Below are 57,671 nucleotides of genomic sequence, written 5' to 3'. Positions count from 1 at the left end.
GAGCCAGCTGCAACAGGCTTGGACGGAGATTTTTTCCCAGGGAGAAGAAATTGAGGAAGTGATTATATACGAATATAAGGCGGACACCTATCACATCGAAGCGCGAAATGAGAACAGATCTGCCGAATTCGACCAGGGTCAATGGACTTATGCGAAACAGACCATCGGAGAGAGTCAGGTTCCAGGTGCTGCCAAAGCCGCAGCGGATCAGGCTTTTCATCGAGTCGGGGAATTGAAACAAGGGACAAGGTCAGTCAGTCAAATGGTCTTAAGGCCTGATCAACAGCCGGTGTATAAGTTCGTGTACGAAACAAACCAGGGTTCTGTCCTCATTGATGTCCAACAGGAGACCAATCAGATCACACGGGTATTAGCTTTTCCGTTGTCGGATCATCTGGATAAATTAAAGGACAAGAAGAAATATGATGACCTTGTTAAGCGCACACAAGCCATCAAGCTGGACACGCTTCAGAAGGAAGCCGTGAAACAAGCTAAAGCCTGGATGAAGTTAGATTTGGCCGATTATAACGTATCCAGAGATGAATTCCGGTTTGATACCTTAATCTTCACAAAAGCGGGTGCTCCGGCCGTGACCGCGCTATTTACCTCAAAAGGGACGATCTATGGGATTGAAAGGAGGTGGTGATCACTGATTGTCCATAGATTCGCCGCACAACAAACTAACAAACAAAGGAGTTTTTACCCATGAACAAAAAAGTGATTCTTCCTATTCTCGGAGTGACCCTGCTGTCAGGGGGAATGCTGGGTTACCAAACCCTGGCGCAAGCAGATGCGTCTAACAACGCGAAAACGCATGTCTCACAAGCGGTACAACCGGAGCGAAATCTGATGCAGCGGGCGCAGGACAAGCTTAAAGAGCTGACAGGAAATACGTATACGTTAATTCCGGGAACAGCGATGAAGGATGTAGTGAGTTTTAAACGGGAGAACTTCAAGTACGATATGATCTCCTATACAAACGGGAAGCCCGAAACTATCGGGATCAATATCAACTATGAAGATTTGAACGGCGGGAAATATCAGGCCCGGCTGGAGGAGGCGTGGAAAACGTTGTTCCCGGGGGAAGACCCGCATTATGTGAATATCACAGAGTCCATCTACCGTGTGGGCACGATCTCAGCGAATGCCAAGCAGAATAAACAAGTGTACATGGAAGAGAACAAGCAGGCGTATGGGGTGAATTATGCTCCTGAGGCGGCCCCGCCAAGCGTGGAGAAGACGGCGGCACAGGCAGTATCCAAGCTTACCCATGGCAAGATCAAGACGGGAGCTAAGCTTGACCGGGTGTATATCCGTGAGGGCAAGCCGGATGTGTATCAATATAAATATAATTCCCAGGCTGTTCAAGTCAGCTTCGCGATTGAAGATCAGACGCTGGAGCTGCTGCAGGTGGATGTACATCCAATGGATGGACAAGGCGTAGACAACTATGAGGATTTCCAGAAGCGGGAGCAAGCCAAAGAGGCAATGATCAAGAAGCTGACTGTAGACACTTTAATGAAGAACGCTATGAGTGACGCCCAAACGATGCTGAATCTTGACCTGAAGGGCTATCAGGGAGCAATAGGAACCAATACCTGGGATGCGGATTACATGAATTTTACCAAAGAAGGTGCGCCTTCAGTGACTGGCAGATATGAGGCGGACGGAGCGTTTACCAGCTTCACCGTTGATAAGTATGATCAGAGCATCGATTATTACGGAATGACGATCGTAGGCGCGCCAAATGAAGAGCCCAAATTGTTAATTGAATAGAAAGGAGCTCATAATCTTGAACAGCAAAATAATAGTCCCGATCCTCGGCATTGCCTTATTATCAGGAGGTCTGCTGGGATGCCAGGCACCCGATCAGGCAAATGCATCGTCTAACAAGGTGAATGCGAGTTCTTCACAGGAGATTAAGCCTGAGCAGAAGCTGATGGAGCAGGCACAGGATAAGCTTAAAGAGCTGACAGGAAATACGTATACGTTAGTTCCGGGAACGGCGGCGGAGGGTGTAGTGAATTTTAAACGGGAGAACTTCAAGTACGATATGATCTCTTACAAAAACGGGAAGCCCGACAATATCGGGATCAATATCAACTATGAAGATTTGAACGGCGGCAAGTATCAAGCCAAGCTGGAAAGTGCATGGAAGGCTTTGTTTCCAGGGGAAGGCCCGAAATATGTGAATATCTCCGAGTCCATCTACCGTGTGGGCACGATCTCAGCGAATGCCAAGCAGAATAAGCAGGTGTATATGAAGGAGAACGAGCAGGCATATGGCGTAAACTATGCCCCTGATGCGGCTCCGGCAAGCGTGCAGAAGAAGTCTGCTCAGGTATTATCTAAGCTAACCAATGGCAAGGTCAAGGCGGGGGCTAAGCTGGATCGTGTGTTTATCCGTGAGGGCAAACCGAAGGTGTACCGGTACAAGTATAAGTCAAATGCTGTGAATGCGAGCTTCGCTATTGAAGAGCAAACACTGCAAATACTTCAAGCAGGCTTGGAACAACATGCAAAGGCTGCCAAGGCCAAGCAATTGACGCCGGACGCATTAATGAAGAATGCCATGAAAGATGCGAAGACCATGATAGAGCTCGATCTGAAAGGCTATAAGGGTGCCAGAGGAGCCAATGCGTGGGATAAGAACGAGATGACGTTTACCAAAAAGGGAGCTCCTACGGTCACTGCTACAGTGAATACGGACGGATCGTTTAACGATTTTATCGTAGAGAAGTATGGCCAGTATCTTAGCTTCACCGAGAACACGATCGTAGGAGCACCGAATGAGGAGCCCAAATTATTGATCAACTAAACGTATCAATCATTATCCGGACACAGGGACTTCACTCATCAGGGCATGTACATTCTGGTCAGGGTCCTGAAAGAAGGTCATCCAGGTAGCGGTTCCGCCCATCTCGGCGACTATATGCGGCTGATCCAGGAAATGTACCTTACGCTCGACTAGCGTGTCATACGCTGACTGAATATCATCAACTTTGAAATAGAATACCGAGCTCGGATGATCGAACCGGGGGTCCTCCGCCACACTCAGGACGATTTGCAGACCGTTACACTCCAAGAAGGCCATGTTCGGGATCTGGAACAACAGGTTGATACCCAGAGTCTCCTGATAGAATCGGGCCGCAGCCTCCATATCATGTACACGGATGGATATTTGTCCAATGCCTTTAATTTGAAAGTCTGAATTCATGTGCAGATCGCTCCCTTGTAAAGTTGTATGTTCCACGGAGTAAATGTAACATGTGCGGATGAGGTATGCTTGTCCAAAATCACTTTTTTCTGAACATCTGGGGCGAGCATCCTGTTCTTTGCCTGAACAGCTTGTTGAACGAAGAGGGGGTCTCGAAGCCAACACGTTGACTGATCTCGGTTATACTGATGTCCGTGTGCGCAAGAAGACGCTGTGCCTCAAGAAGCCTCTTTTCAATGATGAACTGGTGCGGGGTCCTCTTGAAAAAATGACGGAAGCTGCGGATCAGATGGTTTTTGGAGAGGCAAGCGACTCTTGATACCTCTTCCAGGGTTACGCTGCGGTTGTAATAAGCATGTAAGTACTCATAAGCTATGGTCAACCGCCGGAACAGCTCCTCCCTGGTGGCCGGGCGTGTGCCGGGGACGGTATTCATTTCTTGAGGGATGTTCTGATGGACATGAAGCAGGGCCTGCATGAGCTGTTGATACTGTTCATCGAGCCAGCATACCCAGCCTTGAAAAATACACAAAAAGAGTCGACCTCTGTCTCTGACTCAATATCTATAGCATAATGCTCCCCTTCGTTCAAAAGGAGGTAGCCGTCTCGTTCAACAGCATAGTGGCCGAGGTTTGTTCTGTAGTAGGCCCGCCCGTTACGGAATGTCTTGATGGACAGGGGGCCGGCACCTTCCCAATAATGAGTTCTACTTCGTGCCTGCAGAACGAAATTTTGCTGGAACAAGGGTAATTTAGAGCTTCCCATCGGCAACGTTCAACCCCTTCTGCAGTTGGTTTATTCCATTCTACAATAAAGAAGCTCCTCCTTCACGGTCTGAAGGGGGAGCTTGCTGTATGCAGAGGCAAAGGCTCAGTCCGGCTGGCCTTCAGCGACCTGGATGGTGAAGATGAAGGTTGCCCCGTCAGGGACGTCCGGCTTCGCGTAGATCGTTCCGCCCATGAGGTCGACCAGCATTTTGCAGATGGACAGGCCCAGCCCGGTTCCGCCGAACTTGCGGTTAATGGTGGCCCCGATCTGGGTGAAGGGCTGGAACAGATATTTCATTTTGTCTGCCGGAATGCCTATGCCGGTATCTTCAATAATGAACTCCAGCTCAAGCAGCTTGTCTAACTCCTGCTTCAGCTGGACCTTCACTTTGACGCCGCCGGTGATCGTGAACTTAATGGCATTGCCGATCAGATTATTGAGTACCTGACGCAGGCGGTTAGGGTCGCCGACGAGCAGGGCGGGAATGTCAGGGTCAATGGCGGTCTCCAGGGTCAGGCTGCGTTCTTTGGCCAGCGCCCTGAACAGATCGACCGTTTCTTTGATGCAGGAATGGAGGTTGAAGAGCTCGAAATCCAGCTCCATTTTGCCGGATTCAATCTTGGTGAAGTCCAGGATATGGGTGATGACGGAGACAAGCGCATGGCCGCTGGTATGAATGATCTCGGCCATCTCCTGGTCGTCTGCAGAGAGATCGGAGGAGCGCAGCACATCGGACATGGCGATAATCCCGTTCAGCGGTGTACGGATCTCATGGCTCATCATGGCGAGGAAGCCGGTCTTGATGCGCAGCGCCACCTCGGCAGTCTCCTTCAGCTCGGTCAGAATGCTGTTCGCCGTCTCCAGCTCCTGGGTCTTCAGCTGCAGCTCCTTGCGGGTCTGATAGAGGCGGACGAAGCCGTCAATCTTGCTCTTCAGCACCACCGGGTGAAACGGCTTGGTCAGATAATCAATCGCCCCGGCGGTGTAGGCCATCATATAATTTTCTAATTCGGAGGTCAGGGAGGTCAGGAAAATAATTGGGATGTCACGCGATTTCTGGCGCATCTTGATCCGTTTCGCCGTCTCGAACCCGTTCATCCCCGGCATTAGCACATCCATAATAATCAGGGCGAATTCCTGCTCCAGCAGACATTTGAGGGCATCCATCCCCGAAAGTGCGTTAACCAGCCGGTAGGGAGAGTCGGCCAGCAATGCCTGAACGGACAGAAATTCATCTGCCCGGTCATCTACAACTAAGATATTGATGGGATACTCCATGACTCCTCCTATTGAATCAACCATAATTTCAGCACTCTTACCAGCTGCGTCGTATTAATCGGCTTCGAGATGTAATCGTTGGCTCCTGCTTCGAGGCATTTGACCCGGTCTTCCTCCAGGGCACGGGCGGTCAGCGCGATAATGACGATCTGGTCATATTCCGGCCGCAGCCGGATCTGCTTCATCGTCTCGTAGCCGTCCATCTCGGGCATCATGATATCCATGAAGATCAGCTCGGTGCCCGGGTGGGTCTCCAGATGCTCCAGAGCCTCTCTGCCGTTCTGGGCAAAGCTGATCTCCATATTATAACCCTCCAGCACACTCGATAACGCAAAAATATTACGCATATCATCATCCACGAGCAGAATGCTTTTGCCGGCAAAGGCCGCCTCGGGATTATGGAGATTCTCAATCAGACGCTGCTTGTCAAGAGGCAGGTCTGCGTGCTTGCGGTGGAGGTACAGGGCTGTATCGTCATAGAGCCGTTCCATCGAGCGGACGTTCTTGATCACAATGCTCTCGGCGTAGTGCTTAAGCCGCTGCTCGTCGGTCTTGCTGAGGTCCTTGCCGGTATAAATGATGACGGGCAGCGTCTGCAGCTTGCGGTTGGTCTTGATCTGCTCCAGCAGGTCGAAGCCGGAAATATCAGACAGGCCCAGGTCGAGCACCATACAATCAAAATGATGGCTCGCGAGATGCTCCATCGCCTCTCTTCCGGTTCCCACCGCAATGATGTTCACATCGGGATGGGCGATGAATTCGACCAGGCTGCGGCGCAGGTCCTGGTTGTCTTCCACGATCAGGAGGCTCTTCACCCGGCGGCGGATATACGTCTCAATCTGGAGGAAGGCTGCCTCCAGCTCGGCATAGTCATTCGGCTTCTTCCAGAAGGACAAGGCGCCCATCGACAAGCTCTGCTGGTTCTCCTCGGCGGTCGAGATGACATGCACCGGAATATGGCGCAGCTCCGGCCGGCTCTTCAGCCGGCTGATGATGGCCCAGCCGTCCAGCACGGGCAGATGCAGGTCGAGCAGGATGGCATCGGGCTTATAGGCATGGGCCAGGGCAAGCCCCTGGTCACCCTGGAAGGCGACGATGGTCTTGAAGCCCCGGCTGCGCGCCAGCTCCAGCAGTCTGGCGGCGAATTCGGCGTCCTCTTCAATGATCAGGAGGGTGATGTCGCCGGTCTGCAGGTTATCACGGTCATCTTCCATTTCTTTATATTGCAGCAGCTTCGGATTAGAGATGGAAATATCGGGAACGAAGGATTCACGGAACGGCTGATTCTCCCGGCCGGCCGGCTTCTCCACCGGCAGCTCGGCAGGCAGCGGCGCTGTGTATGCGGCAGCTGCCTGGGCGATAGCATCCTCTCCCGGCTCAACCGCCGGAATAATCAGGGAGAAGGTGCTGCCCTTGCCCTCTGCGGAATCGACCTCAATCCGTCCGCCCAGGAGAGCAGCGAGCTCACGGCAGATCGTCAGGCCGAGGCCAGTTCCACCATACTTGCGGCTGGTGGTGCCGTCCGCCTGCTGGAAGGCCTCGAAGATGCTGTCCAGCTTGGAGGCGGCAATCCCGATACCGGTATCGCTGACGGAGAAGATGGCCTCTTCTCCGCTGAAGCGGATGAACAGGGAGACGGAGCCTTGCTCCGGTGTGAACTTGATGGCATTAGACAGCAGGTTGTTGAGAATCTGCTGCAGCCTGTGGCCGTCGGTCAACAGATGATCGGGCAGGCGGCTGTCCGCATGGACATCGAACCGGAGGTTCTTCTTCTTGGCCTGCTGCTCGAACCGGCGGAAGACATGGTTGCTGAGATCCTGCAGCCCGACCGGCTCAATCACAGCCGTCATCTTGCCGACCTCCAGCTTAGCCAGATCGAGAATCTCATCAATCAGCTGCAGCAGATCCTTGCCTGCCGAGAAGATGGTATGCACATATTCCAGCTGCTTCGCCTGCAGATTGCCTTCCTTGTTCTCGGCAAGAATCTGCGAGAGGATCAGGAGGCTGTTCAGCGGGGTGCGCAGCTCATGGGAGACATTGGCGAGAAATTCAGATTTGTATTGGGCCGCCAGGAAGATCTCCTGGGCCTGGGCCTGAATCTCTTCCTTCTGCTGCTCAGTAAGCTCGATCTGGGACAGCAGTTGTATGTGGGAAGCAGCCAGCTCTTCCTTCTGGGCCTCCAGCTCACCGGCCTGGTCCTGCAATTCCTCTGTCTGAGCCTGCAGCTCCTCGGTCTGGGCCTTGAGCTCTTCGGTCTGATTCTGCAGCTGCTCCTTCTGCGCCAGCAACTCGCCCGCCTGGGCCTGGAGTTCTTCGGCCTGCTCGGCAATCTCGTTCTTTTGCCGTTCTGTAATCTCCAGCTGTACCTGCATCTCGCGGTTAGCCGCCGTGATCTCATCGGCCTGAGCCTTGATCTCCGCCGTCTGCCGGGCGGTCAGCTCCATCTGCTGCTGCAGCTCGAGGTTGGAGGTCTGCAGCTCCTTTGTCTGCTGCTTCAGCTCGTCGGCTTGGGCTTCTATCTCGGCCTTCTGGTCATGCAACTGCTCGGTCTGGAGGCGCAGTTCCTCGGTCTGGGCCAGCAGCTCTTCCGTCTGGGCTTCCAGCTCCTCGGTCTGGGCCTGCAGCTCCTCCGTCTGCGTCTCCAGCTCTTCCTTCTGGAGCTGGGTCTCGTTCAGCAGCTCTTCAATCCGGGCTACACCGGTCAGGGTATTGATCAGCACGCCCATGTTCTGTCCGGTGCGCTCGATTAACTGCATCTCCTTCGGACTGAATGGACTCAGGGCAGCCAGCTCCATGACGGCCACAACCTCCTGTTCATGCTTGAGCGGAACAAGAATCAGTGTGGACGGGGAAGCTTCCCCCAGCCCGGAGCGGACCTTGATATAATCTTCGGGCAGCTGGCGGAGAACCAGCAGCTGCTCATCCAGCGCGCATTGTCCAACCAGGCCGCTGCCCAGCTCAATCGGCTCGCGCCCTGCCGCAGATTCATCGAAGGCATAACCTGCCGTGAAGTGCATCCGCCCGTCCTGCTTCAGATATACAGCTCCATAGTTAGCGCCGACGGCCGAAGCCAGTCTGCCGATAAATAGGCGTGAGGCTGTCTGCAATTGCACGGAGCCCTGAAGGAGCAGTGTAATCTCTGATACCTGTGTATTAATCCATGCCTCTTCCTCGGCTCTCAGCCGCAGCTCCCGTTCTTCGGCCGTGCGGTGGTGAAGATCGGCCGCAAGCCCGTAGAAGGACACTGCAAGCTGTCCGAATTCATCATTGCGTGCAGCAGTTTCAGGGTTAAGCGTCCCTGCGTCTATATCCCGGGAGATATCCTTAATCCGGTTCAGGCCGCGGTCTATATTCCGCTGGATGCTGGTTATAAGACCCGCCCCGACCAGAATGCCGATTGCACCAAGCCCTGCGGTGATAAGCCGCAGTCCGCCTTCCATATTAAGAATCGATATAATAATCATACTGCCGAGCAGCAGTATAGAAGCTGATGTCGCTAACCAAACTTGTTGTTTTATGCTCATAGTTCGCCGCCTTTGTTCAGTTAGAATACGTAACTATATGATTATACTTTTAATAGAGGCTCAGTGATATAGAAGACATCAATAAAACACCCGAAATCCTAAATTTACATAGTTGCTCCAGGGCTCATGCCAGTATATCCTAGCTAAGGTTTCCTAATGCCGCTTGTTCATGAAAAATTATGAAATTCGCCGCATTTATCCTTAAAATTTGGCTTGTAAGCAATGAAAAGAGCGTGTAAGATAAACGAAGGTTTTCAAAACAGGCATTATATTAACTCATATAATCTTGGGAATATGGCCCATAAGTTTCTACCGGATAACCACTGTAATTATCCGACTATGAGTGAAATAGCGCATCTAGGGTTCCGTTTCTTGAGCTGAAGCTCACAGAAGGACTGGTCCAAGCGATGCGGACACATACATTTGTGTTACACCACTAAGGGACAAAAACCCAGAAGGACAGATTCACTTGAGAGAAACGCTCAAGGGATCTGTCTTTTTTGATTTCACAAGAAGGAAGGACGGCTGTAATGAAGGTATTGGAGGAACGCATCAGGCAAGAGGGGTTAATTCTGTCAGACACCGTACTGAAGGTAGACTCATTTCTGAACCATCAGGTCGATACGGAGCTGGCGCTGCAGATCGGGCAGGAATTCGCCAGGATCTTCGGGGACCGGGCGGTGACGAAGGTGCTGACGGTGGAGGCGAGCGGCATCCAGTTCGCCATGGCGGCGGGAATTGCGCTGGGAGTACCGTTTATTTACGCCAAGAAGAAGAAGGCGGTCACTCTGGCGGAGGAAGTGTACTCGGCAGCGGTCCATTCGTTCACCCGGCAGGAGGACTACAAGATCAGCATCTCGCAGAAGTACTTGGGACCGGAAGATAAGGTACTGATTGTCGATGACTTCCTGGCTACCGGAGCTGCGCTTGTAGGACTGTGCGATATCGTAGCGGAATCCGGTGCAGAGCTGCTGGGGGTCGGATGTGTGATTGAGAAAAGCTTCCAGGAAGGGCGCAGTCTGCTGGAGCAGCGCGGCATCCCTGTACATTCCCTGGCGCGGATTGCCTCCATGTCGCCGGGCGAGATTCATTTCATAGATCAAGAAGAACGGACTAAGGAGAGTGCAGGATGTTAAGCAAGCAGAAGGTATTTGCCCTCGGGCTGCAGCATGTGCTGGCAATGTATGCCGGAGCGGTTATCGTACCGCTGGTGGTTGGAGGGGCTTTGAACTTAAGCGGTGCGCAGATGGCGTACCTGATTGCTGCGGATCTGTTCACATGCGGGCTCGCTACCCTGCTGCAGGTTATGGGCAGCAAGTATTTCGGCAGCGGGCTGCCTGTGGTCCTCGGCTGTACCTTCACCGCCGTCAGCCCGATTATCGCCATTGCTTCAGGTTCTAATCTGGCAACAGCCTACGGTGCGATTATAATCTCCGGCTTGTTCGTCGTGCTGGCCGCGCCGGTGTACGGGAAGCTGCTGAAGTTCTTCCCGACCGTTGTCACAGGATCGGTAGTAACTATTATCGGCCTCTCGCTGATTCCGGTCGCAATGAATAATGTGGCCGGCGGCCAGGGCAGCGCTGACTTCGGACAGCCCCGTAACCTGCTGCTTGCACTGATCACACTGCTGGTGATCCTGGCTGTGAACCGGCTGACCACCGGCTTCCTGCGCTCCGTTTCGGTGCTGGTCGGCCTCGTGGCTGGCACAGCCATCGGCTACTTCATGGGCATCGTACATTTCTCTACGGTGACTACAGCCTCCTGGGTCAGCGTTGCCCAGCCGTTCTACTTCGGCTGGCCGCAGTTCAGCGTTACAGCCATCTTCACAATGATTATCGTTAATATTGTATCCATGGTGGAATCGACAGGCGTCTATTTTGCAGTAGGCAAAGCGACAGATCAGAAGGTAGAGCAGAAGCAGATCGTGAACGGCCTGCGCTCTGAAGGGCTTGCCATTATGCTCGGCGGCCTGTTCAATGCCTTTCCGTATACCGCTTTCTCCCAGAATGTCGGCTTGCTGTCGCTGACGCGGGTGAAGACGCGCAATGTCATTTTTGCCGCAGGCGGGATTATGGTTGTGCTCGGGCTGCTGCCCAAGCTGGCCGCACTGACTACCGTGGTGCCGAACGCGGTGTTGGGCGGGGCGATGATTGTCATGTTCGGCTCCGTCGCCGCCTCCGGGATGTCGATTCTGGCGGATGTGGACCTGCGTAAGGACGGCAACCTGCTGATTGCCGCCTGCAGTATTGCCGTGGGCCTCGGCTCGGCCGTGCTTCCGTCCATGTTCGACCAGCTGCCGGAATTCGCCCGGATGCTGCTGCAGAACGGAATCGTATCCGGGTCGCTGACCGCGATTATTCTGAATATCTGCCTGACGAGGAGCCAGGAGCATACCGCTGTTGCCGCTGGTACTGCCGGGGCTGCGGCTCCGGAAGCCAAGTAAAATATTCCATGCTCTTAAAATCTAATCAGATGCCCAGCCGATTCCGAAATATAGGAATCGGCTTTTTTTGACGTCAGCAAACTGTTCCTAATGTATAATTTATACAATGACAACTAGAAAGGAATGGCAGAGGATCTATGAGAAAGTATTGGCTGAGTATTCTCGGCAGTCTGGTGCTGGTGCTAATTGTTCCGCTCATTCTGGTGCTCCAGTCGCTGCATCCGCGGGAAACGACCATGCCGCAGGCCCGGCAGGGCTTCATCGATCTGCGGACCTGGGACTTCCAGCGTGACGGTGTCGTGAGGCTGAACGGCGAATGGGAGATGTACCGCGGGGCCCTGCTCTCGCCCGAGGATTTCCTGCCCGGGGACGGGGAGTGGTCCGCTCCGGCCGTATCTGCAATTGCCCGGGTTCCCGGGAAATGGAATGAGGACCTGGCCGGGCAAGACAAGCCCGCAGCCCAAGGATACGCTACATACCGCCTTCAGGCCAGAATTACCGCAGGAGAAGCTGTGGTCTATGGCCTGCGCACCAGCAACATCCGCAGTGCCAGCAGAGTCTTCCTGAACGGGCAGGAGCTCGGCAGCAGCGGTACACCGGCCGCCTCCGCTTCCCAGGGAAGGCAGAACAATGCTCCCTTTATGGGCTTCGCTTCGGTAACCGGGGATACGATGGAGATCATCGTGCAGGTAGCTAATTACAGCTATTCCTCAGGAGGCATCGTTCAGCCGATTGTCATTGGTGACCAGGCTTCAATCCTGAAGCACAGGGAGCTTGCCCTGTTCGTGGACGGAGCCTCGCTCATCGGCTTCTTCGTGCTCGCCTTATTCCTGCTCATGTTCTCCAGGGTCAGGGAGAGCCGGGGGGTTACACTCTATCTGGGCCTGTTCTGTATCGCGGCCTTTGTCTACGTTCTGACGCACGGCGAGAAGCTCATCACCTGGGCGCTGCCCGGCTTCCCCTATGAGGTTATCCTTAAGCTGCAATTAGCCTCATCCACGCTGGTCTACTATTATCTGCTGCACTATGTCGCCAACTCTGTGAATTATCCTATATCGATGGCAGTAATCAAGGCCTCCAGGCTAATTACGGCACTGCTGCTGCTGATTGCCGTCTTCGTACCGGCTTATCTGTTCAGCTACCTGGAAGGCCTGCTGCTGACCTGGGGCTCTGTAAGTATCGGCTTCGTCCTCTACACGATGGTGCAGGGCACCCGGAAGAATACCAGGAATATGTTCCTCATGATGGTCAGCATTGAGAGTCTCAGCGTCGTCATTATCTATTATCTGATCAGCTTCATGGGTCTGAACTTAAGCTACTTCATCATCTCCTATGAGATTGTCCTGTTCGGATTCATTCAGGCGATTGTGATGACCCGTAAGTACTCGTCCTCCTTCCTGGAGGTAGAGCAGCTGTCCCGCCGCCTGCTGACGCTGGACGGCCTGAAGGATGACTTCATCTCCGATACCTCCAAGGAGCTGCGCGCACCGCTGCAGGGTATTGTCAACCTGGCCAAGGTGCTGGTCCAGGGTACGGCGGGCTCCGTCAGCAGCGCCCAGAGTGAGCAGCTGCTCACCATTGTCTCAACCGGCAAGCGGCTGACCGCTCTGATCCATGATATGTCGGACTTCGCGAAGCTGAATCACGGCTCTCTCTCCCTGCGCCGGCAGGCGGTTGACCTGCGGATGTCGGCCTCCTCCATCATGGAGGTGACCCGCCAGATCTATGGGAACAGCCAGCTGGAATTCCGGCTGAATCTGCCCGGGGAGCTTCCGCTGCTGGAGACGGATGAGCAGCGTCTGGCGCAGATTCTGCATAATTTACTCGCAAATGCGGTGAATTATACCCCACGGGGCGTGATAACCCTGTCCGCTGAGGTTATAGAAGAGTATGTTGCCATTATTATAACGGACACCGGCCAGGGCATAGCCCCGGAGCGGCTGCGCTGCATATTTGATGCCTATGATCCGGTCGGCCCCGCAGCGAACAAGGTCTACAGGGAGAACGGGCTTGGGCTTAGCATTACCCAGAAGCTGGTGGAGCTGACCGGCGGGGAGATTGAGGCGCACTCGGTGGTGGGCCACGGCTCCGTCTTCCGCTTCACTCAGCCTATCCTGCGGCGGAGCCATGCGCTGCAGGCCGAATTCCCGGAATCAGCCGGATGGGAGACCGCCGCCGCGCTTCAGCTTCCTGAAGATTCACCGGAGCCGCTGACAGACGATTGCTGCACCATTCTGGTCGTGGATAATGATCCGGTCAATCTTCGTGTGCTGACCGGAGTGCTGCAGCTGGAGAGCCACACGGTTATAACCGCCAGCAGCGGGGTGGAGGCGGTTGATATTATCCAGCAGCATCCTGAGCTTGATCTGGTTATTGCTGACTGGGTGATGCCGGAGTTGCCCGGGCTGCTGCTCTGCAAAACGATCCGCGAACGCTTCGCCTTGTCGGAGCTGCCGATTCTGGTACTGATGGCCAGCAGCCGCCCTGATGATATTCTGGCCGCCTTCGAGGCGGGGGCGAATGATTATCTGAGTAAGCCGGTGGAGCTGCGCGAGTTCAAAGCGCGCGTGCAGACCCTGCTGGATATGCGTAAGTCGATCCGTGCCTCTGTTCAGGCGGAAATTGCTTTTCTGCAGGCCCAAATTAAGCCTCATTTCTTGTATAATGCTCTTAATGCCATTATTTCGGTATGTCCTGAGGACCCGGAAAAGGCAACGGAGCTGCTGCTGGACCTCAGCCAGTATCTGCGCAGCAGCTTCGACTTCCAGAACCGGGGACAGACGGTTCCGATCGATAAGGAGCTGGGGCTGGTCCAGTCTTACCTGGCGCTGGAGCAGGCACGGTTCGATGAACGGCTTCATATCGAATATGATGTGCCGGACGATATTATGGGGATGGTTCCGCCGCTGAGCATCCAGCCGATTGTCGAGAATGCCGTGAATCACGGCCTGATGCAGAAGGAGGCCGGCGGCACCGTGCAGCTGTCTGTGGAGCTGCTGCCCGGCAGCATTCGAGTAGCCGTTCAGGATAACGGGGTCGGCATGACGCCGGAGCGGATTGCCGAGGTGCTGTCGGAGGAACGGAAGGAGGGCGGCATCGGCCTGCGGAATATTCAGCGCCGCCTGCACAGAATGTACGGAACGGGCCTGACGATTGACAGTGTGCCCGGCCGGGGAACATCCATATCTTATATCATTCCCAGATAGCAGAATTCAAGAACAGGCAACAGGAGGTGAGTCCTTGCGATGAGAGCAATACTGATCGATGATGAGAAGCCTGCGCTGCAGCATCTGGAGCGCCTGCTCCTGAAGGATGGGCGCCTTGAGATCAGCGGAAAATACACCTCGGCGCGGACCGGGATTGCGCATCTGGAGCGGGAGCAGGCCGATATCGTCTTCCTGGATATCGGCATGCCGGAAATGAACGGGCTGGAGGCCGGAGAGTATATTGCCGGTCTTAACAGCAATACCCGGATCGTTTATATTACAGCCTATAGCGAGTATGCGATTGAGGCGTTTGAATTAAATGCGGTTGATTACCTGCTGAAGCCGGTAACCTCCCAGCGGCTGAGCAAGACGCTGGAGCGGCTGGAGCCCCGTGCCGTACCGACTGCGGCTGATGCTGAGGCTGCGCCATCCCTGCCGCCCCCGCCAGAGGCTGAATCGGCCGGGAAGCAGCTGTCGATCCTCTGCTTCAAGCGGCTGGAGTTCGTGGACAGCACACAGCCGGGACGCAAGATGCAGTGGCGGACGAGCAAGGCGCAGGAGGTATTCGCCCTGCTGCTGCATAACCGCGGCCAGTGGATTCTGAAGGATACGATCGTTGATCTCGTCTGGCCGGATTTCAAGCCGGAGAAGGCAGTTACGAATCTGCATACCACTGTGTATCATATCCGCAAGCTGCTGAAGGCATGGGAGATGGACATTCTGGTTGAATTCTCACAGGAGCGGTACAGGCTGACCAAGGAGCAGGTCATGCTTGATGTGGAAGAGTTCGAGCAGGGGTATTCCGGTACGCCTGTGGAATCGGAAGCGGAATGGCTGAGCCGCGAGAGCATCCTGCAGCTGTACCGGGGAGATTATCTGGACGAGCATCATTATGACTGGGCCGAGATCCGGCGCAAGGAGCTGCAGGTGCGGTATATCCGTATGGCAGTGCATTCTGCTGAATACGAATTAGCCTCCGGACGGCCGCGGCAGGCGCTGGAGCGGCTGCTGGACCTGCAGTCCGCAGATCCGTATTCGGACCAGATCTGCAGGCTGATACTGCGGAGCTACGCTGACCTGGGGGATTTCATCGGATTCAGGACACACTACGATAAATACAAGGAATTGCTGGAACGGGACTTAGGCATACGTCCGGACCAGGTTATGGACAGCTGGGTACAGCGGGTACTGTGAAGCGGAGCTGTCCCTTTCGTGATTTCCGATTGCTAAACGCACCGGTCCGGCATAGAATTTAGTTGATCTGAAGAGAGAATCTTCCAGGGAGCGAAACCTGGAACGATGCGGTCTAAGCAGCGTATCAGAAGCATACGAGTGTTCAAAGAGGAGATGGGGATGGAAATGGATAACGGCATGAGAGTCATCCTGTTCGAGAAGCAGCCGGAGGGCAGTCTGAACCGGATTGAGGAGCGCGTCTGGAGTATGAATATGATTACAGCTCTGGAGCATGTGAATTATATTGTGGTGGGCGGCCGTGAATTCGAGACAGTTGAAGGCAGACTGAATGTGGATGAAGGGACGCTGGAGCTGCTGCTGGTTCCGATGCGTACAGAAGAATAGCATGAATATGAGGGAAGGAGGGCCCAAGTTGGCCAAAGACGAAGAGAATGCTAAAGAATCCCCGGTAAGCCGGCTGTTCACCCCGGACGGCAAGCCGGTCCGCGTGTTGTCCACCTCGCTCGGGATTGCCCTGCTGGCCAATGCGTTATTTGTTCCCGGAGGCGCCGGGGCCAGCGGAGGCAGCGCTGAGGAGCCGAAGCTGGTCTCGTGGTCTACCGAGGAAGTGAAGGCGTATTTCGACAAGAATGTGGACTGGAATATTCCATACCCGGATGAGAGCCAGCAGGAGACCATTCAGGAGGGCCAGGGAGCTGTAACCTCAGGCGGCACAACGGTCATCAACAATTACGGCGGATACAGCTCCGGCTTCGGTTGGGATGATGTGCTGCTGTATCACATGCTGTTCAATAACGGCTCCTACTACTCTTCACGCGGCTGGTACAATGACCGGCCTACTTATTATGGAGGCACACGGACTACCTATAAACCGCCAACCTACAACAGCGGACGGTTTCAGAACAAGCCCGTTGCAGGCTCGGTAGTGAAGCCGAAGACCTCCACCTCATCCACCGGTTCCATCACGAGAAGGAACAAATCCTCCAAATCGGGCGGCATCGGCGGCACCTCCAGCGGACTGGGCTCCAGCAAGTCCAAGTCGGGTTCCGGCATAAGCTCCGGCAAAAGCTCCAGCAGATCCGGCAAGAGCGGTTTCGGCGGATGAGCCAGGCAGAGAGCGTATTCGAATATATCGACCAGTCAGCACTGGAGCGGGAGCCGCGTGTCCGGCAGCTGCATGAGCTGGGCTTCACGTGGGCCGATCTGGAGGAGGAGGAATACTGGCTGGATGCAGTCGCGGTCATGCGGCGCAAGACCTACGAGGAGCTGAAGGAAGCCTCAACCCGGCTCTGGATGATCCTGGATAAGGCTGTGCGCTACATCCACCACCGGCAAGACCTGTATGATCTGCTGGGCATTCCTCCGGTCCTGTGGCAGATGCTTGAAGATTGCCCGCTGCCGGAGCCCGGGAAGATCAGCCGGTATGCGCGGTTTGATTTTGCCGTTGCCGGTGACGGGACCATTAAGCTGCTGGAGCTGAACGCAGATACGCCGACCGGATATGTGGAAGCCTCCATTGCTACACCGTGGATTTGTGAGCAGGCGGGGGTGGGCAGCGCGAACGGGGCGATGAAGCAGCAGCTTGCTGCCGCCTGGAGTGTGGAGCGGCCCGACACCGTAGCCTGTATCGATTATGGCAGCCACGAGGAGGACAGCGGGACGATTGAGGCGCTTGCCGCCCATAGCGGACTTGATGTCCGCTGCGTGGATTGCCTGGATCTGTGGATTGACGAGGGAGTTGTCAAGGATGCAGAGGGACGGGGGATTGAGCGGATGTTTGCCCTGTACCCGAAGGAATGGATGTCGGTGGATGAAGGCGGTGACGCGCTGGCCTATGCCGTTGAGACCGGGAAGCTGCAGCTGTTCAACGGGCCGCACAGCATTATTCTCCAGTCGAAGGGGCTGATTGCAGCGGTCTGGGGTATGTATGAGCTTGGCCTGCTGTTCAGTGAAGAGGAGCGGCAGACAATCGCCCGTTATATCCTGCCAACCTATAATAAGGCGGTATTCTCCGAGAGCTTTGTATCCAAGTCCGTATTCGGCCGCGAGGGCGGTTCTGTGCGGATCTATAGCGACAGCGGGGAGCTGGAAATCGAGGATGAAGCAGGCTATGACAGCAGCGAGCTGTTCCCGGTGGTCTACCAGAAGCGGGCAGACATGGCCCGGATTATGACACCCGAAGGAGAGCTGCATCTGCTGACCGGCATGTTCGTCATCAACGGGGAGCCCTGCGGGCTGCTCGGCCGGGCCGGCGGGCCGATTACAGGCAATGCCAGCCATTTTATCGCGCTAGGAGTGAGGGGGCTTGAAGATGTTCAAGAGTAGTAAGGGGCATGCTCCCGGAGGGGGAAGCCGGGGCGGGCTGCTGACCGCCATGCTGCTGCTGGCAGTTCTGCTGCTGAGTGCATGTTCAGCGGACAGCAACAGTGTGTTTCATACCGGGACGGATACGACAGAGAGTGTATCACGGGTTCCGTGGGACTACCGGGTGGTGGAAGGCAAGGTCGGGGATCTCGTCGGCAGCGATATGACCATTCTGCCGGATAATGAGCTGCTTCCCAACGACGGGAACTATGCCACAGGGGATACCGTCTGGACGCTCCAGTTCATGGATGCCGAGCTGACTACTGATGCCGACCAGAAGAATGAGGTCAAGCTGTCCAGCTGGACTACGCTGAAATCCTATGCCGACCAGAAGACGGCAGCGGAGGATCTGGCGAATCTGAAGGTCTCCATCACAACGGATGTCGATCTGGTCGGCGTCTACAAAACACAGTATCAGAACAAAACCAGAAATTTCGCCGTCATCGAGCTGCCCTCCGGCAACCGGGTGAAGCAGCCGATTGACGACAAGCGTTACACTCTGCTAGAGAAGCAGAAAACGGTCTCCGTAGTGCTGGAGGAAGTACATGATTTTGCCGACTATGATTCGGCTTATGCGAAATTTCGGGGGTGGGCTAAATGACGATTGCAATTAATCTGGTTGTCAGTATTCTGACCATTGTGCTGCTTCAGGTGATCGGTATGGTGGTCTTCACACTGATGACCCCATTTAAGGACATGGAGGAGCTGAAGAAGGGGAATGTGGCGGTAGCTTTGGCTTTTGGCGGCAAATTCCTTGCTACGGCGATTATCCTTGGTGTAGCAGCGTATACAAACACCTCGATCTGGTTCATGATGCTGTGGTTCGCTGTCGGGTATGTCTGCCTGATTGCCTCTTACTGGCTGTTCGAGCTGTTCACACCCGGGTTCCGGATCTCAGAGCAATTGCAGAAGGCGAATGTCGCTGTCGGCCTTACGCTCTGCCTGGTGTTCATCGGAACCGCCTTTGCTGTCAGCAGTCTGATTATCTAACAGGAGAGGCTTCAATAACCTGAAGGCAGGGATGAGCTTTGCACTTTCTGATCCGGTTGTCCGGCAAGCTGCTGCATTTGAGGAAGAAATCTATAGCGCTGGTCATTCTGGCATTTATTCTTCTGAGCGCGACGACCGCCTATTTGCTGGAGCCTGATACGTTCCACAGCTGGTTCAACGCCTTGTACTGGGTCATGACCACGATGGCTACGGTCGGCTATGGCGACTACTTTGCCACTACGTCCACGGGCAAAATATTTACGATGTTCCTGTACATTTTCGGGATTGGACTGCTCAGTCTGGTCATTGGCAAGATTATTGATGCCATGGGAGAAATGCAGCGCAGGAGAGGAGCCGGAACGTTGACCTTTCACGGGCATAATCATGTAGTGCTGATTAACTGGAACCGCAAGACGAAGGCGGCAGTCGATGAGATTCTGTGTTATGACAAGGGATGCGGGATCGTGATTATCGATGAGAACGGGCGTCATCCGCTGGAGGAGCTGGAGCAGGTCCACTTCATCAGCGGGGATGCCGCAAGTGACGAAATCCTGCTGAAGGCGAATATCGGGAGCGCGAGGGCGGCGATTGTGTTCAGCGATACCCGAATCGATGAGGCTTCGCTAAGTGACGGCAAGACACTGCTGATTGCGTCCAGCATTGAGCGGATCGCCCCGCAGGTACATACTACGGTGGAGATTATGCAGGAGAAGAATATTCAGAACTTCAAGCATGTGCAGGTGAACGAGTTCGTGCTCTCGCATGATGCCATCTCCCGGCTGGCGGTCCGGTCGGCCCTCCAGGAGGGGAACGCCGAGGTCATTCACCAGCTGCTCAGCCGGGAGCACGGCGACGATATCTATGAGATTCCCCGAAGCAGCGGCTGGGGCACCTATGGGGATGCGTTTCAGGACCTGCTCCGGCAGGGGGCAACCCTGCTGTCCGACCGCGGTGATCTCGGCATTAACCGCAAGCTGGACCAGCGGATTCCGGCGGACGCGAGACTCTATATTGTGGCCGATGAGGAGACGTACCGGAGAATAATCCAGAGTTAGAGAAAATAAATATACGACGCACGGAGCTGTTCCGGTCTTGATGACACAGGAGCAGCTTTTTTTGTTGTGTAAAAGACACATATTGTTCGCAGAAACAGTAAAGAATGTGACAATAATTACCGTTATATTAATATGCGTTATTACGAAGTAGTCTGGTAAGGATGTGACACCACTTGGGATATAGATTCAGCACAATGGCTGCGCTCGGCATGACGGTGCTCCTGCTCACCTCCTGCGGGGGGAACGCAGTCCCTCCGGCTGGAACACCAGCAGCCTCCGCGGCAGCAAGCACCCGGCCGGAAGAGGTGCAGCGTGAACCCGGACCGGAGCAGCAGCAATTACTGCATTTCATAGATACGCAGCTTATGGGCTCCCACGGGGTATACACGAATCTGCAGGAGACTGGTGAGTCGGCAGAAATGGCTACAGGCCATGAGGTGCTGAGCGAGTCTGCCTCCCTGATGATGGAGGCGGCGGTGCGGATGGGCGATCAGGAGCGGTTCGGCCGGCAATGGGCACTGGCCCGCAGGACCTTCGATATGGAGGGCGGCTTCAGCTACCGCTTCAGCCCCAAGCTGGAGAAGCGCTATCCCGTGAATGCGGCGGTCGATGACCTGCGGATGATCGGTGCACTGTATGAAGCCGGGCAGCAATTCGGCCAGCCGGAATATACTGAAGAAGCTGAGAAATATGGTATTCGTTTCTATAAAAACAACGCGAAGAATGGTTACATTTATGACATCTATGACAATTTCTTCAAAGTGGTCAACGGATTCGTAACTTTGTGTTATATTGATCTGGGTGTGATGCAGAATTTGTCGATATCTAGCGAATCAAGAGAGAGTTTGCTCCATAATATGACTGGTATTCTGGAGGAGGGATATCTGTCCGATTCGTTCCCGTTCTATGAGACCCGGTTTGATTACAGCACGAAGCAATACCGCTCGGAAGGTATCAATACGGTAGAGTCTCTGCTCTCGATTCTTCATTTGGCAGAGCTTGGTCTCCAGAAGCCGGCAAGCATCCGCTATATTACAGAGCATGTTGAAGCAGGAACGCTGTATGGAAAGTACACACGTGACGGCGAGCCGATGAATGATGTGCGGTCTACGGCGATCTATGCGCTTACGGCCATGATTGGCGCGGAACTGGACGACAGCTCACTCTATCAGTCCAGCATCGCAAGAATGAATGAATTCAGAGTTACTGATGCGGCAAGTCCGCTGTACGGGGGATTCGGCGATCCTGCGGGGAAGCAGGCATACTCTTTTGATAATCTGATGGCACTGCTGGCGTATTCCTATAAGGCCCAATAATATAACGGGGTGAATCAGCTTGATAAACAACTTAGAGACCACATCCTTGTCCACCCGGCCAAGCATTACACTTGCCGGCATCCGGATTACTCCGGCGTTTGCCGCCGCTTTCGGTGTGCTTATCGTGACCGTGATTGCACTGTTTACGTCTCCTTATGTAGGGATGGCGGATAACGGTGACTTTTACCGGATAATATATAGTAACGGCTTATACTTCAATCTCCCTGACTATGACAGCCAGTACTTCGGTTACTTCGTGAAGCAGTTCGGAATCTTCCAGTACTTCAACGAGAACAGCACCATGGTGGTATCGTCCCAGTCCCTGTTCATTAAGCTGGCGATATGGATCAATAAGCTGCTGTTCAGCAAGGAAGTGTTCGATATCCGGTTCCAGGCGGCCATCTATACGGTGCTGTATGCTGCGGCTGTCTACCTGCTGGTTGAAGCGATCACGCTGAAGATGTCCGCTAAGCGGGGGATGGCGGTTGCGGCCCTTGCTGTCTTCATTTTCGGGGATACGGCGTATACAGCCTATTTCAGCTCTTTCTTCGGAGAGAGTCTGGTGATGGTGACCATGATGATGGTGTTCGCTTCCTGGCTGCTGCTCTACCGCAAGCGTTACAACGATTATGCCATGCTTGCGGTCCTGCTGATCAGCACGCTGATTCTTACGACCTCCAAGCAGCAGAATGCTCCGGTGGGGATGGTCATCGCCCTGCTCTCCCTTCCGCTGTTCTGGATCCGCCGGGACAAGCTGTTCCGCACGGTTACCCTGGTGTCGGCTGCGCTGATGATGTTCGCCGGTATTGCGACCTATCTTAATATCTCCAAAGAATTCGTGAATATTAACCAATATCATGCGATGACACGCGGGGTGCTGATGGAGTCGGAGAATCCGGAGAAGGCGCTGCAGTCCTTCGGCATTAACGAGCAGTTCGCGATTCTCAAATCCAATACCTATTATGACCAATACGGGACGGTGGATGTGAAGTCGGATCTGCTGGAGAACGAATTCTATAGCCGCTACGGCTTCGTCTCCATAATGAAATATTATATGACCCACCCGGACCAGCTTGGTTCAATTCTCGACACGGCTGCCGAAAGTGCTTATACCATCAAGCCGGCAGCTATGGGGAACTATGAGAAGTCTGTGGGCAAGGAGTTCCGGGCGCATAGCCATTTCTTCAGCCTGTACAGCTCGCTGAAGGAGCAGCTTGCTCCCCGCCCCTTCGCCTTCATTCTGCTCTGGATGGCGGTCATTATCGGCGTCTACATGCCGTCCTTCGTCAGCGCGTTCCGCGCGAAGGACTACCGGGGGATGCAGCGGCTGCTTGTGATTCTGGCTACCATGCTCGCCGGTCTGTCGGGGATTGTGGTCTCCATTATCGGAGCCGGGGATGCCGATATTGCCAAGCATGAATTCCTGTTCACGCTGGCCTTCGACCTGATTAGCTTCCAGGCGGCAGCCAGTGTGATCGGCCGCGGACTCTCTGCGAAGAAGACGCTGCCGGCCGCTCCGCCTGCATTGCCGGCGGGCGATTATTCCAGCCTGAACAAAGGAGTGGGCGCTTGAAACGAACAAGCGTAATCATGGTGCTGCTGATCTTCCTGGCCGGTGTGCTGCTGCCGCCGGCCAGGCCGGTATCGGCCGCTTCTGCGGCGGAGATACCGCATATCCTGCTGTTGTTCGACAGCCTGGCCCAAGGGGCAGGCGGACAAGGCAATATAGCGGAGCTGCAGCGGCTGCTGGCCGCTTACAGTGCGCGCGTTACAGTGAAGCATCTGTCTGATTATGAGCCGGGCAGCCTCAAGAGCTATTCCGGCGTGGTTACTATTGTCAACCAGAAGGAGCCGGAGATCACGAATGCAGCTTATGTTAAGGATGCCGCTGCTTACCGGGGTGCTATCCTGCATGTCGGGTACAGGCCGCCTGTACGCGTGCAGCAGGCGCTTGGGCTGAAGACCGGGGTGTGGACTGGCGCCAGTGCCACCCTGTCTATCGGCCGGTTCACCGGGGTTACGCTTCCGGTGGAAGGGATGCCTTACATTGCAGCCTCAGCCGGGGGGCGAACCTATGGGGAATGGTCCTCGGCAGACCGCAGCGTACAGGCCCCCTTTGCGGCAAGCCGCGGCACTGCCGCCTATCTGCCTTATCTGAAGCAAGGGGATTTCACCGCCATCGCTGCGGGTTATGTACTGAAGGATTGGCTCAAATCTGCCGCCGAGCCTCAGCTGTATCTTGTCATCAAAGAGATCTATCCGTTCTCGGATCTCAACCTGCTGGAGCAGATGGCTGAGCGGCTGTATAACAGCGGCATCCCCTTCATTGCCAGCGTCCGGCCGGTGTTCGGCAATACGGATTTCCCTGCGATGAAGCGGTACCTGGAGGCGTTGCGGACCGTGCAATCCCGCAACGGCAGCATTGTGGTGAATGTGCCGGCCGTTAGGCCGCCGATCAATACCAGCGACCGTTCCCTGCACGGGAAAATGAATCTGTTCATCAATGTTCTGGTGGAGGGCGGCGTCGCGCCGCTGGGTGTTGCGGCGGAGGATTACTGGACCTATGACAAGGAGTATTCCACCGCCGGCATGGGGTTCTTCAGCTCGGCGGTTCTCTATCCCGATGAGGAAGCCCGGTATATGGAGCAGACCGATACCTCGGCGGTATTCGCCTCTGCGCTGTACAGCCTGCCGCCGCAATTATTGCAGGGCATCGGCAGAGCAGGCAAGGCGATGCCGCAGCTGCCGCTGAATGCGGCGGTGACCCTGGACCTGCCGCGCGATGAGCGGGGGCTTACGGACATGCTGCAGCAGCTGGGTGCGGAATGGTACACCTTCGCCGACTATAAGCAGGAGGCGCACAGTGTTAAGACCGATCTCCACCATGTGGAAGCCTCGGATGGGGTAATCCGGGTGGACGGCAGTCTGCTCGGGATCGATTACCAGCCGCAGACTGTGGCTGGAGATTACCAGTACCAGGAGAAGCAGGAGACCAGCTTCAATACGCTGTTCAGTGTGCAGAACCAGTTCTTCATCGTTGTTATTCTGGCGTCGCTGCTCTTCTTCGGCGGCCTGCTCGCGGTGGGGTACAGGCTGTACCGCAGGAAATATTTGAATAGGCCATAGCGGAAAATTTATACGACATTAGGAGAATACTATGACGATCTCAGACGTGCTGATGGTCATTGCGGTCATCTGCATCTGGTCCCTGCTGCTGGTGAATGTGACACTGATTATAGCGGGGTATCTATATTATATTGCAACTGAGAATGAACCGCCGCCGGAAATTTCTGGGGAGCATCCGATGGTCACGATTATGGTTCCGGCCCACAATGAGGGTATTGTGATCGGCCAGACCGTCGAGTCCCTGCTGGCGCTGGATTACCCGCACGACCGGTATGAGATTATCGTCATTAATGATAATTCATCAGATCACAGCGCGGAGTTGCTGGCGGCGATCCAGCGGAGGAACCCGGAGCGTAATCTGATTATTATTAACACCGATGCCGTCACCGGCGGCAAAGGCAAATCCAATGCGCTGAACATCGGCTTCGCCCGCAGCAGGGGCGAGCTGATCGCGATCTATGATGCGGACAATACACCGGAGCGCACCGCACTGAAATACCTGGTCGCCGAGATCATCCATGATGAAGGGCTGGGAGCGGTCATCGGCAAGTTCAGAACCCGTAACCGCGATGCCAGCCTACTGACCCGGTTCATCAATATTGAGACCCTGAGCTTCCAGTGGATGGCCCAGGCGGGACGCTGGAAGCTCTTCAAGCTCTGTACGATTCCGGGAACCAACTTCATTATGCGCCGCTCAATTGTCGAGAGCATCGGCGGCTGGGATGTGAAGGCGATCGCCGAAGACACGGAGATCAGCTTCCGCATCTATATGATGGGCTACCGGATCAAATTCCAGCCCAAGTCGGTCACCTGGGAGCAGGAGCCGCAGACCGTCAAGGTGTGGTTCAAGCAGCGGACCCGCTGGGCGAAGGGCAATATCTATGTCATTGTGAAGAACCTTCCGCTGCTCTTCGACCGGAAGGCGGCGAAGATCCGCTTCGATATTCTCTATTATGTCTCTATCTACTTCCTGCTGCTGATCTCGCTGCTTACCTCTGATACGCTGCTGGTCCTTCATGCGATGGGATATGTCCATACCACCATTGCCGGGCTCAGCAGCTTCCTGTGGCTCCTTGCCATTGTGCTGTTCGTGGTCGGGATCTTCGTGACCCTGACAACGGAGAAGGGGGAGATGAGCCTGTCGAACCTGTGGATTATATTACTGATGTATGTGTCGTACTGCCAGCTCTGGATGGTGGTTGCAGCCTACGGACTGTACAACTATCTCAAGGATGTTATTTTCAAGCGGGAAGCCAAATGGTATAAGACCGAGCGGTACTGAGCACCGGAGGTCGAGAAATAAGACAACAGGAGATACCGAATATGACCATCAAACGGATCTTTACAATACTGCTGTGCCTTTCTCTCTTTCTCATCCCGCTTCCGGCACCGGCAGCGGCAGCTCTTCCGGGCGAAGCCGGGCAGAGTTATGAAACTTCATTTACAGGCAGTGAAATCTCCCTGCGGGGCTCAAGCTCCCAGCAGCAATATTTCACGGTCATGAAGTACTGGGATGTGGAGCAGGTAACCATTAACCTGCATTATCAGTCCTCCCAGCTGAATGAGGATACCCGCTCCAGCGTGACCCTGTCGCTGAACGGCATCCCGTTCTATTCCTTCCGGCCGTCCCGTGATAATAACGGGGAGCAGAGCCTGAGCCTCACCGCCCCCAAGAGCTTCCTCAGGGAGGGCAGCAACACACTGAGCATCCAGGGCAGCCTGAGAACATCCTCGGGCGGGTACCAGCTGTGTAATCTGGATGATATGCAGGACAGCTGGCTGCATCTGTTCAACACCTCCAATATTGCAGTGCGGTATACAGCCAAGCCGATTACCGGAGGAATTGAGGATTTCAGCGCCAGATTCTCGGGCATGGATACGGTGAGACAGGGGAAGAGCCTGTTGGCCGTGCCGCAGAATGCCAGCGGAGCGGAGCTGGAGAGCGCTACCTATGCCCTCGCCGGATTTGCCAAAGGCAACACGCTGAATGACCGGACCATCCCGCTGCTGCCATACCGTGAGGATACCGCAGCCGATATGGAGGCCGTCGTGCTGGTGGCCCTGTATGACCACCTCCCGGACAGGCTGAAGAAGCTGGTAAGCACAGAGAATGATCTGGGCAAGCATGCAGTCATCGAGCTGGTCAATAAGGAGTCCAGGCCTACGCTGGTCGTAACCTCCAAGGATGAGAGCCTGCTGATTAAGGCCGGGCGTCTGCTGGCAAGCAGAACGCTGGTAAGCCAGCTCAGCCGGGACCGGAAGGTGGTGAATGATGCCACCGATGTCGTGGAGGCTGCGCCCCCGATCAGCACGAACATCACCTTCACCGAGTCCGGCGACAAGCTGAGCGGGCCGAATCATCAGGAGCAGACCTATTTCGTGTCGCTGCCGTCCAACCGCTCCATTGCAGATGACGGGCGGATCAGCCTGGACCTCCGTTATGCAGGTAATCTGGACTTCAACCGTTCCCTGGTGACGGTCAGCATCAACAACACGCCGATCGGCAGCAAGAAGCTGACGAAGGAGCTGGCGAACGGGGATGTGCTGAATCTGAATGTGCCGCAGAGCCTGAACATCTCCGGCAACTTCACCGTGACGGTGGCCTTCGACTTAGAGCTGGCGAGCGTGCTCTGCACACCGAACCGGGAGCAGATGCCATGGGCCTACATCAGCAAGGAATCGGCGATGCGTCTGAACACGAAGGACCGGACCGATCTGCTGCTGGGCAATTACCCTTATCCGTTCGTGCGCGACGGTATCTTCAACCGGGTGGCGGTGGTGCTGCCGCAGGAACGGGATGATTACACCTACCGGAGCCTGGGCAACCTTCTGAACATGCTGGGGCAGTTTGCCGGAGGCAATACCGGTGATGTCCATTACTATAATGACAATGCAGCCGCAGACAATCTGAAGGACAACAACATTATTGCTATCGGCACCTATAAGAATAACAAGGTTATCCGCGACAACAATGACAAGCTCTTCTTCAAGTTCAGCAAAGACGGCATGACCCTGCTGTCCAATGAGAAGTTAGCCATTGAGACGCAGTATGGCGCCGGGATCGGCACCCTGCAGCTGCTGGAATCACCTTATGAGGGCGGGCGCGGCCTGCTGGCGGTGACGGCTGTAAGCTCTGAGAGCAACTTCCTCGTCTCCAAGCTGCTCGGCAGCCAGAAGGACCGGTGGAAGGTCTATGGTGACGGGGTGGTGGCGGACAAGGACGGCACCGTCCAATCGTACCGCTTCAAGACCATCTCCGGTGCAGCCTCGAATTCGCTGGTCTCAAGGGCGCTGGAGCGCACGGATGTGCTGGGCTTCGTAACGGCGGCGGTTATGATTGTCGCGCTGGTGATCGTGTCCCTCCTGCTGCTCTACCGCAAACATAAGAAGAAGCGGGGTGATCAAGCGTGAGACGTAACCGCAGCAGTCTGGCGTCGGATCTCGGCTTCCTGGCGTTTCTGGTCCTGATCTTCGCCTGCATCGTCTATATCGCGGGCTCTCCGGACCGCTACGTTCAGAATATTATCATTCTTAATGTATCGTTCATCCTGGCCCTGGTCACTTATTTCACCACGGTCACCGCAGGGCTCACCCTGAATCTGGCGTTCATCTTCGGCTACGGCTTCTTCGTGGTCTACCAGACAGTATCCCAGGGCGCGTCTATCGGGGTCGATACGTACTTCTGGCTGATTATGACCCCGTTGCTTACGGTAGTGCTGTGGGTGTTCACTTCCCATACCCGCGAGCTGCAGGCGGAGAATGAGCGGCTACTGAAGCGGACGGCCAATCTGGCCGCTGTGGATGAGAATACGGATCTGCGCAACAGCATTTCTTTTCAAAAGGATGCCAGCCTGTTCACCGGAATCTCCACCCGTTACCATATCCCGCTGACCCTGCTGGTCGTGAAGGTGAAGTACTGGAGCGAAATCCGCCGCTTGATTCCGGAGGAGCAGCTCTCCGAGGCCATCTATGATGTGTCCCAGCTCAGCCAGTCCAGTATCCGCACCAACGATGCGCTGTATCTGCTGGACAAGGAGGACGCCACCTGGGGGCTGCTGCTGTTCACGGACCGTGAGGGCGCCAAGATTGTGATTGAGCGGATCAAGCAGCGGCTGCAGGAATTGAATGATACGGAATTCTCCGGTAAATACAAGGTCAATCTGGGCCTGAAGATCGGCGCGGTGGAGTATAAGGCGGACAAGATTGAGAACCCCCTCGACTTCATTGTCCAGGCCAAGAAGCAGCTGGAATACGACGTGTAATAGATGTGTAAGGCAGAAGCTGTTCCAGGGATTTAGGCCTTGACTCAGGACAGGGTTTCACGTATGATAGTATGGCGTGTAAAAATCGGAAGATTTACGTATCTCCCTTCGTCTAAGCGGAATTGACCCAATAGACTAAGAGATGGCTTCAATAACTGCTTTCAAGCTGTATCCGCACCGAAAGGAGGTTATTCCAAATGAAACAAGGCATTCACCCTAAGTTCCAACAGGTTATTTTCTTCGATGCCAGCGTAGGCTACAAGTTCCTTAGCTCCTCCACCAAGTCTTCTGCTGAAACGATGGAATGGGAAGACGGCAACACTTACCCGGTGATCCGTGTAGACTCCAGCTCTGCATCCCACCCGTTCTACACAGGCAAACAAAGAGATACCGAAACTGGCGGTCGTGTTGACAAGTTCAAACAACGGCTTGCCCAGAAGAAATAATGGTACTCCTGCGATAGAGGATATTCCCACCCATGCAAATGGTCACGGAATATCCTCTTTGCGTTTTGTATTTTTTGGCAGAGTCATTCATTTGTGCGAAAGAGTAGGATATAATAAGGCCAAGTGATCTGAAAATAGGAGAAATTTGACATGCCGTGGATGCAGGGTTATCCGTTCTATCTCATAATGGGCAGCGTTCTCAGTCTCTATATGGGCATTGGCTCCTACAAGCACCGCCACACTCCCGGAAGAGGGAGCTTATGGATATTGATGCTGCTGGTCAGTCTGGTCTTTGCTGCCACGGCAGGAGAGATTCTGTCCGGCTCCTTTGAGGCGAAGCTCTGGTGGAAGAATATGCAGCAGGGCCCGCTTTTTCTGAGCACCATCTTCACATATGCTGTCATTAAAGAGTATGTATCGCGCTCCTCAGAAGGCCTGCAAGGGAGGCTGCTTCTGTTCTGTCTGCCGGTTGTGGCCGATGTGCTTCTCATCTACACGGACTCGTATCACCATCTGATGCGCAGCGGGGTCGGATTGGCTACCGTAGCAGGAATCACCGGGATTGCTGTGGAGCCTACGGTCTTAAGTATGATCTTCATCGCGTATGACCAGCTGTTCGGGCTGTATGCGGTTTATCTGCTGGCCATCTCTCTCCTCAACGCGCCCAAATACCATTTCCGCCATCATCTGCTGCTGCTGCTCAGTCTGCTGGTTCCGGTTGCCTCCATCTTCCTGCTGCCGTTGCTGCGGATTACCCTTACTGGCTTCACGGCATTCACCTATCTGCCTCCCATCATCGCCGCCTACCTTACCTTGTTCCGTGATCCCAGACTCTCCTTATATCCGCTGGCCAAGAATAAAATCTTTGAGAATATGAAAGACGGCATTGTCCTGACCGACCATTACGATGACATTATCGATATCAATACAGCGGCGGGAGAGATGCTTGCCGAGCTGGCGGAGGAGCAGCCGGAGACCTGGATGGGCGCAAGCATCCGGCCGCTGCTACGCCAGTACGGGCAGCTCTCGGCCCATTACATGGGCCGAAGGGAGGGCCAGTTCGAAATTGAGCCTCCCGGCAGGAGCGGCTTGTGCTACGGCGTCGCGCTGATTGCTATGGAACGGGTGAGGACGAAAAATTCGGGGATGCTGATTGTGTTCACCGACCTTAGTGAGAAGAAGAGGTATGAGCAGGAGCTGCTATATCAGGCAACCGTGGATGATCTGACCGGGCTCTATAACCGCAGGCACTTCATGCGGCTGGTGCAGAATTATTCCCTCCAGTTTGGGGATGGCCTGGCCCTGCTGTTGTTCGACATCGATGACTTCAAAAGCATTAACGATACATACGGGCATATAGCCGGGGATCAGGCGCTGATGGACCTGTCCGGGCGGATTATGCAGATCTACCATAACAAAGGGATTGCCGGCCGGGTAGGCGGCGAAGAATTCGCCGTCTGCTTCTTCGCTGCCGGCGAGGCGGCGGCTCTGGAAGAGGCTGAGAGCTTCCGCGCCGCCATGAGCGGGCATACCGTCAAGCTGGACGGCGGCTATTCCATCCGGCTTACGGTCAGCATCGGCATTGCTTTTACGGAGCGGAAGGATGTGACTTTCGAGGACCTGTACCGCGAGGCGGACGAGGCTCTCTACCGGTCCAAGGCGGCCGGGAAGAACCGGGTTACCCTGGGCCGCCAGCCTACGGCCCGCGAGGCGGTTAAGATGATCTGACCGCTGCGCCGGGGCGGCTTGGTATTATCTCCAGTGTATGATGGCTGCTGTTGTAGCGGATCTCAACGCCCAGCGCTTTGCCGAGCGCATCCGCCGGAATCATGATCCGGCCCTTGCCCAGCTGCGGCTTGGTTCCGGCCAGAGGAACCTTGAGCGAGTTCACGGTCAGCTCCGGCTGCGGCTCCAGCTGCTTGAGCTGGCCGATGGCCAGCGCCGGAGAGAGCGTCCGGTTGCCCTCATTAATGCGCGGCGCGTTCAGCGTCATTCTTGAGCTTAAGCCCAGCCCGATATTGAATTTCAGCCGGATGCCGAGAGAGTCGCATGCCTCCAGCAGCCTGTCATTATAGGAGCCGTAAGGGAAAGCGATGGCGGAGTCCGTGTTCCCCAGCTCTTCCTTAAGCCTGCGTTCGGCCAGAGCCAGATCCGCTGTCACTCTCCGGTAATATTCCTCGTTCACCTCATGGCGGTTCTCATCCGGGATGTACAGCAAGGCGCTTGCCGCCGGACGCTTGCCGCCCTCAGCATCAACAATGCCATAATAATGAAGATTGTACGTATGATTATAGAAGCCCATGCCCGCGTGCTTCATCTCCCGCATCTGCGCCCAGGTCAGCTTAGGCACCTGATGCGGGCTGGGGTGGTCCACGTCCGAGACAATCACGAAGTTGACGGCGGTATAGCCATACTTCTGCAGAATGGGATAAGCAAGCTTATAGAAGCTCTCGTACCCGTCATCGAACGTCAGCAGCACCGCATTATCGGGAACCGGAGCGTTCTCCAGCATGAACTGCCGGTATTGCTGCATCGTAATGACATGGAATCCGTTCTGCCTCAGCAGCTGCATCTGTTCATCGAACTGCGCGGCGGTCAGGACGCCGGGATACAGCGATAAGGGCTGCTCGGCAAGATGATGGTACATCAGGACCGCTACCTGGTCCCTGTAGTAGATTCCTGTAGGAAGCGGAGCGGGAGGCTCCATGGCGATCCGGGCACGAAAGGCCTGCTCCGCGATCTCCCGGGACAGCAGCAGGTGATGATCCGGTGTCACAGTATAGGCGTCGGTAGTGATCTTGGAGCCGTCTATGGCGGTAATTGCAAGCTTCGGCTTCATCAGCTTCAGCGTGAGGGGAACAGGCAGGCAGAACAGCAGCATTAGAATAATGAGTATATAACGGCTCTGGGGTCTCTGTAGGTTCAGCTTCATGGTCTATGTCTCCCTGCATCCTTGATCTTATATGCTAATCATAAACCTAAGACGCATCAGATTTCAAAAAGGTTACCAGGACCCGTGAACCGGCTTAGACGCAGCGGGAAGGTGTGATTTTTACAGGGGGTGTGGTGGGTAATTAGGGATATATTGAGAAAAAGAAAAGAAGATTAGCCAAAATTCGCTGATAGCAGACATTGGGGGACAGCTATGGAGGATTTCAGAGACCGGATGAGGGCGGTGCAGCAGCAGCAGGACACGCTGCTCAAGGAATACCAGGCGCTGATTGAAGAATATGAAGGCAGCGACCTGGTCCGCGAGAACGAGTCGCTAAGGAAGGAGAATGAGACGGCCAGGCAGGGGCTGGCCGAGCTGAAGCAGAAGGCTGCGCAGCTGGAGCGCGACAATTCGGAGCTGCGTACCGCGCTGGCGGAGCAGATTCTGGATGAGAAGCTGGGCATTCTGCGGGTATCGCGTCAGAAGCTGCAGACGTATTTCGGCTCACAGGATAATGCCTACCTGGACCGGCTGACCGCCTACGAGCAGGAGGCCAAACGGCGGATCGGGGAGATGTACCGGATCGGCGCCCGCGAGCTGGGCGAGGACAAGACACAGATTACTTACATCCTGGATGAGGTGCAGAACAAGCTGAACGAGAGTATCCTGCTGCGCCGGCAATGGCAGCGGGAGGCGGAGCGCACCCTTAAGCAGCAGATGGGCAGCGGGCTGGACCGCTTCGAGGCCGAGGGGGTCAGTGAGGAGACACTGCTGCGCCGCCGCAAGCAGAACCGGATCGAAATGAAGATCGGCTTGAACTGGATTAACCGCTTGGGCATTCTGCTGCTGATTCTGGCGGTAGGAGCCGGGTTCAGGTACACGTATTCCACCTGGTTCAATGATTACATGAAGGGCAGTGCGTTCTTCCTGCTGGGAGCAGTCATGCTGGGCGGCGGGGAGTGGCTGTTCCGCAAGGGCAGAGGGCCCTTCGCGCTCGGGTTGATCGGGGGCGGGATATCGGTGCTGTATGGCTCGATCTTCTACAGTTATTTTCTGCTGGAGATTATCGGGTTATGGCCCGGGCTCGGCCTGTCAGTCCTGGTGACCCTGTCTGCTGTCCTGCTGTCGCTGCGTTATGAGTCGCGCACCATCTGTTCCATGGGCTTGATCGGCGGTTACCTGCCGCTCTTCTCATACATCGGGGCGTTCGGGCTGGAGGGCAGTGCCGTGTATGTGGCAATGGGTTACCTGTTCCTGCTGAATCTGCTGATTCTGCTGGTCTCGCTGCGCAAGCGCTGGGTGGTGGTCCATTACATCAGCTTCCTGTTCAATACGCCATCCATATCCGTGCTGATCTATCTGTCAGACAGCCATGCGGCGGGAATGCTCTGTGCGGTGCTGACCTTCGCCATGTATCTGGGCATTACCCTCTGGTACCCGCTCAGATTCAAGCTGAAGCTGAACTGGCTGGACTTCGGCCTGCTGGCCTGCAATACGCTGGTCAGCTGTGTCACGCTGTATATGCTTCTTCTGGATGCAGGTCTGGACATGTATAAGGGTGCGCTCGCTTTGGCCTTCTGCCTGATGTATCTGGGTCTGGGGATGCTAATGGAGAAGCGGATGCCGGAGGAACGGGAGAGCCGTCTGCTCTTCTATATCACCTCGCTGACCTTCGCCATCCTGATGGTTCCGTTCCAGCTTGGAGCCGACTGGTGGTCAATCGGCTGGCTCACGGAAGGCGTAGCCCTTACCGTCTATGGCCATCTGAACCGTTTCAAGGGCGTGGAGCGCTCCGGCTGGGGCGTGCTGTCGCTCTGTCTGCTGGCCTTCTTCGGCTTCGATGTGCTGCTGCAGCTCTCTGTGTATAATGGAGCAATCTACTACAGCCCTTCTTATTTCGACCTGAAGTATACCTTTATTACAGCAGGAATGGTGACCGTGGCCCTGCTGTATGCTATCCGCCACGCCGACAAGGAGATTCTGCTGCTCAGTACTCCGGCGGAGGTGCAGGCGGCGGTCTGGTTCAAATATGCCGCGATTGTGAACTTCTATGCGTATGCGGTGTATGAGGCGCTTCGTCTGTTCGACTGGGTAGTGCCCGGAGGTATGGCGCACTATACCTTCTATAAGCTGCTGGTGGCTGCACTGCTTGCGTCGGGACTGGCTTATGCGCTGCCGAAGATCAAGGTGCTGTATGATAACGTGGTTGGCATCATGGTAATGCTGCTCTATGGTATTACTTACGCCATCTGTATCGGGATTACGCTCCGGATGCCGAGCCTGCCGGAGGGAGTATCCGGCAGCTCATTCGCGGATATTCTGGCGCTCGTTGTCCTGATTCTGTTCAATCTGTTCGTGTGGATCAGCGCCGGACGGCTGCTGCGGACCCGGCTGCTTGGCGAATACAAGGATATGGAGCTGTATCCGATGGCCATGGGGGTCTACCTGCTGGTGATGATTACAGCGTTCCTCAGCGTGCAGCTGCAGGTGCGTGACGGCGGCCTGGCCTTCAGTCTGATGTATCTGCTGCTGGCCGTGCTGTTCATCGTATACGGCTTCTGGAAGCGGTATCTGTATATCCGCCGTTTCGGGCTCGGGCTGTCCCTGCTGGCCACCGGCAAGCTGCTGCTCTATGATCTGACCCTGCTGAACACCGGCAGCAAGATCATCGCTTATTTCAGCTTCGGGCTCTGTCTGCTGGGGATCTCCTATCTCTATCAGCGGATATCGGCCAGAATGGAGGAAGCTTATGCGCAGGCAGAGACAGACCGGGAAGAGAGCTAGGGCAGCGGTACTGCTCGCAGTGATGGTAGGCGGGTTGCTGCCCGGGCTGCCCGCTCCTCCGGGGCATTATGCCTCAGCAGCCTCTGGTATAGCGGCATCGGGTACAGCGGACAAGGCGGACAGCGGGGAATGGAAGTTCTCGCGTGCGGTCACGGCTGCTGAGCCAGCTGAATATTACGCGCTGTATCTGGATGAAGCGGTCTACCGTTCCGCCGCGGACGATCTGCGAGATCTGCGGGTGAAGGACAATACAGGTGCTGACGTTCCGTATTATCTGGAGCGCGGGGTGGAAGCGGTGGAGGAGCGCAGCACGTCCTACTCCTCGCAGCTGGTCCACCAGGCGGTGCAGGGACAGGACACTCTGCTGGATTATCAGATAAAGCCGCTGGCAGAGCATATGGATATTCAGGGAAATAAGCTTGTGTTAGAGCTTCCGGCCGAATCCTTCCTGAAGCATGTCGAGGTGTGGGGCGGTTACGACGGAGTGGCCTGGGAGCGGGTAGCCCAAGGGGAGCTGTACGGCACTGATGGTCTGCGTGCAGACAGCATCGTGCTGGAGCACAGCTACAAGTTCAGTTACTACCGGCTGGTGGTGAAGAATAACGCGGAGGGGCTGAAGTTCCCTGGCCTGACGTTGCTGGACAGCGGCAGCGAGGAGAGAATCATGCCGTTCCTGCGGCACAAGACGGCGGAGGCGGAGATCACCCAGAACGGGAACCGCACCGAGATTGTCATCACCAACAGGGACCGGCTGAAGATTGCCAAGGTGATGCTCGGCAGCAGCGGGACCTTCCTCCGGCGGGCCGAGCTGTTCGACGCAGCCGGGAGCAAACTGCCGGTTGCGGGAAGCGGGGAGCTGTACCGGCTTGATTTCAAGAATACCCGGATTGCCCGGACGGAGATTCAGCCGTTAACCCCTTCCTCCGCAGCGGAGCTGCGGATGGTCATCTACAATCTCGATGATGCGCCGATTCCGGTTAACAGCCTCAGCATCGAGTATCTGGTGGACCGGCTGGTATTCGCAGGAGGGGCGCAGGCAGATAAGGCGCCGTACTCACTGATCTACGGCAACAGACAGGCGGCCGCCCCGCAGTATGATATTATTAACTTCAAAGAACGGATCGACGGTGAGCAGCCGGCGGCGGCCGCGCTTGGTGAACAGACAGCTATTCCCGCCCGGGCGGCGGAAGATCCCCGGGGGGCGGGGGGCTGGTTCAGGGGACCGCTTCTCTTCAATCTGATGATGCTTGCCGTCTCGCTGCTGCTTGTTCTTATTGTGGCCCGCCGGCTGGGCCGGACGAAATAGAAAGAAGGATTACTCCATGATCTTAATCATCATTGCAATTGTACTTGCAGCACTGGTTGCGGCAGCCTGTCTCGTCATGACACTCTACCCGGCATTCGGGCGCAGAGCCGGGAGACCGGAGCGGGAGCGGTACAGCCGTTCGCCCAATTACCGCGAGGGCAAATTTGCTTATCCCCAGGCGACCTCCTTAAGCAGCGGAGGCGTTGGCGGCAGCCTGTCTATCCTGAAGGATTTCCTGCGAGGCAATCCGCATTCCAGGCCAGCGGCTCCCCTGCAGCCACTTCCGCTGCGGCCTGAAGTGATCGGGCAGGGCCGGGAGACCCGGGCCACCTGGTTCGGGCATTCTGCGGTGTTGCTGGAAATGGATGGCGCTGTGCTGTTCCTGGACCCGATGCTTGGCCGCGCCCCGTCACCGTTTCCGTTCGCCGGCGGCGGCCGCTACAGCAAGCAGCTTCCGCTGGAGGCTTCCGGGCTGCCGCCGATCGATGCCGTGCTGCTCTCGCACGACCATTACGATCACTTGGATTATGGAACGATCCGCAAGATTAAAGACCGGGTAGGCCTGTTCATCGTACCGCTGGGTGCGGGTGCCCATCTGCGCCGCTGGGGGGTAAGCGGGGAGAAGATCCGCGAGCAGGACTGGGGCGACGAATTGACCTTTGCCGGGATTACCTTTACCTGTGCCCCGGCGCGGCACTTCTCCGGCCGGAGCCTGCTGGACCGTAACACTACGCTGTGGTGCTCCTGGATCATCAAGGGCGGGAAGACCCGGGTCTTCTTCAGCGGGGACAGCGGCTACGGGCCGCATTTTGCCGAGATTGGACGCAAGTATGGCCCCTTCGCCTTGACTCTGATGGAATGCGGGCAATATGATCCGCGTTGGGCCGACATACATATGCTGCCGGAGCAGACGGTGCAAGCGCATATCGATGTGCAGGGAGGGCTCTTGATCCCGATTCATTGGGGAGCCTTCACTCTGGCCATGCATGACTGGACTGATCCTGTGGAACGGATCTCGGCAGCAGCGGCGGCAAGAGGGGTAAGGCTGGCTACACCGAGAATAGGGGAGACGGTAGCCGCGGATGCTGCGGAGGTTCCAACTGCCCCCTGGTGGAGAGAATGATACTGCACGTCCCCGCAGCACTTGTGATACAATCATGGTGCATAAACGCCAAGGAGCTGACTGACAAAGATGAGCAAGAGCAATGAAGTGAATGAGCAGGAATTGGTCGAGGTGCTGTCCGCAGAGACGAAGGCGGCTCCGGCGGCCATCCGGCTGGTGCTGAAGCATGAGCAGACTTTCATTAATAAAGCCAAGGCCAACGCCAAAGGCGAGGTGGATATCGATCATGATGATCTGGTCGATTATATTACCGCACAGCGCGACGTGAAGCTGGACGAGCTGACCGTGGAGACCATTCTGGATGCCGAAATGGATTATCTGATGGACAAGGGCCTGGCCGGGTACATTGACTGAAGAGCTGCGGCGGGCGGACGTGCAGACTGAGCAGCGAGTGTGCGTCCGCTCTGTTTTACTCAAAAATTTAAATAAGTTGCACTTCGTCCGTTGCAATTGGCTGAACGGTGTGCTACAATAAGGTTAATCGTAAATTTAACCCATGCATTCACATATTGTAAAAGGTTATCATTTGTGCGATGAATCCTTTTCCAATGTGTGAATTTTTATTTGCTCGTTTCGTACGCAGTAATAAAAGGACATGTGTTAAATTAAATTTTGGAGGTAATATCATGCAAACAGGTACAGTTAAATGGTTCAACGCAGACAAAGGTTTCGGCTTCATCGAGGTTGAAGGCGGAAGCGACGTATTCGTACACTTCTCCGCAATCACTGGCGAAGGCTTCAAGACACTGGATGAAGGCCAACAGGTTGAATTCAATGTAGTTGAAGGCGCACGCGGACCACAGGCTGAAAACGTTGTAAAGCTGTAATAACACCAATAAGCTGCCCTTGACACCAGTTGAGGGCGGTTTTTTTATTGTTCAGAAAATGGGAGGGGTACATATGTATTTTCGTAAAAAACCGGTGATGAATCTCCCGCAGGAGGAGACGGCGGTCTGGTCCTGCACCAAGGAGGACTGCACAGGATGGGTGCGCGATGACTTCGCCTTCCAGCAGGTGCCTACGTGCTGGCAATGCGGCTCGCCGATGACCCGAAGCATGAAGATGCTGCCCAAGCTGGTGAACAAGAACAAAGATATGAAGGCGAAGAAGCAGGGTGTTGCAATCCGGTAATCTGCCGCTTCCAATCATACATAACAAGTGTGCGGCCGGGGGTCCTTTCTCTGAAGGGGCTGTTTGTGCGCTGCCGGTAGAGGGAGGTCCGGCGGGCAAGCCTGCCCGGGCCTTATCCTATGCCGGGTTGACAAGAACAGGCGATTAGGGGATAGTTGGGGACAAGGGCTAAGAATACAGAAATGGAAAAAGATAACTGAATATAATCTCGTCTGCGAGAGCCCTTGGACCGCTGTTTGATCGGAATAGCTGCCCTGAGGGCTCTTTGGCATCCGGCCCCGGCAAGGATTTCTCTTGACAAACCTCTTGAGTTTTGGAGAATAGAGGTGGAAATGCTGCCAGGGAAAGAAGGAATTCCGATGTTTCAGAGATTCAGGGAGCTCAATACACTGCGCAATCAGATATTCATCGGTTTTTTGCTTGTTATGCTGATTATTATTCTGGTATCCGGGGTGTTTGTGTACGACCGGGTATCCGTTCTGCTCAAAGATAACGCTGAGCGGCATATCCAGCAGACGGCGGTTCAGGCCAACGGCCGGCTGGATGCGCTGATCGGCCAGATTGACAGCCTGATGGAGCAGGTGGCCAACCATCCTACAGTTCAGCAGCTTCTGCTGGAGGAGCTAAACGGTAATGAGGTGTCTTTCAATCAGCGCCAGTCGCTGTTGCAGATTGTCTCCAGCTACCAGGCGTACATGCCGAGCGTAGGCTCGCTTGAGCTGTACACCGCCGATTACCGGCTGCTGTTCCCGATTAAGGACGGCAGCCTGACGGCACGGATCAGTGAGCCGAGCATCAGCGAGGCGGACGACCAGAAGGGGCGGCTGGTCTGGATCGGCGTGGACCCTGACGATGACCAGAGTCTGCTGGCGATCCGCCAGGTCAGTCTGATGGACCGCTGGTTCTCGCGCGGCGGCTATCTGATGGCCCGTATCCAGCGCAGCTATTTCCAGCTTGATGATCCGCTCTCCGGCAGTGACGGCGGGGAGTCGGTGATGCTCGTGAACGATGAGGGCCAGCTGCTGGGCAGCAGCGAGGCGCCGAAGGCTGATCTGCTGCCGCTTCTTAAGAGCGGCGATCAGACGGTGACCTATCTGGATAAGGAATATGTCCAGGTGAAGCTGCGCTCGGACAAGACTCAGTGGACGCTGCTGGTGCTGACTCCGGTCAGCTATGTCACCAAGGGCTTGTCCGTGCTGCGGACGGTGCTGCTGGTGTCGGGCGGGATAGGCACGCTGTTGTTCCTGGTCATGTCCTTCCTGCTGTCCACGATGATTACCAGGCCGATTATCCATCTGATCCGGGCGATGCGCAAGTCCCGCCTGGGGGTGCTGACCCCCAATTCAGAGAAGGTATCTACACTGGAGCTGCGGGAGCTGAATTATACCTACAACGGCATGGTGGCTAACATCAATGATCTGATCCGGGTTGTCTACGAGAAGGAGATCCTGCAGAGCCGTACCGAGCTTAAGGCCCTGCAGGCCCAGATCAATCCCCACTTCCTGTTCAACACCCTGGAGGCCTTCAACTGGTCGCTGGAGGAGAAGGGGGAGGAGGAGCTGGCGGGTCTTGTGGTCATCATGTCCAGGCTGTTCCGCTATATTATGGGCACTCCTGACAATAAGGATGAATGGGTCACGCTTAGCGAGGAGATCGAGCAGATCAGGCGGTATCTGCGGATCATGGAGATGCGGATGGGAGAACGCCTGACCTGGGATATCCGGCTTGACCCGCATGAGGCTGCGGTGCCGGTGCCCAAGCTGCTGATTCAGCCGATTGTGGAGAATGCGATTAACCATGGCGTAGAGAGCCAGGTCGGCAGCGGGAGTATCGAAGTGGAGATTCGCCCGTCCTCCCGTGAGGGCTGGACCCTGGTCAAGGTGTCAGATAACGGGCCGGGCATGGATGAGGATACGCTTGCGGCGCTGCGTCATGCGCTGGAAGGCGGGCCCTCCATCTCTTCTAAGGGCAGCGGCGTGGGATTGGTGAATGTCCAGCGGCGGCTGAAGCTCTACTACATGGAGGAAGGGCTGAAATCAGAGGGCCTGATCATTGAGAGCAGGCTGGCCGGGGGGACGGTAATTATGTTTGAAATTCCGAGCAATGGAGGATATTCCTATGAGTCTGGGCAACAGGACCATACTGATCGTAGATGATGAACCGAGAACCCGGCAGGGCATCCGGCAGACGCTGGAGGTATGGGCGGCCGGGCGGTATATTGTGGAGACTTGTGACAACGGGGTGGAGGCGCGCGAACGGCTGCGGCAGGAGCGGGTGCATCTGCTCATTACGGATGTGCGGATGCCTGAGGTGAGCGGGCTGGATCTGATCTCCTCCCTTCAGGACGCTCCCTGGAAGCCGGTAATCATTGTCATCTCCGGCTATGCCGAATTCGATTATGTACAGCAGGCCATGAGGCTGGGAGCTGTTAACTATCTGCTGAAGCCGCTGGACAAGTCCGAGCTGCTGTCTGTGGTGGAGGACGCACTGAAGCGGGAGGAGGAGCGGCAGCGCCATGTGAAGCTGGAGAAGCTGGTCGATCACAAGCTGCTGGAGATTGACACCGACAAGGCGGGGATGGGACAACCGGTCAAGGAAGCGATCGCTTACGTGGAGCAGCACCTGCATGAGCAGCTGACGATGGCCGAGGTAGCGGGCCTTATTCATCTGAATGCCAGTTACTTCAGCGTATTGTTCAAGGAGCAGGTAGGCGTGTCGTTCACGGAGTATCTGGCGCGTCTGCGGATTCAGCGGGCCAAGGAGTTGCTGCTGCAGACCCCGCTGACCATCGGGGAGATCGCGGAGCGTGTGGGCTACCGGACGGATAAATATTTCATCAAAGTATTCAAGTCGCTTGAGGCGGTAAGTCCGAGCCGCTACCGGCAGCAGATGAAGGGCGGATCACAGGAAATCCAATAAAAGTGGAGTTTTACCCAATAAGTGTAGTCTTATCTGCCTCCGGGTACGATGCTAGAATTTGATTGATAGCGATTTCAAAGGGCCTTGTAACGTGAAATGGGAGGCTAAGCAATGCGAAGGAATCACATAGCGGGGCGGCTGTTCCCGGTCTTTGCCCTAATGCTTGCCCTGGTGCTTGTCCTGTCAGGCTGCAGCTTCACAAGAGACAACAGCGGAGCGGCATTCACTGATGCATCGGCCAGAAAGATTACCATTCATATGATGCACCTGTGGCCCGCCGGTCTCTCTGCCCAGCAGTACAAGCTGGTTAGCCAGATTATCAGCGAATATGAGAAAGACCACCCCAATATCAACATTAAGCAGGATGTGCTGGAGAACGAGCAGTATAAAAATAAACTGAAGGTGCTCTCTGCCTCCAATGATCTCCCTGATGTGGGCATCACGTGGGCGGCGGGCTTCATTGAGCCTTATGCCAGAGGGGGACTATTCGCTCCGCTGGATGATATCCTTCATGGTGAGCGGCTTAAGGGCAAATTCGTGAACGGGGCTACGGAGGAATATGTAGTCGATGATAAGACCTATGCGCTGCCGATTGAGATGAATATTTCGCCGATCTTCTATAACAAGGCGATCTTTGCCAAATATAACCTTGAGGTTCCCTCCACCTATGAAGAATTCAAAGCTGTTGTGAGAGCGCTCTCCAGCCATGGTGTCGCTCCGGTGGCGCTGGGGAACAAGGACCGCTGGACCGGTTCGCTCTGGTATATGTATCTCGCCGACCGCATTGCCGGCAGCGAGACGCTGAAGCGGGCAACGAAGGGGACCAGCTATTTCGATGACCCAGGCCTGGTCCGGGCGGCAGCCGAGGTACAGACGCTGGTGGATATGAATACCTTCAACCGCGGCTTCAACGGGCTGTCTTATGATGAAGGCAAATCGGAATTTATGGATGAGCAAGCCGCCATGTATCTGACCGGAACCTGGGAGCTTCCGAACTTCACCACGAACCCGGATATCCCGCAGGGATTCAAGGACAAGGTCGGGTTCTTCAAGTTCCCCATCATTGAAGGCGGAAAGGGAAATATCCGCAGCTGGATGGGCGGTCCGGGGGTTGGGCTGTTCGTGGCAGAGTCCTCCAAGGTGAAGGAGGAGGCCAAGGCTTTTGTGGAATATTTCGTCGACAAATGGGGGGAAGCGTCGGTAACCAGTGCCGGGGTCATTCCGGCGACACGGGTGGATACCACGGATGAGGCGCTGCCGCAGCTCTATGTCGATCTGCTGAATGAATTGTATCATGCCAGCAGTATTACGCTGTTTGCCGATATCCAGATGAAGCCGAGCGCCGCCCAGGTTCATCTGGACATGATTCAGGCGCTGTTCGGCAAAGCGGTTACGCCGGAGCAGTTCGCCGAGAGGCACAAGGAAGCGTTCGCGAAGGGAAGCTGAACCGGCAACATATAAGGGAGGCCATCAGCAGGATTGTACGGCTGATGGCCTCCCTTATTGATATTAATGGGCCGGAGCGGCCGGAGCAGCACCCGCCGGCTCGGACGGCTCATGCTGGATCAGGCCATGCTTCTCCCAGGCTCTGCTCTTCCAGCGGAAGTACATAATCACCGCCCGTACCCATTCGTCGAAGGCGGTGGCCAGCCAGACCCCGGCCAGGCCCAGGTCAAGCTTGAACACGAGGAAGTAGCCGAGCGGCAGGCTCATGCATACCATCGAGATCAGGCCCATGTACACCGGGAACCGGGCATCGCCGGACGCGCGCAGCGAGTTGATGATGACCAGGTTGCAGGTCCGGCCGGTCTCCAGGAAGAAGCTGAGCAGGATGACCTGGGCGCCCAGGGCGATGATCGTCTCATTATCCGTGAACAGGCCCAGCAGCGGCTTGCGGAACAGAATAACCAGCGTATCCATAAGAACGGTGACCAGGAGTGCCCACTTCACACTGGTGAAGACCCGCGAGTAAGCCTCCTGCATCCGCCTGGCACCAACGAGATGGCCGACAATGATCGAAGTGCCCATCGCTACCGCTACGCTGAACAGGAAGATGTAGCTGGAGATGTTCACCGCGTACTGGCGGGTGGCCATTGCTTCGGCTCCGAGATAGGTGATATAGAGGGTGAAGACCAGCTGACAGCACTGATAGATCACCGATTCAAAAGCGGACGGAATCCCGATCTTCAGAATCTGCAGCACGTACTTTCGGGAGAGATGGATGTAATAGCTCCATTTGACCTTCACCTCCATAATCCGGTAGAGCATTACGAAGAACATAATAAGCGCGATGGAACGGCTGGTAATGGTTGATATGGCCGCCCCCTCCACTCCAAGTGCAGGCAATCCGAGATGCCCGAAGATCAGCAGATAGTTGCCCCCGATATGGATGATATTCATCAGCAGCGATACCATCATCGACTGCCTGGTGAAGCCGTGGGAGCGGATGGCAGCGGCCAGCGCATTAATCAGTGCCTGCAGGAAGATGGCGCCTCCGACAATATTGATATAAGAGCGGCCGTAGGCGAGAATATCACCTTGTACATTAAGCGCCTGAAGCAGATGGCTTCCGAGCAGCAGCATAACGGTGCTTAGAATCAGGCCTACTGCCAGATTCAAGGTAACCGCATTGCCGATCACCCGGGCCGCTTCCCGGGGCTGCTTGGAGCCGAGATATTGCGATACGACGATGGCTGCACCGTTCCCGATGACACTGAGCGCCAGGATGGCTATGGCAATTATCTGATTGGCCGCCCCGACGCCGGAGACGGCATCATCGGAGACGGAGCTGATCATGAATGTATCCATTGTTCCCATGAGCATGAATAGGAACAGCTCCAGAAAAATTGGCCAGGTCAGCTTCATTAACTTCATTTCTGCGGGCTTGCTTGTATTCATCTTACACCTTCTTGTTATTCAGAATTTTCTACACCAAAGTATGGTAGCACAGCCTCTGTATAATTGCAGCGGCATTTCACAAATGTGCGATTGTCCATCCATTGTAGTATGATAATAGCCGGGAGAGGCCCGGCCTGTATACCGGGTAAATTAGTGATTCTGGATGATATCAATGGAGGGATGGATAACCATGCTAAAGACAGAGTATAGCCCGCTGCTGGAGACGTTCCGCTTCGCGAACGGAGTGGAGCTGAAGAACCGGCTGGTGATGGCGCCGATGACGAATTTCTCCTCCCATGAGGATGGAGCGGTCTCCCGGGAGGAGCTGGATTATTACATCCGCCGCTCCGGGGGAGCGGGGATGGTCATTACCGCATGTGTCTATGTGAACCGCGGCGGCAAAGGCTTCCCGGGTGAATTCGGAGCCGACCATGACGGGCTGCTTCCAAGCCTGCGTGAGCTCGCGGATGCTATCAAGGGGCAAGGTGCGAAGGCCGTCCTGCAGATCTTCCATGGCGGACGTCAATGCCCGCCGGAGCAGCTTACGGACGGCCAGCCGGTCAGCGCAAGCGCGGTGCCGTCCGAGCTGCCGGGCGGAGGAACGGGCCCTGTGCCGCGTCCGCTGACGGACGAAGAAATCACCGGAATCATCGCGGACTTCGGGGAAGCGACCCGCCGGGCCATCGAAGCCGGATTCGACGGCGTGGAGATCCACGGTGCGAACGGCTATCTGGTGCAGCAGTTCTTCTCACCGCACTCGAACCGCCGTGACGACCGCTGGGGCGGGGATCTGGAGAAGCGCCTGGCCTTCCCGCTGGCGGTGCTGCGCAGCGTGAAGGAAGCGGTGAAACAACATGCCCGGGAGGCCTTCATTGTCGGCTACCGCTTCTCGCCTGAAGAGCCGGAGACGCCGGGAATTACGATGAAGGAGACGTTCGCGCTGATTGATGCGCTGACAGCCGAAGGTGTGGACTATCTGCATGCCTCCCTGCGGGAGCTGTGGTCACTGCCGCACCGGGGAACGGAAGACAGCCGTACCCGCATCGAGCAGATTGTGGACCGAGCAGCCGGCAAGGCTCCGGTAATCGGAGTAGGTTCTCTCTACACCGCTGCCGATGCCCTGAAGAGTCTCGACACGGGAATTAGCCTGGTTGCGCTGGGCCGTCCGCTTCTGATCGATCCGGATTGGGTGCAGAAGGTGGCTGAAGGACGGGCCCATGAGATCAAGACGGAGCTGGATACGAAGGCTCAGGCTGAGCTTGTGATCCCGGACCCGCTCTGGAGAGCATTGATTCATACACCGGGCTGGCTGCCGCTGAAGCAGTAAGCTCATTAGACCCCGGAACGCCTGCATTGAAGGCGGTCCGGGGTTTTCGCTATGGGGATCAACGGGGGAATCAATCTGTGATACAATTGTGCTACATTAAGCGACACGCGGAAATGAGGGCTGCGGATATGGATGTCCAGGCGGGAAGCGGAATTCCGGTTGATACAGCAGGGAGCAGGCCAGAGGGAGAGATGAGTTCTCTTCAGCGGACTCTGGAGGTGCTCGGCGGCAAATGGAAGGGCGTGCTTCTCTATCATCTGATCAGCGGGGCCAAACGGTTCAATGAGCTGCGCAGATTATGCCCCGGCATTACCCAGAGGGTGCTGGCCATGCAGCTGCGGGAGCTGGAACGCGACGGACTGATCCACCGGGAGGTGTATCCGCAGATGCCGCAAAAGGTGGAGTATTCGCTGACCGCTTGGGCCCGGGGGCTGGAGCCCGGCATCCTGTGCATCAAGCATTGGGGAGAGGAATACAGGGAGAAGCTCTCCCGGAATGAAGAAGGCGCTTCGGACAGCGCGAAAAACCCCGGGTAAGCGGAGTACGCCGCATCGGGGTTTTCGTGCTGTTCAGGAAGGCACTTAGACACGCTGCTCTGCCAGACGGGTAATCTCTACGATAACCTGTACGGCCTTTTGCATAACGTCCACTGAGATGTATTCGTATTTACCGTGGAAATTCTCGCCCCCGGTGAAGATGTTCGGTGTAGGCAGTCCCATATAGGACAGCTGTGAACCGTCGGTGCCTCCGCGGATCGGGTGGATCAGCGGCGTGATGCCGAGATTCTCCATCGCTTCGCGGGCGATGTCGACGATGTGGCGCACCGGCTCGATTTTCTCGCGCATGTTGTAGTATTGGTCATTCATTTCCAGCACGATGCTGTCCGGACCGTAGGTGGACTTGAATTCTTCGGCAATGGCAGCAATCATGGATTTGCGGTTCTCGAAGCTCTCGCGGTCGAAATCGCGGATGATATAGTGCAGCTTGCTCTCTTCGGCATTGCCCTGCATGGAGATCAGATGGTAGAAGCCCTCGTAGCCGTCTGTGAATTCCGGGGCTTCGCCGGCGGGCAGCCGGAGATGGAAGGCCATCGCGATTTTGGACGAATGGATCATCTTACCCTTGGCCGTACCGGGATGCACGTTGACTCCGCGGAAGGTGATCTTGGCGGCGGCGGCGTTGAAGCTCTCATATTCCAGCTCCCCGAGCGGACCTCCATCCACCGTATAAGCATAGGAAGCGCCGAAGGCGGCAACGTCGAACTTATGCGGGCCGCGTCCGATTTCTTCATCAGGGGTAAAAGCGACCCGGATCTTCCCGTGCCGGATCTCCGGGTGTGCCAGCAGATACGCCATAGCGGTCATGATCTCCGCAATGCCTGCCTTGTTGTCCGCCCCCAGCAGGGTGGTGCCGTCCGTCGTAATCAGGGTATGCCCCTTGTAGCCGCTCAGCTCCGGGAAGCTCTCTGTGGAGAGTACGACGTTCTGCTCCTGGTTCAGCACCAGATTGTTCCCGTCATAGTTCTCAACAATCTGCGGCTTCACATTCGCGCCAGTGAGCTCTGTTGCTGTGTCCAGGTGGGCCAGGAAGCCGATGACGGGAACATCCTTATCTGTGTTAGACGGCAGCGAAGCCATAACATAGCCATGCTCGTCCACTGTAATCTCTGTCAATCCCAGCTCCTGCAGCTCCCCGGCCAGCTTGCGGGCCAGCTCCATCTGTCCGGGGGTGGAAGGGCAGGTCTCGCTGTCCTCATTCGATTGGGTATCCATTTGAGCATACGATACAAACCGTTTAATCAGCTCTTCTCTCACAACCAAGTCATCTCCTCTTCAGCTTGCGTATGTCTATATTATCACGATCTGGACAAGGTCTCATACTGCAGCAGGCGAGAACAGTCTGCTGATTATAAATGACCCGGCTGCGGCTTTCTTGAAGAGACTAGCTTGGCCGAGAGCAGATAGCGGTCCGGCGCCGGGCCGGTGTAAGCGAACGGGTAACAGGTAATTAAGGTAAGGACGGGCTCTCGGGCCGGCTTAATGGCTCCCCTTGTCTCCTTGTCCACGATTCTGCTCCCTGTTACTTCATAGGTAAATACCCCGTCCGCCGTCTCCAGCTCAAGGATGTCGCCGGCCGCAAGTTTGCCAAGGCTGCGGAAGACAGTGTCGCGGTGGCCGGCAAGAACACTGTTGCCCGGGGTGCCCGGGGCTGCGCTGGCGGCATCATGACCCGCGCCCTGCCTCAGCTCAGCGCGGCCGGTTCCCTCCAGAATGGCCATCCGCTGATCCAGCTTCGGGAAATAGAGCTCGCCAATCACCTCGCCCTCCTTGTAAGAAGCCGGGCGGGCTTCCGCCAGGTCTGTCATCTCTGCAGGGCGGCTCGTCATCCCCTCCGGCAGCGGGATCTCCTCTTCGTAGAGCCGGGGTAGGCGGGCTTCCTCCCTCTTTTGGTCCCAGATATGAAGGGCCTGCTGTGCTTCGGCGGGCGCCCGGAGAATCCGGAAGGCGGAGTAGAGCATCACGCACAAAGAGAGCAGGAGGATCAGCTTCGCGGCAACGGATAGACCGGAACGTATCCTCATACTCTCTCCTCCAGACCTGTGCGGAATCTTACTTCTTCTGGCCCAGCCTGCGGATTGCCAGGATACAGATCACGGCTGCGGCCAGGCTGGCCGCCAGCAGATTGTACCAGGGGCTGGCGGTATCAGGCAGTCTGCTGCTGCCGTCCGGTGCGCCGAGCGGCAGCTCCTCATCCGGCAGGCTGGTCTCCCCGCCTGGTGAAGGCGCTGGGGTACTGGCCGGTGTGACGGCTCCGGAGCCCGGCGTGGCGGATGGACCGCTGTTCTCTCCGTCACGGGTTCCTCCCAGCGGGACAGGTGCCTCGCTTACGGTAACTTCATCCTCCTGCGGTAATGATGACGCAGCCGGTGAAGGTGCCGGTGTCAGGCTGGGCGGCGTACTGCTGCCCGGCCCGGAGGTTGCCGCCGGTGTACTGCCCGGGCTGATGCTTGGCCCCGGCGATACTTCGGCCGATGGTCCTGCTGTTGGCTCCGGGGTCGGACCCGTGGTCGGCTGCGGCGTACCGCCCGGTCCGGGGGTCGGCTCAGGCCCGGCGGCCGTTGCCGTGAAATCCAAGGCGATGCTTACCGCCTTCTGTTGGAACTCGTTCCCCGCTTCCGGCGGGAACAGTACCTGCATCTGGACCGTAGCCTCCGCTTCACCTGCAAGCGAGCCGAGGTTTAATGCGCTCGACACTCCGTTCATGCCCCCTGAATAGAGGGTTACTCCCTCTTTTTGCAGGGTCATTTGCAGAATATTGTACAATTCCTCGTCTCCGGCAAGCATCCGTACGGCTACAGAGTAATCAAACGGCTCATTATCGCCATTAATGACCGTGTAATCCGTTGATATCGTATCTCCAGGCTGCATATTGTTCATCGCGGCGCCGGCAGTCTTGTGCGAATTCACGGTGAGCTTAATCGAATCCTCAGCGCTGGCCCCTCCGCTATGCCAGATCACACCTGCCAGCACAACCAGAATGTACGCCCCTATTAGAGCTGTATGCCGCCTCTTCATGCTCCGCCGCCCCTTTCTTCACACAACCCTCCGGCATTTCCCGCCATAATCCGCATGGATTCGAACTTCATTCCCGCAACCTGTCGAAATAAGTGGTTCTATGGAGAACCACCAATAATTAAGGTGATAGTTCCGAACAGGACGAGTAATAGGGGGATCTGCTGCTATCGTTCGTTATAACGAATAATACTCAGTATAAACAAAAAATCAGCGAATTGAAAACATGAAATTTAATTATGGTTAGGCGAAAATGAGGTTTACATCAATCAAATAATTAAATTTCGTTGATTTATTCGGTATAGCTCTCTTTTTCTCTTAATTTTATTGTTTTATGTATTTTATTGAGAACAAATCAATCTTGGAGAGGGAACCGGCATAGCAAACAGCCCATTGGACTGCTTCTGCGGGGTTTCTCCGCAGGCAGTTCAATGGGCCACAGGTTCCTTGCCGCTGTAATTGTTAATTCTCCTTCAACAGATCGGCAACAAGCTTATAGGAGTGCAGGCGGGCGGAATGGTCATACACCTGAGAAGCGATAATCCATTCATCGGCATCCGTCTCTTCCAGAATCTGCAGCAGCCGCTCCTTGATCAGAGGCGGATCCCCGGCGATGGAATATTGCTGTTTGCTCATCAGCAGTGCCTTCTCCTGGGACGTCCAGATGCCGTCCAGACTGGCGACCGGCGGCTGAAGCTTACCGGTCCGGCCGCGGATAATGTTCAGGAATTGCAGCTGCTGGGAGGTGGCCAGCCTGCGTGCCTGCTCCGCCGTATCCGCCGCTGTAATGCCGAGGCCGACCATGACATGCGGCTTATCAAGCACCGCCGACGGCCGGAAGCTGGTGCGGTACAGATGCAGCGCGGGCAGCAGATAATCCGGTGCGAAGTGGCTGGCAAAAGCAAACGGCAAGCCAAGCTGGCCCGCGAGCTGTGCGCTGAAGCCGCTGGAGCCAAGCAGCCAGATCGGAATGTTCAGCCCTTCGCCGGGGAAGGCACGCACACCGGGAGGCCGTGAGCCTGCCCCGTCCGGATCGAAATAGGCCCGCAGCTCGGCAAGCTGCTCAGGGAATTCGCTGCCGTCGCTGCCCAAGCCGCGGCGCAGTGCTCTTGCTGCCGCCTGATCGGAGCCGGGTGCCCGGCCCAGGCCGAGATCTATCCGGCCGGGGTACAAGGATTCCAGTGTGCCGAATTGCTCGGCAATGACCAGCGGAGCGTGGTTGGAGAGCATGATGCCTCCTGAGCCTACGCGGATACTGCTGGTTCCGGCCGCCACATGGCCAATAACTACTGAGGTGGCCGAGCTGGCAATGCCGGGCATATTATGATGCTCCGCCAGCCAGTACCGGTGATAGCCCCATTCCTCGGCATGACGCGCCAGATCAAGAGTGTTATGGAAAGAATCCGCCGCTGTTCCACCCTCCCGGATGGGGGCCAGATCCAGCACAGAGTATGGTATATCCTGCAGTTTTTTCACATGAATTCCTCCTGTATCAAAATGTCTTGCCTATCTGTAAGCAGTATTTGCAGCAGTGTATAAGGTGATCCCGCAATTATACCATGAATAATTATAATTTACACACTTTAAGTAAGCGGTGCGAAAAGGGAAGGTGAGCTATATGGCGTGAACTAAAAGGTGTATCTTTGGATGCCTTACAAAAATTACGTAAAAACGTGACTTTAGTCACTTCCTTGCGCAATATTAATCGTGAATAATGATTGCAAAGATGCTCTTTTATTTGGAATTCATGGAATATGGAGGGATCGGCATTTTGTATTTGGATCTTGACGGGATTAACGCAGATTCACTGGTTCAGATGTTAAAGGCGTCTTTTACCCTGGACAATTGGGAGGGGATGCTGCAGATTGCGGACAGGCTCTATAGTGAGATCAATCATCTGTACAACCAGGAACAGCAAGAGGATCAAGAGCGCCAGGCAGAGAGAAAGGTTGGTCTGAAGCGCAGTATCGTCTATTATTTCGGCTACAGTATGTGTCTGAAAGGGATAGCGCTTGAACGGCTGGGCCGGCTGGATGAGGCGAGGGAGTGCATCGCGAAGTATGAGGACCTAGGCTGGATTAACGGACTGGACACGGAGGGCCGGGCTGAGGTTGAATACTATCGCGAAATCGCCCGTGCTAACTGGTATATTATCGAGCTGCACGTAGGGAATACAGCTGTTCTCCCGGATTACTTGGCCTACCTACGCAGTGACAGGGAGGAGGTCCTGCCGGGAGTGTTGTACATTCTGGATTCAGCGATCCGGCACGGAACGAATATCGATTATGTTCTCGATGAATTCAGTGAGCAGATCAGGGCTATGGGCGAATATTATGAGACGCACAGGAATATCCGGTATTACATCGACTATATGTATATGACTGCAAGGTACTACGCCCTCCAGGGCAGAACATCTGAGGCTGTTCATAAGCTCCTACACGCTTTGGAAACCTCGGTTAAGCTGAAGGATGATACGGGATTCAGAAAGTCAGTGGCCCTTTTTGAGAAGCTCCGGAATCAGACAACCTCCGACCAACTGGATAAGTATCTCCGCTTAATGAATCAAATACTAGACTAGGGAGGAATTAGTATGAAAAAGAGATGTGCACTTATTCTGCTTGTCATTTCGCTATTGGGAATCAATGCAGCCATTGCCAGTGCGGACAGCGGAACCGCTGTTTCCGTCAAGGGAGGCGGTGTATTTGTACCGCTGGGACACGGAGTAGACCACTAACAATGGAACTCATGCCAGCCTGGAAGCGTTGGGGTTATGAAGAGGGTATTGCGGAGGGTATTGAGAAAGGTATTGAAAAAGGTATTGAAAAAGGTAAAGCGGAAGGCAAAGAAGAAGGCCAGGCGGAGACGATCCGTAAACTTCTGCTTCATGGATTTTCTCCCGAGGCGGTATCCAAAGCCGTGGAACTGCCGCTTGATGAGATTAAGAAGCTGATGTGAATGTGAATACAGACCCGGGCGGATGTTGCTCTGGGTCTTTTTTTATGTTCCGGGGCTTCCCCTAATCAAGACGCCTCCTGTCGCTATTTGTTGTTTCTAAAAACACCGTTTCCCCCTATAATTGGTATCAAAGCAAGTCCTCAGAAACTGACTTCGGGACAGATGAACGGGAGTGTGCGAATGAGTGTAGATCAAATTCATCTCAGGTTGTTAAGAAGCTTGCTCTTGCCTCTGTTTGTCTTGCTGTGCACGACCGGTACTGTGACTGCCGCTAATGCAGCAGCTGCTGACGGGGAGCCGCCTGCCCGCAATGTGCTGGTGCTGCACTCCTATCAGAAGGGCTTCGCCTGGACGGATGAGCAGAGTGCCGGAATCGAAGAAGGTCTGAAGAACATTCCCGATGCACCAGTGATCTACACGGAATACATGGACTGGAAGCGGTATCCCTCTCAGGAGAACCTCGAACATTTCTACGAAACGATCAGATTCAAGTATCAGAAGGTCCCGATCAGCGCCGTTCTTACGACCGATGATGCGGCTTTAACCTTCGCAATGAAATACCGCCATGAGCTTCTGAACGATGCCCCTATCATCTTCAGCGGAGTGAATGAACGGGGGGTTGCCAGTCTCCCGGACCTTAATCATATCACCGGAGTGATCGAGAAGATTGATGCGGCTCCGACCATCCGCCTGGCACTGGAGATCAATCCTTCCATTACAAAAGTCTATGTGCTCTATGACCAGTCGGAGAGCGGGAGGTCCACCGGCGCTATGGTCAAGGAACAGATTGAAGCTATGCATCAAGGGCTGGAGATCATCCCTATGGACCGCTTGTCCCTTGAGCAGATCACAGCCACGGTATCAGCGCTCCCCACGGACAGTATTGTGCTGATGACTACATACTATAGTGATGCCACCGGAAGAATTGTCGAATTCGACAAGTTCGCCAGCGGGCTCGCCCGGAGCAGCAGTGTTCCGGTGTACCATATCTATGACTTTGGACTGAATCACGGCGCCTTCGGGGGCAGTCTGATCAGCGGCAGAATTCAGGGGCAGACTGCAGCCTCTCTGGCCCAACGTGTGCTCCAGGGGGAGGACGCGGGGAAGCTCCCGGTGGTGACAGACCGCACTGTGCGCAATGTCTTTGATTATAACGAGCTGAAGCGGTTCAAGATCGCGCCGGACATGCTGCCGGAGGGGAGTGAGATCATCAACCGGCCGTTTTCCTTTTATCAGACGTACAAGGTGCTGGTGCTGAGCGTTGTGGCTGCTTTTATTATGCTGGTCGCCTTCATCCTTGTATTGCTATTCTACGTGCAGCTGGTTAAGCGGATCAGAAGCAATCTGGAAAAAAGCAACGAGCGCTTCAGTCTTGCGACCTACGGCTCGGATGCTGTGATCTGGGATGTGGACATGACGACGATGCTCTACTATTTCTCGGACAGCTGGTACGAGCTGCTGGGATATGAGCGGGGAGAGATCAATGAGAGCCGCGGCGGCTGGCGGGAGCTCGTCCACCCGGAGGATGCCGGGGAGGAGAACCGGCTGCGTACAGAGCACCTGGAGGGGCGGTCTTCCTACTATTATGCGGAATACCGGATGCGGTGCAAGTCGGGGGAATATAAGTGGTTTCAGGCCCGGGGTAAAGTGCTGCGCAGCGCCAGCGGCGGATACATCCGGTTCGCCGGGTCCATGGTCGATGTGACCGACCGCAAAGGGGTTGAGAGCAAGCTGCAGATGAGCTACCAGGAGCTGGAATCTACCTATGAAGAGCTGACTGCGCTGCAGGATGAGCTGCTGGAGCAGTATAACAAGGTAGTGGAGAATCAGGCGCTGCTCCAGGTGAGTGAAGAGAAGTACCGGCTGCTGGCATACAATGATGTGCTCAGCGGCCTGCCGAACCGGCTGTCGCTGTCCGAGGCGCTGAAGCAATTCATCGAACAACATACGGACGGACATGCGGCACTCTTCTTCCTTGATATTGATAATTTCAAATACATTAATGACACCATGGGCCACACGTTCGGCGATGAGCTGCTGGTGAAGGTGGGGGAGCGGCTGCTCAGCCGCTCGGACGGTCGCAGCAGGCATTTCCGCTTCGGCGGTGACGAGTTCGTGATTCTGTTCGAGGATGCGGGCGGTACGGATGAGGTGATCCGCTATGCGGAGGCGCTGGTTCAGGGCTTCAAGGAGCCCTTCCAGCTGAACGCGAGCGTGGTGCATATCTCGGCCAGTATCGGCATTGCGGAGTACCCGGAGAACGGGGGGGATGCCGAGGAGCTGCTGAAGAATGCCGATATTGCCATGTACAAGGCGAAGCAGGCGGGCAAGGGCGGCTATGTGATCTATGGACAAGAGATGCAGCGGCATTTTGACGAGCGGATGATTATTGAGAAGCACCTGAGAAGCGCCATCTCCAATAATGAGCTGTCCTTGCATTATCAGCCGCTGGTGGGTACCAGCTCGGGAGAAATCTGGGGGTTCGAAGCGCTGATCCGCTGGAACAGTCCGGTGCTGGGCTTCGTATCGCCGTTATCCTTCATCCGGATTGCCGAGGATTGCCAGCTGATTGTTCCTATCGGGGAGTGGGTGCTGCGCTCTGCCTGCCGCTTCACCCGGGGGCTGCACAATCAGGGGTACGAGGGCTATCATATCTCGGTCAATATCTCGGTGATTCAGCTGATGCAGGAGGACTTCACAGACATGGTGCTTACGGTGCTGCATGATACCGGGCTTGCGCCGGAATACCTGGAGCTGGAGATTACGGAATCGATCTTCATGGGCTCCTTCGAGGCAATTAGCTCCAAGCTGGAGGCGCTGAAAAGAATGGGCATCGGCATTGCGCTGGATGACTTCGGAACCGGGTACTCCTCACTCAGCTACCTGAAGCAGCTGCCGATCACGACGCTGAAGATCGACAAATCGTTCATCGACAATATTGACACTCCGGACCACAGGTCGCTGGCCAACTCCATTGTGACCATCGGCCACGATATGGGGCTCAATGTGACTGCTGAGGGCGTGGAGACGCCGGAGCAGCTTGCTTTTCTGGAGCGGACCCGTTGTGACAAAATCCAGGGTTACTATATCAGCAAGCCGATTCCCGAGATCGAGGTGGCAGGCTGGGTGGCGGAGCGCAGAGCAGGCTGAGAAGGGCAGCGCACCCTTCAGGCCTGCTTCACCTGGCGGCGTTATTTCAGCAGCTTGCGCGCCAGCTTGACCTTATTGCCGTATGGCGGGTAGACAATCCCGGTATCGAATTTTGTGCTTCGTTTAACAACGCTTTTGCGATGGGAGAAAAGATCGAAGCTATGCTTGCCGTGATAGCTGCCGATCCCGGAGTTCCCGACCCCGCCGAAGGGCAGGCGGGTGCTGGCGACATGGGAGATCGTATCGTTGATGCAGCCGCCCCCGAAGGGGACCTTGCTCAATACCTGCTGCTCCACCTGCTTATCTGCGGTGAACAGATACAAGGCGAGCGGTTTGGGACGGGCGTTAATGCTCCCGATGGCATCCTCCAGCCGGTCGTACTCCATAATAGGCAGGACTGGCCCGAAGATCTCATCCTCCATCGACGCATCGCTCCAGTCCGCCGGATAGATCAGGGATGGCTCGATGTACAGCTCCTCCGGCACGACGCTCCCGCCGAGAATCAGCTTCCCGCGGTCCCGCGCCAGCATATCCTCGATCCGCCGCAGCTGGCGTTCATTCACGATCCGTCCATAATCTGCGCTGAGCCGGGCATCAGCCCCATAGAAGCGGATAATGCAGCTCTTCATCCGCTCAATCAGCTCCGCCGCCACTCCGCTGTGAACCAGCAGATAGTCCGGTGCGATGCAGGTCTGCCCGGCATTAATCAGCTTACCCCATACAATCCGTTTCGCTGCTGTCTCCAGGTCGGCGGTCCGGTCAACAATGACCGGGCTTTTGCCGCCCAGCTCCAGGGTGACCGGAACCAGATTCTTCGCGGCCGCTTCCATCACCAGTCTGCCAACCGGCACACTCCCGGTGAAGAAAATATAGTCGAACGCGGCATGAATCAAGAGGCTTGTCGTTTCCTTCTCGCCTTCCACCACGCGGATATATCCCGGGTCGAAGGTCTCCCGGACCATCTCCCTGATGACAGCGGAGGTAGCCGGTGTGCTCTCCGAGGGCTTCAGGACCGCACAGTTACCGGCAGCCATGGCCCCGATCAGCGGTTCAATTAACAGCTGGAAGGGATAGTTGAACGGTCCGATAATGAGTACGGTGCCGTAGGGCTCGGACAGAATGCTGCTTCTGGCGGGAAACAGATGCAGCGGTGAACCGACCTTCACCGGCTTCATCCAGCGCCGCAGATGCTTCATCATATAGCCGATACTGTCCAGTGTGAAGCCGATCTCTGTGGCATAAGCCTCGAATTCGCTCTTATGCAGATCTTGACTTAATGCCTTAATAATCTTGGCTTCATTGTGCTTGATTGCTGTCTTCAGCTTCTGCAGCTGCTCCAGCCGGAAGCGAAGTGTTCTCGTGATATCGGTGTTGAAATAATGTCTATGCTCAGCCAGCAAATGGCTCAATTGTTCGTCTGTGAGTGGTAGTGTCATGCTTGCATCCTCCTAGGCAATGTCAATGGAAATGGGAATGGAAGGGCAGGCTCTGGATGTAATCATTCATCCGGCTCCGGTCCAGCAGTGTGATCTCATTGCCCTTGAAGGCAATCCAGCCTTGATCGCGCAGGAACCCAAGCTCCCGTGACAACGAAGGGCGGGCGGTATTCATGTGTCCGGCCCATTCCTTGCGGCTGAAGGGGAGCTGCAGCCGGTCCGTGCCCTGCTGCTCCCCTTGCTCCAGCAGGAAGTCGATAATCCGGCGGCGCAGCGGGCCGGCGGACAGATTCTCGATCTTCCGGTTGACCAGCACCAGCCGCTCGGAGAGATTCTCGATGAAGCGGGTGAGGATGTCCGCATCCGCCGCGAATAACCGCAGCAGCTCCTGCTTGCTGATGAACATGATCTTGCAGGGTCCCGTAGCTGTAACGGTGGCGGGGACCACGTTGATTTTGCGGAATAACACGGCTTCACAGATCGTCTGCCCTTCCTTAAGGTGGGCGATGGTTACACTGCTGCCGGTGGAATGCGTCTTCTGTACCTCGATGCGGCCGGAGAGCAGAATGCCCAGCCGTTCCGCCGGATCGCCTTCGGCCAGAATGATCGCATTCTTGCGGTACGTGCTGACGGAGTAAGCCAGCGTGTGCAGCAGCAGCTCAATCTCTTCGGCGGACTTTCCCCGGAAGAGCAGGCAGGATTGCAGTGCAGCGGATTCCGGTTTCATAACTTTCCTCCAGATTCATGGTAATCGGTAACATCCGTTACCGATTGATAGACGAAAGTCTACTACAATTATTGGTAACTGTAAAGGCGGGGCTCAAGCGTAGTCCCGGTCAGTACACCCAATTAGGAGAAGGAGTGAAGGTAGTGAGCGATATGTTTTGTTTTCAGTGCCAGGAGGCGGCGAAGGGAACGGGTTGTACGATTCAGGGAGTATGCGGCAAGA

General features: G+C 55.6%; 49 protein-coding genes and 1 riboswitch (2 of these 50 cut by a window edge). Of the genes, 37 read left to right on the top strand and 12 right to left on the bottom strand.

Annotated features, from left to right (window positions below; translation table 11 throughout):
• The 3 genes in view from K1558_RS10015 to K1558_RS10005 are tightly spaced (at most 59 nt apart) and all read left to right on the top strand, a layout consistent with a single transcriptional unit that may run on beyond the window.
• A protein-coding gene (locus K1558_RS10015) for a hypothetical protein (RefSeq protein WP_238651414.1) crosses the window boundary here: on the top strand, positions 1-646 show its 3' portion. The gene continues 389 nt to the left of window position 1, outside the view; 646 of the gene's 1,035 nt are visible here — the last part of the coding sequence; the start codon falls outside the window, past its left edge; the stop codon is at positions 644-646.
• A gap of 59 nt (positions 647-705) precedes the next feature.
• A complete protein-coding gene (locus tag K1558_RS10010; protein ID WP_238651413.1) occupies positions 706-1,776 on the top strand; it encodes a hypothetical protein in 1,071 nt (356 codons plus the stop codon).
• 16 nt (positions 1,777-1,792) lie between these two features.
• Positions 1,793-2,818 carry a hypothetical protein gene (locus tag K1558_RS10005; RefSeq protein WP_238651412.1) on the top strand — a complete coding sequence of 342 codons (1,026 nt, stop codon included), beginning with the start codon at positions 1,793-1,795 and terminating at the stop codon, positions 2,816-2,818.
• Positions 2,819-2,830: 12 nt separating this feature from the next.
• Here K1558_RS10005 and K1558_RS10000 read toward each other — a convergent pair whose 3' ends face one another.
• From K1558_RS10000 to K1558_RS09985, 4 genes are all read right to left on the bottom strand, one after another.
• On the bottom strand, positions 2,831-3,217 hold the full coding sequence (locus K1558_RS10000; protein ID WP_238651411.1) for a VOC family protein: 387 nt from the start codon (positions 3,215-3,217) through the stop codon (positions 2,831-2,833).
• Positions 3,218-3,296: 79 nt separating this feature from the next.
• Positions 3,297-3,749: a helix-turn-helix transcriptional regulator gene (locus K1558_RS09995; RefSeq protein ID WP_238651410.1), complete on the bottom strand. Its 453-nt coding sequence runs from the start codon at positions 3,747-3,749 to the stop codon at positions 3,297-3,299.
• A gap of 338 nt (positions 3,750-4,087) precedes the next feature.
• Complete coding sequence (locus K1558_RS09990; protein WP_238651409.1) at positions 4,088-5,263, bottom strand: ATP-binding response regulator; 1,176 nt, start codon at positions 5,261-5,263, stop codon at positions 4,088-4,090.
• 8 nt (positions 5,264-5,271) lie between these two features.
• Positions 5,272-8,787 carry a response regulator gene (locus K1558_RS09985; protein WP_238651408.1) on the bottom strand — a complete coding sequence of 1,172 codons (3,516 nt, stop codon included), beginning with the start codon at positions 8,785-8,787 and terminating at the stop codon, positions 5,272-5,274.
• A 256-nt stretch (positions 8,788-9,043) separates the two neighbouring features.
• Positions 9,044-9,147: riboswitch (purine riboswitch) on the top strand.
• Between the two features lie 170 nt (positions 9,148-9,317).
• Here K1558_RS09985 and K1558_RS09980 point away from each other — a divergent pair.
• From K1558_RS09980 to K1558_RS09895, 18 genes are all read left to right on the top strand, one after another.
• The gene (locus K1558_RS09980) at positions 9,318-9,923 is read left to right on the top strand and encodes a xanthine phosphoribosyltransferase (RefSeq protein WP_238651407.1); all 606 of its coding nucleotides are present in this window, start codon (positions 9,318-9,320) and stop codon (positions 9,921-9,923) included.
• Entirely contained in the window at positions 9,917-11,230 is a 1,314-nt protein-coding gene (locus tag K1558_RS09975; RefSeq protein ID WP_238651406.1) for a nucleobase:cation symporter-2 family protein, read from the top strand. The genes K1558_RS09980 and K1558_RS09975 overlap by 7 nt, the downstream gene beginning before the upstream one ends.
• A 137-nt stretch (positions 11,231-11,367) precedes the next feature.
• A complete protein-coding gene (locus K1558_RS09970) occupies positions 11,368-14,436 on the top strand; it encodes an ATP-binding protein (protein ID WP_238651405.1) in 3,069 nt (1,022 codons plus the stop codon).
• Between the two features lie 39 nt (positions 14,437-14,475).
• A complete protein-coding gene (locus tag K1558_RS09965; protein ID WP_238651404.1) occupies positions 14,476-15,630 on the top strand; it encodes a response regulator in 1,155 nt (384 codons plus the stop codon).
• A gap of 165 nt (positions 15,631-15,795) precedes the next feature.
• Positions 15,796-16,014 (top strand): hypothetical protein, encoded by a 219-nt coding sequence (locus K1558_RS09960; RefSeq protein ID WP_238651501.1) that lies wholly within the window; start codon positions 15,796-15,798, stop codon positions 16,012-16,014.
• A gap of 28 nt (positions 16,015-16,042) precedes the next feature.
• The gene (locus tag K1558_RS09955; RefSeq protein WP_238651403.1) at positions 16,043-16,735 is read left to right on the top strand and encodes a hypothetical protein; all 693 of its coding nucleotides are present in this window, start codon (positions 16,043-16,045) and stop codon (positions 16,733-16,735) included.
• Complete coding sequence (locus tag K1558_RS09950) at positions 16,732-17,955, top strand: glutathionylspermidine synthase family protein (protein WP_238651402.1); 1,224 nt, start codon at positions 16,732-16,734, stop codon at positions 17,953-17,955. The genes K1558_RS09955 and K1558_RS09950 overlap by 4 nt, the downstream gene beginning before the upstream one ends.
• On the top strand, positions 17,942-18,595 hold the full coding sequence (locus tag K1558_RS09945) for a hypothetical protein (RefSeq protein ID WP_238651401.1): 654 nt from the start codon (positions 17,942-17,944) through the stop codon (positions 18,593-18,595). Before K1558_RS09950 ends, K1558_RS09945 begins: the two co-directional genes overlap by 14 nt.
• Positions 18,592-18,984, top strand: a complete 393-nt coding sequence (locus K1558_RS09940; RefSeq protein WP_238651400.1) for a DUF350 domain-containing protein — start codon at positions 18,592-18,594, stop codon at positions 18,982-18,984. Before K1558_RS09945 ends, K1558_RS09940 begins: the two co-directional genes overlap by 4 nt.
• Before the next feature lie 38 nt (positions 18,985-19,022).
• Complete coding sequence (locus tag K1558_RS09935) at positions 19,023-20,039, top strand: potassium channel family protein (protein ID WP_238651398.1); 1,017 nt, start codon at positions 19,023-19,025, stop codon at positions 20,037-20,039.
• A gap of 173 nt (positions 20,040-20,212) precedes the next feature.
• Entirely contained in the window at positions 20,213-21,355 is a 1,143-nt protein-coding gene (locus K1558_RS09930; RefSeq protein WP_238651397.1) for a glycosyl hydrolase family 8, read from the top strand.
• A 19-nt stretch (positions 21,356-21,374) separates the two neighbouring features.
• The gene (wsfD, locus tag K1558_RS09925; protein ID WP_238651396.1) at positions 21,375-22,928 is read left to right on the top strand and encodes a glycan biosynthesis hexose transferase WsfD; all 1,554 of its coding nucleotides are present in this window, start codon (positions 21,375-21,377) and stop codon (positions 22,926-22,928) included.
• The gene (locus K1558_RS09920) at positions 22,925-24,481 is read left to right on the top strand and encodes a hypothetical protein (RefSeq protein ID WP_238651395.1); all 1,557 of its coding nucleotides are present in this window, start codon (positions 22,925-22,927) and stop codon (positions 24,479-24,481) included. Before wsfD ends, K1558_RS09920 begins: the two co-directional genes overlap by 4 nt.
• Before the next feature lie 31 nt (positions 24,482-24,512).
• A complete protein-coding gene (locus K1558_RS09915; RefSeq protein ID WP_238651394.1) occupies positions 24,513-25,763 on the top strand; it encodes a glycosyltransferase family 2 protein in 1,251 nt (416 codons plus the stop codon).
• 41 nt (positions 25,764-25,804) lie between these two features.
• Entirely contained in the window at positions 25,805-27,892 is a 2,088-nt protein-coding gene (locus tag K1558_RS09910; protein ID WP_238651393.1) for a cellulose biosynthesis cyclic di-GMP-binding regulatory protein BcsB, read from the top strand.
• Complete coding sequence (locus K1558_RS09905) at positions 27,889-28,743, top strand: diguanylate cyclase domain-containing protein (protein ID WP_238651391.1); 855 nt, start codon at positions 27,889-27,891, stop codon at positions 28,741-28,743. Before K1558_RS09910 ends, K1558_RS09905 begins: the two co-directional genes overlap by 4 nt.
• Before the next feature lie 197 nt (positions 28,744-28,940).
• Positions 28,941-29,189, top strand: a complete 249-nt coding sequence (locus K1558_RS09900; protein WP_238651390.1) for a type B 50S ribosomal protein L31 — start codon at positions 28,941-28,943, stop codon at positions 29,187-29,189.
• A 150-nt stretch (positions 29,190-29,339) separates the two neighbouring features.
• On the top strand, positions 29,340-30,917 hold the full coding sequence (locus tag K1558_RS09895; RefSeq protein ID WP_238651389.1) for a sensor domain-containing diguanylate cyclase: 1,578 nt from the start codon (positions 29,340-29,342) through the stop codon (positions 30,915-30,917).
• On the opposite strand, the gene K1558_RS09890 is transcribed toward K1558_RS09895, so the two are convergent.
• Positions 30,904-32,121, bottom strand: coding sequence for a polysaccharide deacetylase family protein (locus K1558_RS09890; protein WP_238651388.1), 1,218 nt, complete (start codon positions 32,119-32,121; stop codon positions 30,904-30,906). The genes K1558_RS09895 and K1558_RS09890 overlap by 14 nt on opposite strands.
• 213 nt (positions 32,122-32,334) lie before the next feature.
• Here K1558_RS09890 and K1558_RS09885 point away from each other — a divergent pair, with 213 nt between their 5' ends.
• The 9 genes from K1558_RS09885 (at position 32,335) to K1558_RS09845 (ending at position 42,830) form a co-directional block, all read left to right on the top strand.
• The gene (locus K1558_RS09885) at positions 32,335-34,905 is read left to right on the top strand and encodes a DUF2339 domain-containing protein (protein WP_238651387.1); all 2,571 of its coding nucleotides are present in this window, start codon (positions 32,335-32,337) and stop codon (positions 34,903-34,905) included.
• A complete protein-coding gene (locus K1558_RS09880) occupies positions 34,871-36,211 on the top strand; it encodes a DUF3999 family protein (RefSeq protein ID WP_238651386.1) in 1,341 nt (446 codons plus the stop codon). Before K1558_RS09885 ends, K1558_RS09880 begins: the two co-directional genes overlap by 35 nt.
• 16 nt (positions 36,212-36,227) lie before the next feature.
• The gene (locus K1558_RS09875; RefSeq protein WP_238651385.1) at positions 36,228-37,334 is read left to right on the top strand and encodes an MBL fold metallo-hydrolase; all 1,107 of its coding nucleotides are present in this window, start codon (positions 36,228-36,230) and stop codon (positions 37,332-37,334) included.
• A 69-nt stretch (positions 37,335-37,403) separates the two neighbouring features.
• Positions 37,404-37,688, top strand: coding sequence for a hypothetical protein (locus K1558_RS09870; protein WP_238651384.1), 285 nt, complete (start codon positions 37,404-37,406; stop codon positions 37,686-37,688).
• Between the two features lie 272 nt (positions 37,689-37,960).
• The gene (locus K1558_RS09865) at positions 37,961-38,161 is read left to right on the top strand and encodes a cold-shock protein (protein ID WP_238651382.1); all 201 of its coding nucleotides are present in this window, start codon (positions 37,961-37,963) and stop codon (positions 38,159-38,161) included.
• A 73-nt stretch (positions 38,162-38,234) separates the two neighbouring features.
• The gene (locus K1558_RS09860; RefSeq protein ID WP_238651381.1) at positions 38,235-38,465 is read left to right on the top strand and encodes a cold-shock protein; all 231 of its coding nucleotides are present in this window, start codon (positions 38,235-38,237) and stop codon (positions 38,463-38,465) included.
• A gap of 359 nt (positions 38,466-38,824) precedes the next feature.
• The gene (locus K1558_RS09855) at positions 38,825-40,621 is read left to right on the top strand and encodes a cache domain-containing sensor histidine kinase (protein ID WP_238651380.1); all 1,797 of its coding nucleotides are present in this window, start codon (positions 38,825-38,827) and stop codon (positions 40,619-40,621) included.
• Positions 40,584-41,384 carry a response regulator transcription factor gene (locus tag K1558_RS09850; protein ID WP_238651379.1) on the top strand — a complete coding sequence of 267 codons (801 nt, stop codon included), beginning with the start codon at positions 40,584-40,586 and terminating at the stop codon, positions 41,382-41,384. Before K1558_RS09855 ends, K1558_RS09850 begins: the two co-directional genes overlap by 38 nt.
• A 111-nt stretch (positions 41,385-41,495) precedes the next feature.
• Positions 41,496-42,830 carry an extracellular solute-binding protein gene (locus tag K1558_RS09845; RefSeq protein ID WP_238651378.1) on the top strand — a complete coding sequence of 445 codons (1,335 nt, stop codon included), beginning with the start codon at positions 41,496-41,498 and terminating at the stop codon, positions 42,828-42,830.
• Positions 42,831-42,893: 63 nt separating this feature from the next.
• On the opposite strand, the gene K1558_RS09840 is transcribed toward K1558_RS09845, so the two are convergent.
• Positions 42,894-44,282 carry an MATE family efflux transporter gene (locus K1558_RS09840; RefSeq protein WP_238651377.1) on the bottom strand — a complete coding sequence of 463 codons (1,389 nt, stop codon included), beginning with the start codon at positions 44,280-44,282 and terminating at the stop codon, positions 42,894-42,896.
• A 190-nt stretch (positions 44,283-44,472) separates the two neighbouring features.
• Here K1558_RS09840 and K1558_RS09835 point away from each other — a divergent pair, with 190 nt between their 5' ends.
• Both K1558_RS09835 and K1558_RS09830 read left to right on the top strand, forming a co-directional pair.
• Positions 44,473-45,609, top strand: a complete 1,137-nt coding sequence (locus K1558_RS09835) for an NADH-dependent flavin oxidoreductase (RefSeq protein WP_238651376.1) — start codon at positions 44,473-44,475, stop codon at positions 45,607-45,609.
• A gap of 191 nt (positions 45,610-45,800) precedes the next feature.
• The gene (locus tag K1558_RS09830; protein WP_238651500.1) at positions 45,801-46,145 is read left to right on the top strand and encodes a winged helix-turn-helix transcriptional regulator; all 345 of its coding nucleotides are present in this window, start codon (positions 45,801-45,803) and stop codon (positions 46,143-46,145) included.
• 45 nt (positions 46,146-46,190) lie between these two features.
• Here K1558_RS09830 and pepT read toward each other — a convergent pair whose 3' ends face one another.
• The 4 genes from pepT to K1558_RS09810 all read right to left on the bottom strand — a co-directional run bounded on the left by pepT (position 46,191) and on the right by K1558_RS09810 (position 50,657).
• Positions 46,191-47,423, bottom strand: a complete 1,233-nt coding sequence (pepT, locus tag K1558_RS09825; protein ID WP_238651374.1) for a peptidase T — start codon at positions 47,421-47,423, stop codon at positions 46,191-46,193.
• A 92-nt stretch (positions 47,424-47,515) separates the two neighbouring features.
• A complete protein-coding gene (locus K1558_RS09820) occupies positions 47,516-48,190 on the bottom strand; it encodes a sortase (protein WP_238651372.1) in 675 nt (224 codons plus the stop codon).
• A gap of 28 nt (positions 48,191-48,218) precedes the next feature.
• Entirely contained in the window at positions 48,219-49,184 is a 966-nt protein-coding gene (locus K1558_RS09815) for a hypothetical protein (RefSeq protein WP_238651371.1), read from the bottom strand.
• Positions 49,185-49,643: 459 nt separating this feature from the next.
• Positions 49,644-50,657: an LLM class flavin-dependent oxidoreductase gene (locus tag K1558_RS09810; RefSeq protein WP_238651370.1), complete on the bottom strand. Its 1,014-nt coding sequence runs from the start codon at positions 50,655-50,657 to the stop codon at positions 49,644-49,646.
• A 295-nt stretch (positions 50,658-50,952) separates the two neighbouring features.
• On the opposite strand from K1558_RS09810, the gene K1558_RS09805 reads away from it, so the two are divergent.
• The 4 genes from K1558_RS09805 to K1558_RS09790 all read left to right on the top strand — a co-directional run bounded on the left by K1558_RS09805 (position 50,953) and on the right by K1558_RS09790 (position 55,286).
• Complete coding sequence (locus K1558_RS09805) at positions 50,953-51,759, top strand: DNA-binding protein (protein WP_238651369.1); 807 nt, start codon at positions 50,953-50,955, stop codon at positions 51,757-51,759.
• Positions 51,760-51,771: 12 nt separating this feature from the next.
• On the top strand, positions 51,772-51,915 hold the full coding sequence (locus K1558_RS09800) for a hypothetical protein (protein ID WP_238651368.1): 144 nt from the start codon (positions 51,772-51,774) through the stop codon (positions 51,913-51,915).
• A gap of 2 nt (positions 51,916-51,917) precedes the next feature.
• Entirely contained in the window at positions 51,918-52,136 is a 219-nt protein-coding gene (locus tag K1558_RS09795; RefSeq protein WP_238651367.1) for a hypothetical protein, read from the top strand.
• Positions 52,137-52,316: 180 nt separating this feature from the next.
• Positions 52,317-55,286, top strand: a complete 2,970-nt coding sequence (locus K1558_RS09790) for an ABC transporter substrate binding protein (RefSeq protein WP_238651366.1) — start codon at positions 52,317-52,319, stop codon at positions 55,284-55,286.
• Between the two features lie 41 nt (positions 55,287-55,327).
• Here K1558_RS09790 and K1558_RS09785 read toward each other — a convergent pair whose 3' ends face one another.
• A complete protein-coding gene (locus K1558_RS09785) occupies positions 55,328-56,722 on the bottom strand; it encodes an aldehyde dehydrogenase (RefSeq protein ID WP_238651365.1) in 1,395 nt (464 codons plus the stop codon).
• A 22-nt stretch (positions 56,723-56,744) separates the two neighbouring features.
• The gene (locus K1558_RS09780) at positions 56,745-57,449 is read right to left on the bottom strand and encodes a Crp/Fnr family transcriptional regulator (protein WP_238651364.1); all 705 of its coding nucleotides are present in this window, start codon (positions 57,447-57,449) and stop codon (positions 56,745-56,747) included.
• A 152-nt stretch (positions 57,450-57,601) separates the two neighbouring features.
• On the opposite strand from K1558_RS09780, the gene hcp reads away from it, so the two are divergent.
• A protein-coding gene (gene hcp / locus K1558_RS09775) for a hydroxylamine reductase (protein WP_238651499.1) crosses the window boundary here: on the top strand, positions 57,602-57,671 show its 5' portion. 1,574 nt of this gene lie beyond the right edge of the window; the window shows 70 of its 1,644 coding nt (coding positions 1-70); it begins with the start codon at positions 57,602-57,604; its stop codon lies beyond the right edge, outside the window.

Source organism: Paenibacillus piscarius (assembly GCF_022234545.1).
Taxonomy (GTDB): Bacteria; Bacillota; Bacilli; order Paenibacillales; family Paenibacillaceae; genus Paenibacillus_AQ; species Paenibacillus_AQ piscarius.
This window is presented reverse-complemented; position numbering and strand designations above follow the sequence as displayed.

Excerpts from the sequence above, each read along its gene's own strand:
- K1558_RS10010 (WP_238651413.1), top strand. The coding sequence starts at position 706 with ATGAACAAAAAAGTGATTCTTCCTATTCTCGGAGTGACCCTGCTGTCA.
- K1558_RS10000 (WP_238651411.1), bottom strand. The coding sequence starts at position 3,217 with ATGAATTCAGACTTTCAAATTAAAGGCATTGGACAAATATCCATCCGT.
- K1558_RS09990 (WP_238651409.1), bottom strand. The coding sequence starts at position 5,263 with ATGGAGTATCCCATCAATATCTTAGTTGTAGATGACCGGGCAGATGAA.
- K1558_RS09985 (WP_238651408.1), bottom strand. The coding sequence starts at position 8,787 with ATGAGCATAAAACAACAAGTTTGGTTAGCGACATCAGCTTCTATACTG.
- K1558_RS09980 (WP_238651407.1), top strand. The coding sequence starts at position 9,318 with ATGAAGGTATTGGAGGAACGCATCAGGCAAGAGGGGTTAATTCTGTCA.
- K1558_RS09975 (WP_238651406.1), top strand. The coding sequence starts at position 9,917 with ATGTTAAGCAAGCAGAAGGTATTTGCCCTCGGGCTGCAGCATGTGCTG.
- K1558_RS09970 (WP_238651405.1), top strand. The coding sequence starts at position 11,368 with ATGAGAAAGTATTGGCTGAGTATTCTCGGCAGTCTGGTGCTGGTGCTA.
- K1558_RS09965 (WP_238651404.1), top strand. The coding sequence starts at position 14,476 with ATGAGAGCAATACTGATCGATGATGAGAAGCCTGCGCTGCAGCATCTG.
- K1558_RS09960 (WP_238651501.1), top strand. The coding sequence starts at position 15,796 with ATGGATAACGGCATGAGAGTCATCCTGTTCGAGAAGCAGCCGGAGGGC.
- K1558_RS09950 (WP_238651402.1), top strand. The coding sequence starts at position 16,732 with ATGAGCCAGGCAGAGAGCGTATTCGAATATATCGACCAGTCAGCACTG.
- K1558_RS09945 (WP_238651401.1), top strand. The coding sequence starts at position 17,942 with ATGTTCAAGAGTAGTAAGGGGCATGCTCCCGGAGGGGGAAGCCGGGGC.
- K1558_RS09940 (WP_238651400.1), top strand. The coding sequence starts at position 18,592 with ATGACGATTGCAATTAATCTGGTTGTCAGTATTCTGACCATTGTGCTG.
- K1558_RS09915 (WP_238651394.1), top strand. The coding sequence starts at position 24,513 with ATGACGATCTCAGACGTGCTGATGGTCATTGCGGTCATCTGCATCTGG.
- K1558_RS09910 (WP_238651393.1), top strand. The coding sequence starts at position 25,805 with ATGACCATCAAACGGATCTTTACAATACTGCTGTGCCTTTCTCTCTTT.
- K1558_RS09900 (WP_238651390.1), top strand. The coding sequence starts at position 28,941 with ATGAAACAAGGCATTCACCCTAAGTTCCAACAGGTTATTTTCTTCGAT.
- K1558_RS09895 (WP_238651389.1), top strand. The coding sequence starts at position 29,340 with ATGCCGTGGATGCAGGGTTATCCGTTCTATCTCATAATGGGCAGCGTT.
- K1558_RS09890 (WP_238651388.1), bottom strand. The coding sequence starts at position 32,121 with ATGAAGCTGAACCTACAGAGACCCCAGAGCCGTTATATACTCATTATT.
- K1558_RS09885 (WP_238651387.1), top strand. The coding sequence starts at position 32,335 with ATGGAGGATTTCAGAGACCGGATGAGGGCGGTGCAGCAGCAGCAGGAC.
- K1558_RS09880 (WP_238651386.1), top strand. The coding sequence starts at position 34,871 with ATGCGCAGGCAGAGACAGACCGGGAAGAGAGCTAGGGCAGCGGTACTG.
- K1558_RS09875 (WP_238651385.1), top strand. The coding sequence starts at position 36,228 with ATGATCTTAATCATCATTGCAATTGTACTTGCAGCACTGGTTGCGGCA.
- K1558_RS09870 (WP_238651384.1), top strand. The coding sequence starts at position 37,404 with ATGAGCAAGAGCAATGAAGTGAATGAGCAGGAATTGGTCGAGGTGCTG.
- K1558_RS09865 (WP_238651382.1), top strand. The coding sequence starts at position 37,961 with ATGCAAACAGGTACAGTTAAATGGTTCAACGCAGACAAAGGTTTCGGC.
- K1558_RS09860 (WP_238651381.1), top strand. The coding sequence starts at position 38,235 with ATGTATTTTCGTAAAAAACCGGTGATGAATCTCCCGCAGGAGGAGACG.
- K1558_RS09855 (WP_238651380.1), top strand. The coding sequence starts at position 38,825 with ATGTTTCAGAGATTCAGGGAGCTCAATACACTGCGCAATCAGATATTC.
- K1558_RS09850 (WP_238651379.1), top strand. The coding sequence starts at position 40,584 with ATGAGTCTGGGCAACAGGACCATACTGATCGTAGATGATGAACCGAGA.
- K1558_RS09845 (WP_238651378.1), top strand. The coding sequence starts at position 41,496 with ATGCGAAGGAATCACATAGCGGGGCGGCTGTTCCCGGTCTTTGCCCTA.
- K1558_RS09840 (WP_238651377.1), bottom strand. The coding sequence starts at position 44,282 with ATGAATACAAGCAAGCCCGCAGAAATGAAGTTAATGAAGCTGACCTGG.
- K1558_RS09835 (WP_238651376.1), top strand. The coding sequence starts at position 44,473 with ATGCTAAAGACAGAGTATAGCCCGCTGCTGGAGACGTTCCGCTTCGCG.
- K1558_RS09830 (WP_238651500.1), top strand. The coding sequence starts at position 45,801 with ATGAGTTCTCTTCAGCGGACTCTGGAGGTGCTCGGCGGCAAATGGAAG.
- K1558_RS09820 (WP_238651372.1), bottom strand. The coding sequence starts at position 48,190 with ATGAGGATACGTTCCGGTCTATCCGTTGCCGCGAAGCTGATCCTCCTG.
- K1558_RS09815 (WP_238651371.1), bottom strand. The coding sequence starts at position 49,184 with ATGAAGAGGCGGCATACAGCTCTAATAGGGGCGTACATTCTGGTTGTG.
- K1558_RS09800 (WP_238651368.1), top strand. The coding sequence starts at position 51,772 with ATGAAAAAGAGATGTGCACTTATTCTGCTTGTCATTTCGCTATTGGGA.
- K1558_RS09795 (WP_238651367.1), top strand. The coding sequence starts at position 51,918 with ATGGAACTCATGCCAGCCTGGAAGCGTTGGGGTTATGAAGAGGGTATT.
- K1558_RS09790 (WP_238651366.1), top strand. The coding sequence starts at position 52,317 with ATGAGTGTAGATCAAATTCATCTCAGGTTGTTAAGAAGCTTGCTCTTG.
- K1558_RS09785 (WP_238651365.1), bottom strand. The coding sequence starts at position 56,722 with ATGACACTACCACTCACAGACGAACAATTGAGCCATTTGCTGGCTGAG.
- K1558_RS09780 (WP_238651364.1), bottom strand. The coding sequence starts at position 57,449 with ATGAAACCGGAATCCGCTGCACTGCAATCCTGCCTGCTCTTCCGGGGA.